Annotated in this window: 55 protein-coding genes (2 of these 55 running past the window's edge); 43 read left to right on the top strand and 12 right to left on the bottom strand. The window is 40.9% G+C overall.

The genetic code is table 11. The features are described 5' to 3' along the window. Both B8983_RS06415 and B8983_RS14180 read left to right on the top strand, forming a co-directional pair. Positions 1-221: the 3' end of an ABC transporter ATP-binding protein gene (locus tag B8983_RS06415; protein ID WP_084283309.1), read on the top strand. Its footprint begins 1,408 nt before the window's first position; 221 of the gene's 1,629 nt are visible here — the last part of the coding sequence; its start codon lies off the left edge, out of view; it ends in the stop codon at positions 219-221. A 33-nt stretch (positions 222-254) separates the two neighbouring features. Beyond that, complete coding sequence (locus B8983_RS14180; protein WP_234986921.1) at positions 255-974, top strand: C40 family peptidase; 720 nt, start codon at positions 255-257, stop codon at positions 972-974. 26 nt (positions 975-1,000) lie between these two features. Here B8983_RS14180 and B8983_RS06405 read toward each other — a convergent pair whose 3' ends face one another. Further along, complete coding sequence (locus B8983_RS06405) at positions 1,001-1,909, bottom strand: patatin-like phospholipase family protein (protein WP_084283343.1); 909 nt, start codon at positions 1,907-1,909, stop codon at positions 1,001-1,003. Between the two features lie 80 nt (positions 1,910-1,989). Here B8983_RS06405 and B8983_RS06400 point away from each other — a divergent pair, with 80 nt between their 5' ends. The 25 genes from B8983_RS06400 (at position 1,990) to B8983_RS06280 (ending at position 29,063) form a co-directional block, all read left to right on the top strand. Continuing rightward, positions 1,990-4,536: a heavy metal translocating P-type ATPase gene (locus B8983_RS06400; protein ID WP_084283308.1), complete on the top strand. Its 2,547-nt coding sequence runs from the start codon at positions 1,990-1,992 to the stop codon at positions 4,534-4,536. Between the two features lie 10 nt (positions 4,537-4,546). Then, positions 4,547-4,720 carry a cbb3-type cytochrome oxidase assembly protein CcoS gene (gene ccoS / locus B8983_RS06395; RefSeq protein WP_084283307.1) on the top strand — a complete coding sequence of 58 codons (174 nt, stop codon included), beginning with the start codon at positions 4,547-4,549 and terminating at the stop codon, positions 4,718-4,720. Between the two features lie 171 nt (positions 4,721-4,891). After that, a complete protein-coding gene (gene ccoN, locus B8983_RS06390; protein ID WP_084283306.1) occupies positions 4,892-6,400 on the top strand; it encodes a cytochrome-c oxidase, cbb3-type subunit I in 1,509 nt (502 codons plus the stop codon). Between the two features lie 10 nt (positions 6,401-6,410). Further along, positions 6,411-7,082: a cytochrome-c oxidase, cbb3-type subunit II gene (gene ccoO, locus B8983_RS06385; protein ID WP_084283305.1), complete on the top strand. Its 672-nt coding sequence runs from the start codon at positions 6,411-6,413 to the stop codon at positions 7,080-7,082. Positions 7,083-7,089: 7 nt separating this feature from the next. Next, positions 7,090-7,257 (top strand): cbb3-type cytochrome oxidase subunit 3, encoded by a 168-nt coding sequence (locus B8983_RS06380; RefSeq protein WP_084283304.1) that lies wholly within the window; start codon positions 7,090-7,092, stop codon positions 7,255-7,257. Further along, positions 7,254-8,156 (top strand): cytochrome-c oxidase, cbb3-type subunit III, encoded by a 903-nt coding sequence (ccoP, locus tag B8983_RS06375; protein ID WP_084283303.1) that lies wholly within the window; start codon positions 7,254-7,256, stop codon positions 8,154-8,156. Before B8983_RS06380 ends, ccoP begins: the two co-directional genes overlap by 4 nt. A gap of 19 nt (positions 8,157-8,175) precedes the next feature. Beyond that, on the top strand, positions 8,176-9,633 hold the full coding sequence (ccoG, locus tag B8983_RS06370; RefSeq protein WP_084283302.1) for a cytochrome c oxidase accessory protein CcoG: 1,458 nt from the start codon (positions 8,176-8,178) through the stop codon (positions 9,631-9,633). A 19-nt stretch (positions 9,634-9,652) separates the two neighbouring features. Continuing rightward, entirely contained in the window at positions 9,653-9,904 is a 252-nt protein-coding gene (locus B8983_RS06365; protein ID WP_143736115.1) for a FixH family protein, read from the top strand. Next, positions 9,901-10,164: a hypothetical protein gene (locus tag B8983_RS06360; RefSeq protein ID WP_084283301.1), complete on the top strand. Its 264-nt coding sequence runs from the start codon at positions 9,901-9,903 to the stop codon at positions 10,162-10,164. The genes B8983_RS06365 and B8983_RS06360 overlap by 4 nt, the downstream gene beginning before the upstream one ends. A 2-nt stretch (positions 10,165-10,166) precedes the next feature. After that, complete coding sequence (locus tag B8983_RS06355) at positions 10,167-10,907, top strand: sulfite exporter TauE/SafE family protein (protein ID WP_084283300.1); 741 nt, start codon at positions 10,167-10,169, stop codon at positions 10,905-10,907. A gap of 184 nt (positions 10,908-11,091) precedes the next feature. Then, positions 11,092-11,826, top strand: coding sequence for an SMC-Scp complex subunit ScpB (gene scpB, locus B8983_RS06350; RefSeq protein WP_084283299.1), 735 nt, complete (start codon positions 11,092-11,094; stop codon positions 11,824-11,826). After that, complete coding sequence (locus B8983_RS06345; protein WP_234986920.1) at positions 11,819-13,801, top strand: pseudouridine synthase; 1,983 nt, start codon at positions 11,819-11,821, stop codon at positions 13,799-13,801. Before scpB ends, B8983_RS06345 begins: the two co-directional genes overlap by 8 nt. 155 nt (positions 13,802-13,956) lie before the next feature. Continuing rightward, entirely contained in the window at positions 13,957-14,448 is a 492-nt protein-coding gene (gene rimP / locus B8983_RS06340) for a ribosome maturation factor RimP (protein ID WP_084283341.1), read from the top strand. Then, positions 14,445-15,929, top strand: coding sequence for a transcription termination factor NusA (gene nusA, locus B8983_RS06335; RefSeq protein WP_084283298.1), 1,485 nt, complete (start codon positions 14,445-14,447; stop codon positions 15,927-15,929). The genes rimP and nusA overlap by 4 nt, the downstream gene beginning before the upstream one ends. 15 nt (positions 15,930-15,944) lie before the next feature. Further along, a complete protein-coding gene (gene infB, locus B8983_RS06330; protein WP_084283297.1) occupies positions 15,945-18,920 on the top strand; it encodes a translation initiation factor IF-2 in 2,976 nt (991 codons plus the stop codon). A gap of 15 nt (positions 18,921-18,935) precedes the next feature. Then, entirely contained in the window at positions 18,936-19,304 is a 369-nt protein-coding gene (rbfA, locus tag B8983_RS06325; RefSeq protein ID WP_084283296.1) for a 30S ribosome-binding factor RbfA, read from the top strand. 3 nt (positions 19,305-19,307) lie between these two features. Then, positions 19,308-20,342, top strand: a complete 1,035-nt coding sequence (gene truB, locus B8983_RS06320) for a tRNA pseudouridine(55) synthase TruB (RefSeq protein ID WP_234986918.1) — start codon at positions 19,308-19,310, stop codon at positions 20,340-20,342. Between the two features lie 23 nt (positions 20,343-20,365). After that, positions 20,366-22,183, top strand: coding sequence for a translational GTPase TypA (gene typA, locus B8983_RS06315; RefSeq protein WP_084283294.1), 1,818 nt, complete (start codon positions 20,366-20,368; stop codon positions 22,181-22,183). A gap of 31 nt (positions 22,184-22,214) precedes the next feature. Beyond that, positions 22,215-23,141, top strand: a complete 927-nt coding sequence (locus B8983_RS06310; RefSeq protein ID WP_084283340.1) for a pseudouridine synthase — start codon at positions 22,215-22,217, stop codon at positions 23,139-23,141. Between the two features lie 409 nt (positions 23,142-23,550). After that, positions 23,551-24,819 carry an amino acid ABC transporter substrate-binding protein gene (locus B8983_RS06305; RefSeq protein WP_084283293.1) on the top strand — a complete coding sequence of 423 codons (1,269 nt, stop codon included), beginning with the start codon at positions 23,551-23,553 and terminating at the stop codon, positions 24,817-24,819. A gap of 62 nt (positions 24,820-24,881) precedes the next feature. After that, entirely contained in the window at positions 24,882-25,760 is an 879-nt protein-coding gene (locus tag B8983_RS06300; protein ID WP_084283292.1) for a branched-chain amino acid ABC transporter permease, read from the top strand. Continuing rightward, positions 25,757-26,695 (top strand): branched-chain amino acid ABC transporter permease, encoded by a 939-nt coding sequence (locus B8983_RS06295; RefSeq protein ID WP_084283291.1) that lies wholly within the window; start codon positions 25,757-25,759, stop codon positions 26,693-26,695. The genes B8983_RS06300 and B8983_RS06295 overlap by 4 nt, the downstream gene beginning before the upstream one ends. Next, on the top strand, positions 26,695-27,447 hold the full coding sequence (locus B8983_RS06290; RefSeq protein WP_084283290.1) for an ABC transporter ATP-binding protein: 753 nt from the start codon (positions 26,695-26,697) through the stop codon (positions 27,445-27,447). The genes B8983_RS06295 and B8983_RS06290 overlap by 1 nt, the downstream gene beginning before the upstream one ends. After that, positions 27,437-28,165 (top strand): ABC transporter ATP-binding protein, encoded by a 729-nt coding sequence (locus tag B8983_RS06285; protein WP_200806876.1) that lies wholly within the window; start codon positions 27,437-27,439, stop codon positions 28,163-28,165. The genes B8983_RS06290 and B8983_RS06285 overlap by 11 nt, the downstream gene beginning before the upstream one ends. A 16-nt stretch (positions 28,166-28,181) precedes the next feature. Then, the gene (locus tag B8983_RS06280) at positions 28,182-29,063 is read left to right on the top strand and encodes a polysaccharide deacetylase family protein (RefSeq protein WP_084283289.1); all 882 of its coding nucleotides are present in this window, start codon (positions 28,182-28,184) and stop codon (positions 29,061-29,063) included. A gap of 83 nt (positions 29,064-29,146) precedes the next feature. Here B8983_RS06280 and B8983_RS06275 read toward each other — a convergent pair whose 3' ends face one another. From B8983_RS06275 to B8983_RS06265, 3 genes are read right to left on the bottom strand one after another with little or no spacing between them, the layout of a single operon-like run. Continuing rightward, complete coding sequence (locus tag B8983_RS06275; protein ID WP_084283288.1) at positions 29,147-30,355, bottom strand: FAD binding domain-containing protein; 1,209 nt, start codon at positions 30,353-30,355, stop codon at positions 29,147-29,149. Positions 30,356-30,359: 4 nt separating this feature from the next. Then, entirely contained in the window at positions 30,360-30,842 is a 483-nt protein-coding gene (locus B8983_RS06270; RefSeq protein ID WP_084283287.1) for a VOC family protein, read from the bottom strand. Position 30,843: 1 nt separating this feature from the next. Next, entirely contained in the window at positions 30,844-31,464 is a 621-nt protein-coding gene (locus B8983_RS06265) for a TetR/AcrR family transcriptional regulator (protein ID WP_159460833.1), read from the bottom strand. Positions 31,465-31,648: 184 nt separating this feature from the next. On the opposite strand from B8983_RS06265, the gene B8983_RS06260 reads away from it, so the two are divergent. Genes B8983_RS06260 through B8983_RS06250 form a run of 3 tightly spaced genes read left to right on the top strand, consistent with a single transcriptional unit; the run spans position 31,649 to position 35,461 of the window. Beyond that, the gene (locus B8983_RS06260; protein ID WP_084283285.1) at positions 31,649-32,527 is read left to right on the top strand and encodes an FAD binding domain-containing protein; all 879 of its coding nucleotides are present in this window, start codon (positions 31,649-31,651) and stop codon (positions 32,525-32,527) included. A gap of 32 nt (positions 32,528-32,559) precedes the next feature. After that, positions 32,560-33,054 (top strand): (2Fe-2S)-binding protein, encoded by a 495-nt coding sequence (locus B8983_RS06255; RefSeq protein WP_084283284.1) that lies wholly within the window; start codon positions 32,560-32,562, stop codon positions 33,052-33,054. 16 nt (positions 33,055-33,070) lie between these two features. Then, positions 33,071-35,461 carry a xanthine dehydrogenase family protein molybdopterin-binding subunit gene (locus B8983_RS06250; RefSeq protein WP_234986916.1) on the top strand — a complete coding sequence of 797 codons (2,391 nt, stop codon included), beginning with the start codon at positions 33,071-33,073 and terminating at the stop codon, positions 35,459-35,461. A gap of 39 nt (positions 35,462-35,500) precedes the next feature. Here B8983_RS06250 and B8983_RS06245 read toward each other — a convergent pair whose 3' ends face one another. The 8 genes from B8983_RS06245 to B8983_RS06210 form a co-directional block, all read right to left on the bottom strand. After that, complete coding sequence (locus B8983_RS06245) at positions 35,501-35,959, bottom strand: MaoC family dehydratase (RefSeq protein WP_084283283.1); 459 nt, start codon at positions 35,957-35,959, stop codon at positions 35,501-35,503. Continuing rightward, a complete protein-coding gene (locus tag B8983_RS06240) occupies positions 35,959-36,765 on the bottom strand; it encodes an enoyl-CoA hydratase/isomerase family protein (RefSeq protein WP_084283282.1) in 807 nt (268 codons plus the stop codon). Before B8983_RS06240 ends, B8983_RS06245 begins: the two co-directional genes overlap by 1 nt. Then, on the bottom strand, positions 36,758-38,263 hold the full coding sequence (locus B8983_RS06235) for a 3-hydroxyacyl-CoA dehydrogenase (protein WP_084283281.1): 1,506 nt from the start codon (positions 38,261-38,263) through the stop codon (positions 36,758-36,760). The genes B8983_RS06240 and B8983_RS06235 overlap by 8 nt, the downstream gene beginning before the upstream one ends. Further along, positions 38,260-39,057 (bottom strand): enoyl-CoA hydratase-related protein, encoded by a 798-nt coding sequence (locus B8983_RS06230; RefSeq protein WP_084283280.1) that lies wholly within the window; start codon positions 39,055-39,057, stop codon positions 38,260-38,262. The genes B8983_RS06235 and B8983_RS06230 overlap by 4 nt, the downstream gene beginning before the upstream one ends. 40 nt (positions 39,058-39,097) lie before the next feature. Continuing rightward, positions 39,098-40,384 carry a benzoyl-CoA 2,3-epoxidase subunit BoxA gene (boxA, locus tag B8983_RS06225; RefSeq protein WP_084283279.1) on the bottom strand — a complete coding sequence of 429 codons (1,287 nt, stop codon included), beginning with the start codon at positions 40,382-40,384 and terminating at the stop codon, positions 39,098-39,100. 86 nt (positions 40,385-40,470) lie between these two features. Further along, positions 40,471-41,898 carry a benzoyl-CoA 2,3-epoxidase subunit BoxB gene (gene boxB, locus B8983_RS06220; protein ID WP_084283278.1) on the bottom strand — a complete coding sequence of 476 codons (1,428 nt, stop codon included), beginning with the start codon at positions 41,896-41,898 and terminating at the stop codon, positions 40,471-40,473. A 35-nt stretch (positions 41,899-41,933) separates the two neighbouring features. After that, positions 41,934-43,592 carry a 2,3-epoxybenzoyl-CoA dihydrolase gene (gene boxC / locus B8983_RS06215; protein ID WP_084283277.1) on the bottom strand — a complete coding sequence of 553 codons (1,659 nt, stop codon included), beginning with the start codon at positions 43,590-43,592 and terminating at the stop codon, positions 41,934-41,936. A gap of 98 nt (positions 43,593-43,690) precedes the next feature. Continuing rightward, positions 43,691-44,578: a helix-turn-helix transcriptional regulator gene (locus B8983_RS06210; protein ID WP_084283276.1), complete on the bottom strand. Its 888-nt coding sequence runs from the start codon at positions 44,576-44,578 to the stop codon at positions 43,691-43,693. A gap of 145 nt (positions 44,579-44,723) precedes the next feature. On the opposite strand from B8983_RS06210, the gene B8983_RS06205 reads away from it, so the two are divergent. The 13 genes from B8983_RS06205 to B8983_RS06145 form a co-directional block, all read left to right on the top strand. After that, the gene (locus B8983_RS06205; protein WP_084283275.1) at positions 44,724-45,200 is read left to right on the top strand and encodes a 4-hydroxylaminobenzoate lyase; all 477 of its coding nucleotides are present in this window, start codon (positions 44,724-44,726) and stop codon (positions 45,198-45,200) included. Next, positions 45,197-46,744, top strand: a complete 1,548-nt coding sequence (locus tag B8983_RS06200; RefSeq protein ID WP_084283274.1) for a 3,4-dehydroadipyl-CoA semialdehyde dehydrogenase — start codon at positions 45,197-45,199, stop codon at positions 46,742-46,744. Before B8983_RS06205 ends, B8983_RS06200 begins: the two co-directional genes overlap by 4 nt. 17 nt (positions 46,745-46,761) lie before the next feature. Next, entirely contained in the window at positions 46,762-48,369 is a 1,608-nt protein-coding gene (locus B8983_RS06195; protein ID WP_084283273.1) for a benzoate-CoA ligase family protein, read from the top strand. Between the two features lie 21 nt (positions 48,370-48,390). After that, positions 48,391-49,182 (top strand): alpha/beta fold hydrolase, encoded by a 792-nt coding sequence (locus tag B8983_RS06190; RefSeq protein WP_084283272.1) that lies wholly within the window; start codon positions 48,391-48,393, stop codon positions 49,180-49,182. A 68-nt stretch (positions 49,183-49,250) separates the two neighbouring features. Beyond that, positions 49,251-50,384, top strand: coding sequence for an ABC transporter substrate-binding protein (locus B8983_RS06185; RefSeq protein ID WP_234986927.1), 1,134 nt, complete (start codon positions 49,251-49,253; stop codon positions 50,382-50,384). 13 nt (positions 50,385-50,397) lie between these two features. Then, positions 50,398-51,282 (top strand): branched-chain amino acid ABC transporter permease, encoded by an 885-nt coding sequence (locus tag B8983_RS06180; RefSeq protein WP_084283270.1) that lies wholly within the window; start codon positions 50,398-50,400, stop codon positions 51,280-51,282. Next, positions 51,279-52,295 carry a branched-chain amino acid ABC transporter permease gene (locus tag B8983_RS06175; RefSeq protein ID WP_084283269.1) on the top strand — a complete coding sequence of 339 codons (1,017 nt, stop codon included), beginning with the start codon at positions 51,279-51,281 and terminating at the stop codon, positions 52,293-52,295. The genes B8983_RS06180 and B8983_RS06175 overlap by 4 nt, the downstream gene beginning before the upstream one ends. Then, on the top strand, positions 52,292-53,056 hold the full coding sequence (locus tag B8983_RS06170) for an ABC transporter ATP-binding protein (RefSeq protein WP_234986915.1): 765 nt from the start codon (positions 52,292-52,294) through the stop codon (positions 53,054-53,056). The genes B8983_RS06175 and B8983_RS06170 overlap by 4 nt, the downstream gene beginning before the upstream one ends. Beyond that, entirely contained in the window at positions 53,053-53,760 is a 708-nt protein-coding gene (locus tag B8983_RS06165) for an ABC transporter ATP-binding protein (RefSeq protein ID WP_084283268.1), read from the top strand. The genes B8983_RS06170 and B8983_RS06165 overlap by 4 nt, the downstream gene beginning before the upstream one ends. Before the next feature lie 27 nt (positions 53,761-53,787). Continuing rightward, positions 53,788-55,074 (top strand): aromatic ring-hydroxylating dioxygenase subunit alpha, encoded by a 1,287-nt coding sequence (locus tag B8983_RS06160; RefSeq protein ID WP_234986914.1) that lies wholly within the window; start codon positions 53,788-53,790, stop codon positions 55,072-55,074. Positions 55,075-55,077: 3 nt separating this feature from the next. Next, positions 55,078-55,551, top strand: coding sequence for an aromatic-ring-hydroxylating dioxygenase subunit beta (locus tag B8983_RS06155; protein ID WP_084283267.1), 474 nt, complete (start codon positions 55,078-55,080; stop codon positions 55,549-55,551). Between the two features lie 285 nt (positions 55,552-55,836). After that, positions 55,837-56,529, top strand: a complete 693-nt coding sequence (locus B8983_RS06150; protein WP_084283266.1) for a DsbA family oxidoreductase — start codon at positions 55,837-55,839, stop codon at positions 56,527-56,529. An 8-nt stretch (positions 56,530-56,537) separates the two neighbouring features. Further along, positions 56,538-57,671, top strand: partial view of an ATP-dependent DNA helicase gene (locus tag B8983_RS06145; RefSeq protein WP_159460832.1) — the 5' portion only. It continues 177 nt past the right edge of the window; only the first 1,134 of its 1,311 coding nucleotides appear in the window; the start codon lies at positions 56,538-56,540; the stop codon falls past the right edge of the window.

Raw genomic sequence — 57,671 nt, 5'->3', positions numbered from 1 at the left:
TTACCATTCAGAAACAAGTTTTAGCTTTGTTAACAGATCTTCAACATAAATTTAATTTAGCCTACGTTCTCATTACGCATGATATTTCTGTTGTCCAAGCGATGTCTCATCGATTAATGGTGCTTCAAAATGGTGCAGTCGTGGAACAAGGTGATACACAAACGCTAATTTCTAATCCTGCACATCCGTATACTAAAAACTTAATTAATGCTGCTTTTTGATTAACCCCAATAAAATGAAGGATGAATGAACGCTTGAATTTTCTTCGAAAGGTGTCTAGAATATTAAAAGACATCATTATTCGCATCATTTATAAAGAAACCATGAATTTTCAAAGACTTACGAAAAAATCACTACAAGTTGTATTGATTGCTACTACTGCAGTAGCCACTGTAAGCTATGGTCAAAATAGTGATGAAAATAATCAAGCAAGCGCTCAAAATTCATCTGGAAACCTTGTTTCACCGAATCAAAACAACATTTCGGCAAACACTTCTTCAAATTCTTTATTGAATTCAACCGTAAAATCGAATTTCTACGGCAAAGTAACGATGCAGCTCTCTGAGAGCTCTTCAACCCTCATTAATAATGCGATGAAGTTAATCGGTGTTCGTTATCGTTGGGGCGATCAAGTTCAAACTGGTTTTGATGCAAGTGCTTTCGTAAAGTATGTTTTGAAGGATAATTTAGGATTCTTGTTCCCCGTTAAAACCACGGATGATATGAGCAAAGTTGGATTGCAAGTATCGAGAGAAAGTCTAAAACCTGGTGATCTCGTATTTTTCAATACCCTTAAACGTGAAAATTCACATGTGGGTATTTACGTTGGTGAAAACAAATTTATTCACTCTCCAGCGAGAGGTTCTGGCGTTCGTGTGGATGACATGAACTCAGTTTACTGGGATATGCGCTTTGACGGTGCGCGTCGCGTAGATCAAGCAAAAAATTCAAAAGAAACATTACTTTCACAGTAGACACTTTCTTCAGTAATACCTGAGGACTACTTAGATACCTTCGGTCGCATGTAATAATCGTCAATTTTCTTTTTCAGTAATTCTAATTGCTCTTGCATCGCTTCTTCTCCAGCTAGAATTGCGGAATTCCGAGACTTAAAGTCAGTTCCCTTCATTGATGGTAGTTTAGGAACCACAATGACATCCGCTAAAGGCATTTCATAGAGACTAATATTGCGACCCATGATGGTGGTCGTTTGTAATAAAACACCAAAAGTTCCAGCAACACTTTGGTCAGAAGGATCCGATGAGATATTGACTGCAATGACGATATCGGCCCCCATCTGTTTAGTAAAACGAATGGGGATAGGGGAGGATAGTCCACCATCTACGTAGTCTCTATTGGAGATACGTGTAGGAGAGAAAATCCCTGGAACAGAACTTGAGGCCCGCACTGCCTGACCTGTATCTCCTCTTCGAAACAAAATTGCATCGCCAGTTTGTAAATCTGTAGCAACGATTCCAAGAGGAATTTCCATTTGATCAATCAATTTATTGTTGACTAATTTGTTTACATGATTTTGAAGTGCATCACCTTTAATAACGCCACCAAATTTATTCGAAAAAGGATTTGCCCAATCAGTAATACTTGCTTCATCCAAATTAATTGCAATTCGATTCAGTTCACTTGCAGTGATTCCAGTAGCGTAAACAGATGCAATGACACTTCCTGCACTTGTTCCAACGACTAATCCTGGTTTAATTTGATTAGCTTCTAGTACCTTTAAAACACCGATATGAGCAAATCCTCTAGCAGCCCCCCCGCCTAAGGCAATCCCAATAACTGGTGGCTTGCGCACGGCTAGATTCGTAGCGCTTGGAGCTTTTGGTGTTTGGCATGCCGATAGACTCAGCAACAAGATGCCAATAGAGGAAACATAGATGATTTGCTGAATACTCATCTGTAAGGTTTTTGGTAACTTGATTGATATCATTGAGACTTAATTAATTCGTTAACTGGGTATTATCGCAATTTATGGCGATTAAACAAAATTCTTCTTTCTTTGATTCTACTAAAACGGATTTAACCTGTTATCACTGTGGATCAATGTGCGATGGTAAAGATCTTTTACCAGGTGAAATAGCTGGTGAATTAAAAACATTTTGTTGTGTTGGTTGCCTATCGATTGCGCAAATGATTCATGGGCAAGGCTTAGAGGTTTTTTATACAAGACGCGATGCAAAAGATTTTTCATCGAATCGTCCGAATCTGGAGGGGCAAGCGAATGAGGATCAATTTTTAGTATATGACCATCCTGCCATGTTGGAAAAATATGCTCCAACATTAAAGGATGGAACAGGTCATCGAAAGGTCACCTTGCGGATAGAAAACATTCAATGTGCTGCTTGTGTTTGGTTAAATGAGCAACATTGGCGCAGGTTGCCTGGTATTCGAGACGTACAAGTGAACTATATCACTCAAAGGGCTGTGATTGTTTTCGATAGTAATTTATCTAACTTATCCGATTTACTCATCGCTTCACAACAAATTGGTTATCGTGCATGGCCTTTTGAACTTTCAAAAAGCGCAGAATTAGCTAAAAAAGAAGAGCGTCAAATTCTCTTTCGATTAGGTGTAGCGATGCTTGGGATGATGCAAGTAATGATGTATGCATGGCCAACTTATGTTGACCCTATAGAGATTGACGAAGCATACTTACGTTTGATGGGCTGGGCGGGGTGGTTATTGACACTACCGGTTATCTTTTTTTCTGCGGCACCGATGTTTCAGAATGCCTATAAGAGCATTCAGTACTTTTCCAAAACAAGAACTTTACATATGGATGTGCCTATTTCGGTAGCTATCGGTATCTCTTGGTTATTTGGAACTGCCCATTTAATCATTAATGTGGGAGCAACTTACTTTGACTCCATTACGATGTTTGTGGCACTTTTATTACTCGCTAGGTTCATAGAGCTGAAAGCCCGTCACCAGACGCAAAATGCGGTTGAAGGTTTAGCAATGCAATTGCCGACAACTTGTAATTTGGTGAAAGAAGTTGATCTTACGCGTTTAGGGTCTAAACGTGTTCAGATTGTCCCGTTACAAATTATCGAAATCGGTAATATTCTTCAAGTCTTTCCGGGTGAAGTCATCCCAGCAGATGGGATTGTTTTGGAACAAGCCGTTACCGTAAGTGAAGCCATATTAACGGGGGAGAGTCAGCCGATTTCTAAATTGCCAAATGAGCAGGTATATGCCGGAAGTTACAACTTAGAATCGACCCTCTATTTACAAGTCACAGCCCTAGGCTCTCAAACAAAAATAGCTGCGATTGCCCACTTACTGGAAACGGCGTTGTCACAGAAACCTCAATACGCATCTACCTCTGAAAAATTAGCAAGCTATTTTGTGATGGGTTTATTGTTTGTAGCTGTTGTGACGGGTGTTGTTTGGTATTTACTGGGGAATGAACATCCCTGGGAAAGAGCCTTGGCCGTTTTAGTCGTCACTTGTCCATGCGCACTCTCATTAGCTATCCCATTAGCACTCGCAGCGTCGCAGGGACTCTTTGCAAAAAATGGATTAGTTGTTATTTCTCCTGATGGTCTCGACAAACTCAATCATTTTGATATCGTCTTTTTAGATAAAACGGGTACTGTAACGCTAGGGGAAATGCAAGTAGTAAAGGTTTCTAATTACCAGCAGCAACTATCTTTAGCAGAAATTCGTGGTATCGCAAAAGCGCTAGAATTCGAACAAAACCATCCGATTGCGAACGCAATTTGTAGTGATACCAGTTGTAGTCTGACCGAATATGAATCGATGGAACGGTTTGATTTAAATCAGCCTAAGCAATATTTAACTGGTTGTGGCGTCATCTGTGGAGATTGGCGGATTGGTTCACCAACCTGGATTGAGGCAGAGCTGAGTCAACCACAGTTACTGAGGGATGAGTTATTGAATTTATCTCCCGGAACAACTCCAATTTGCTTAATGTATCGAACTAACTTAGTAGCTATTTTTGAATTAAGGGATGTCTTGAGACCAGGTGTTCGGGAGTTTGTTGATAGCCTATTGCAATTGGGTAAAGTACCTTATTTGATTTCTGGAGATGATCTCGTTAGCGTCCGGTATTTTGCTGAACAATTGGGGATTCATCAGTACTTTGCAAATTGCACTCCCGAAGAAAAGCTCAGGCAAGTTGAAGTTTTTCAACAACAAGGGAAAAAAATATTAGCCATTGGCGATGGTGTGAATGATGCCCCCTTTTTAGGCTTAGCTAGTATTTCAATTGCTATGGGGCAGGCTGCGCCACTTAGTCAGGTTGGGGCAGACCTTATTTTGTTCAGTGCCAACTTCGATGTTTTAAAGAACGCTCTAATACATGCCAAAAATACTCAAGTAATAATTCAGCAAAATTTGATTTGGGGGTTACTATACAACTTGTTAGCATTACCTTTGGCGATGATGGGATACGTTGGGCCATTAGGTGCTGCTGTAGGGATGTCCATTTCATCGATTTTGGTTAGTTTCAATGCGTCACGTCTTGGCAAGTGGAAGCTTCGTTCAACTCACTAGGTAGGTATTGATGGAGAGTCTGTTTTTATTAATACCCATGTCACTCTTATTAGTTGGATTTATTGTCTTGGTCTTGTATTGGTCTATAAGAAATGGACAATTTGACGATTTAGAGGGACCTGCATATGAAATTTTGATGGATGACGATACGCATCACGAAAGTTCGCCATCGATCAAAAAATGATTTTGAACTAAAAGCCTTCAAATTGGTTAGCCGGTTCATGAAGGTTTGGGCTAGTTGATTCTAGAGAAATTTTTTTGAATAATTGATGAGATTTAGACCCATTGAATAACGTTGTAACGAGAAATTAGCATAGTGCCCCGAGTAGTTAAATAGTTTTAGGAGAATTGCAATATGGGAAATACTATTTCCAAACTTTCAAAAGAGAATTTTTTTAATTACAGCGTAGTTAGTAAATTCGCCCTAGTGACTGTTTTATGGGGAATTGTTGGTATGAGTGTCGGTGTCATACTTGCTGCCGAATTAGCATTTCCAGATTTGTTTGCAGGCATTCCGTGGTTAAGTTACGGTCGTTTAAGGCCACTTCATACCAATGCAGTAATCTTCGCCTTTGGCGGCAGTGCGTTATTTGCTGCGTCTTATTACGTTGTACAAAGAACCTGTCAAACTAGATTATTTTCAGACGCGCTCGCAGAGTTTACTTTTTGGGGTTGGCAAATCGTTATTATTGCTGCCGCCATTACTTTACCCCTCGGACTAACGACCTCAAAAGAGTATGCCGAGCTTGAGTGGCCGATTGATATTTTAATTACAGTGGTTTGGGTGGCATATGCAATTGTGTTTTTTGGCACGATTATGAAACGTAAAACAAAACACATTTATGTCGCCAATTGGTTCTTTGGCGCCTACATCTTGACCATTGCGATGCTGCATATAGTCAATAATTTAGAAATTCCAGCTGGTATGTGGAAATCTTATAGTGTCTATTCTGGTGTTCAGGATGCAATGATTCAGTGGTGGTATGGACATAATGCGGTGGGATTTTTCTTGACCACCAGTTTCTTGGGCATGATGTATTACTTTATTCCTAAGCAAGCTGAGCGACCAATTTATTCTTACAGACTTTCCATTGTCCACTTTTGGGCACTGAACTTCCTGTATATGTGGGCTGGACCTCATCATCTTCAATACACCTCATTGCCTGATTGGACGCAATCATTAGGGATGGTTTTTTCTATCATTTTGTTGGCACCTTCATGGGGTGGCATGATCAACGGCATCATGACTTTATCGGGAGCTTGGCATAAATTAAGAACAGATCCTATTCTTAAATTTATGGTGGTAGCTTTATCGTTTTATGGTATGTCGACCTTTGAAGGCTCCATGATGTCGATTAAGACAGTCAATAGCTTGTCGCATTATACGGACTGGGTGATTGGCCATGTTCACTCGGGCTCTTTGGGGTGGGTGGCGATGATTTCGATTGGCTCTTTGTATTACATGATTCCAAGACTAGTTGGTGAAAAAGAGATGTACAGCAAACGTTTAATAGAGATCCATTTTTGGATTGCAACCATTGGCGTAGTGATTTATATTGCCGCGATGTGGATTGCTGGTGTGATGCAAGGTTTGATGTGGCGCTCATTTGAAGCGGATGGAACCTTGACTTACAGTTTCGTTGAGTCTGTTAAAGCGAACTTCCCGTTTTATGTCATTCGTTTGTTTGGTGGGTTTTGTTACTTGGTCGGAATGCTGATCATGGCTTATAACGTATTTAAAACTGTCTATAACAAAAAAATTATTAGCCCAGAAATTCCTTCGATTCAACATACCTCCTCAGACATAGCTCCAGTTGTTAATGGATCCAATGACTCTGCGGTTTTAAATTCAAACAAGGCCTAAAGGAAGAATCATGTCTGATAGTAAATTTTTCTCCCACGCTACCTTAGAAAAAAATATTGGTTGGCTAATTATTTGTACCTTGATTGTTGTTTCTTTTGCAGGTCTTGTGCAAATTGTGCCGTTGTTTTTTCAACACTCAACTACTGAGCCTTACCCTGGCGTAAAGCCATATTCGGCAATTCAATTAGCAGGTCGAGATATTTATCAAAGAGAGGGTTGTTTAGGGTGTCACTCTCAACAAATTAGAACACTACGTTCTGAAACGGAGCGCTACGGTCCCTACTCTGTAGCAGGTGAGTCTGTCTATGATCATCCATTTTTATGGGGTTCGAAAAGAACCGGTCCTGATCTTGCCAGAATTGGTGAGAGATACTCTGATGATTGGCATAGAATTCATCTTCGTAATCCTCGTAATGTGGTGCCAGAGTCGAATATGCCAGCCTATTCATGGTTAGAAAAAACACCTGCTGATGCCAAAACAATTTCAGCTCATATGCGTGCCCTAAGAATGGTGGGCGTGCCATATACCGATGAGCAGATTACCAATGCACCTAAAGAATTGGCAGGAAAAACGGAAGAGGATGCATTAATCGCTTACCTTCAAGGTCTAGGAACTGCTCGTCGTGCAATCAATGTGACTGAGCAAGTTTCAAATGCGCCATTACCCGAACCCATGAAGTGAACTTACCATGAATTCAATCACTGTTTTTCTCTCAGCGGCATCAACGATACTCGGTTTGATTTTTTTCTTAGGCATTGTCTATTGGGCTTTTAGTGCCCATAGTCGTGAAGCAAATGAGGCCAGTGCGAAATTACCTTTTGAACTACCAGATGAATTTAAAAAGGATTTATCATGAGCGATTTTTTTAATATTGGTTGGAGTTACTTTATTGCGGTAATTTCAATTGCAGGGGTGATTTTTTGTTTATGGTTATTGTTATCACAACGAAAAAATAAAGTGGCTTTAAATCCTGATGGCTCGGTCTCCGATACGGGGCATGAGTGGGATGGTTTGCGTGAGTTAAATAACCCCTTACCGAGTTGGTGGATGTGGATGTTTTTGCTATCTATTATTTTTGGTGTTGGGTACTGGATTTTGTATCCAGGTATTGGTTCATATGCAGGCTCTTTGGGATACACTTCTGCCAAAGAACATAATGAAAGTGTTTTAAAAGCAAATACTGAGTTAAAGCCTTTTTATGAGAAATATATGGCCTTAGATGTGCCGAACTTAGCTAAAGATCCCCAAGCAAAACAAATCGGTCAGCGTTTGTATCTCAATTATTGTGCTCAATGTCACGGCTCAGATGCTGGCGGTGGCAAAGGGTTCCCCACTTTGAGCGATAAGGATTGGTTGTACGGTGGCGAGCCTGATCATATTAAAACAACCCTTATTAATGGGCGTCAAGGGAATATGCCTGCGTTTAAAACAATCTTGTCTTCAACTGATATTAATCATGTTGCTAATTACGTAAGATCTTTATCAGGTCTGCCATCCAACCCGATTAAGAGGTCACTCGGTGAAGTGGTCTTTAAAAATAACTGTATTGGATGCCATGGCGCGGAAGGTAAAGGGAATATCCTAGTTGGCGCACCTAATCTTACTGACAAAATTTGGCTATATGGAGGTTCTGAGGCCACTATTACAGAAACACTCTTAAATGGACGAAATGGCAAGATGCCAGCACATCAGGAAATTTTAACGCCGGAAAAAATTCATTTATTGACAGCTTTTGTATGGGGCTTGTCTCAGTAAATAGATGAATGAAGAGAGAATGAGTAATACAGAAAAGACCACGGTCTCACCCATCCACTTTGTTGACCAAGATCTCTACGAGATCCGCAATAAAATTCATCCTCGCTCAGTCAGTGGGGTATTTGCCTATGCGCGTATCTTGATGGTGGTCTTGACGCAGTTATTATTTTATGGCTTGCCGTGGTTGTCTTGGAATGGTCGACAAGCTGTTCTATTCGATTTGGTGACACGTAAGTTTTACATCTTTAACTTAGTCTTATGGCCCCAAGATATTATTTATCTCACCTTACTTTTAATTCTGTCGGCGTTAGCACTATTTTTATTTACGGCAATTGCGGGGCGACTTTTCTGTGGTTATGCCTGCCCTCAAACCGTTTATACAGAAATTTTTCTGTGGGTTGAGCGCAGAGTAGAGGGGGATCGTCTAGCTCGTATGAAGCTGGATGATGAGAAATGGCCTTGGAGCTTTAAAAAACTACGCCTCAAAATTTGTAAACATTTTATTTGGTTGTCTATTGCTGTATGGACAGGTTTTACTTTTGTTGGATATTTCACTCCTATCGTTGAATTATGGCGTCACTTCATACAGTTTGATCTGGGTGTTTGGCCCACGTTTTGGTTATGCTTTTATAGTTTTGCCACTTGGGGAAATGCAGGGTTTTTAAGAGAGCAAGTCTGTAAATACATGTGTCCTTATGCTCGCTTTCAAAGCGTAATGGTTGATAAAGATACCTTTGTAGTAACTTATGATAGTCATAGGGGAGAGCCTCGTGGTGGAAGATCTAAAAGTGTTGACCATAAAGCAAGTGGCCTAGGCGATTGTGTTGATTGTAGTATTTGTGTCCAAGTGTGCCCAACGGGTATTGATATCCGAAATGGCATGCAATATATGTGCATTGGTTGTGGAGCTTGTGTCGATGCCTGTAATCAGGTGATGGACAAGGTTGAATATCCGAAGGGGCTCATTCGATATACCACCCAGCGAGCAATAGAAGAAAAATTGGATAGCTCTGCTGTTAGAAAGTACCTATTTCGACCCAGGATTCTGATTTACTCAGGCATTATGGCAATATTGATTACAGCTTTTGTTACCTCCTTAGTGATTCGAAACCCCTTACGTTTTGATGTGATGCGAGATCGAGGTGCTTTAGCAAGGGAGGTGAATGGCGATCAAGTCGAAAACATCTATCGTATTCAAGTGATGAATAGCTCAGAAAGTCCGATGAAACTTGAACTAGCAATTAATGGACTGGAACATCCTGAAATTTATGACTCCCAAAATCAAAGAATTGAACAAATTGAAGTTCCTGCAAGTGCCAACATGATGCTACCTGTAAAGGTTAGAATTTCTGAAGATTCCCTCCACAAAGGTCCTAACCCAGTTGTATTTGTAATGCAAGGGCACGAAATAAGTGCCAAAGGTGTGATGATACCGAGGAAAAAAGAAGAAAAATCAACTTTTATTATGTTGGATTAACCTGAAGCGACTTTGACAAATGACGAACGAACGATTATCTCAACCTCCCTGGTATAAGCATCGTTGGCCTTGGATATTAATGAGTGGGCCTTTTTTAGCAATGCTTGCTTGCATCGTTACCATTTATTTGGCTTTTCAAAAGCAGGATGTTTTGTTGGTCAATGGGGTCAAAAAAACGGGCTTAAAAATTATCGAAGTGCCTTTAGTTAAGGATGCTGAGCTTAAGGATAGTGTGCCGACCGAAAAAAAGATCACTGAGGCTAAACCATGAAAACTCGAATATTAATGTGGATTTTATGGCCCTCTTTTATTGTGGCAGGTTTAGCTGAGGGATTCATTTTTACTCTGATTAACCCTGCAGATTTAATGTTCTTTAATCAACCCGTAGAAATACCTAAAGAAGGTATTTATACCTTAGGTTTTTTTGTTTTATGGCTCTTTTGCGCCTTATCTAGTGCTATGACCTTGTTTATCATTCCCGATAGTTGGAAGAGCCAAGCGCCTGAGCAAAAGTCTAACTCTTTGATTTAATTTTGACGACCGCTTTACTTTTAGGTGTTTTTTTAAGCGCATTAGCTAGTGGTTGGCATTGTGCTCTTATGTGTGGTGGGATTGTGTCGAAAAGTAATGTTTCGATCATTCGTTTTAGCACTCCCCAAACAGTATTTATTGAACAACTGCTGATGCATTTTGGACGAATTATCTCCTATGCAATGTTGGGAGCCCTTGCTGGGAAATTAGGTGCACTCCTTTGGTGGCAAGATATCGTGCCAATTCAACGTGGCTTATTTTTTGTTGCATCTTCAATATTATTGATCAATGGGATAAAAACTCTCTGGCCGTACCCGCCGAAATTCTTGAAAATGACTTGGTTGATTCAAGTCGAAAAAAAGTTGGCGCTTGGCTGGTCCACGCTGTTTAAAGTCATGAGCCCTCCATTTCAGTCGGTTTATTTACAAAAACTTCTCTTTGGATTAGCCTGGGGACTAGTACCCTGTGGTTTGGTTTATTCGGTCCTAGGATTGTCCTTTTTGTCGGGTAGTAGTTGGTATGGAGCCCTATTCATGCTGGCCATGGGTTTGGGTACCTTACCAAATTTACTAATGATTTCAGGGGGCTTAGGTAAATTAAATGCTTGGATGGCTCAGATGGGTTGTTCTAAGCAATTAAAAATACTGACCGCTTGTTTATTTTTTAGTAGTGCATTATTTGGCTTCTATCAAACATTTACCTTGTCATCTCAAATGATGAAAAATGGATTTTGCTTTAATTAGTGTTAATTCGATATATAATGGCGTTATTCTTAGAACGAAACATCTTTTCGCCATAAAAAAGATTGTTTCCATGATGACACTTAAAGCAGAATTAAAAGTTAAATTCGAGTACTCGTACTCACACAGATTCCTTGCTAATTACCATTGAAAGTATATTAAGAGCAATTATTATTGCTAAATAACCATGATTGAAAACCATTACAAGTTAGTCCTTGAGACGGCTCTATTGTGTTCAACTGAACCGCTTTCCTTGAATGAGTTAGGCCGTTTATATGGGGATGAAGTTACCCCTGAAAATATCATTGTCTGGATTAACCAATTGCAAAATGATTGGGCTGAAAAAGGTCTTGAATTGGTTCAGGCTGGAACTGGGTGGCGGTTTCAAAGTAGGCTCTCAATGCGAGAGTATTTAGATCGTTTGAACTTTGAAAAACCACCTAAATACTCTAGAGCAGTGATGGAAACTTTGGCGATTATTGCTTACCGGCAGCCGGTGACTCGTGGCGAGATAGAGGAAATTCGTGGGGTCGCTGTTAGCTCCCAAATTATTCGCCAATTAGAGGATCGTAATTGGATAGAAGTGATTGGCCATAAAGATACAGTGGGTAGACCTGCGCTTTTTGCCACGACGAAACAATTTTTGGATGATATGGCGATTACCGGATTGAAGTATCTTCCGCCCCTGGATGATGGCACGCCGGTAGCTGATATTGCGCAGCAAGTAATTAATTTTGAAGAGGTAATGCAAGATACACCCCCCGATTTAGTCCATGAAGTTGTTGAAGTGACAGAACTTCAAGAAACTACATTCCAAAATTCATCGGAGGCTGAGCCTCCTATTGATGACCTTAGTCCTTCCGAAGTGGTAACTAGGGAAGAAAATTCAAGCAGCATAACTGAAATAAAAAATAATGAATGAAAATGAAACAAATAATTTGCCTAATAAAGCAGATAAAACAGAAAAATTAACGCAACAAGACACTTTTGAGGCGGGTAGCTCGGTCTCGCCAAATACTACAAATGGATTGGAAGCTACTGATGCCATGGGCGAATCAAAGCCAAGACAAAGACGTTCCAGAAATCCAAAATTTAGACTGAAATCGAATCGTCAACCTGGTCATAAAACCACATCTGATCAAGAGTCGCCAGTAGGTGAGGATGTAAATGTCGTGTCGGGTGAGTCAAGCGCTGCTTTGCAGGGTGCTGAAGGTGCGGATGTTAAAACTAGCGGAGTAGATGGTAATCCCCCTCCTAGAAATCGTAATCAACCTAGAGCGGGTCAATCCCGTGATCGGAACTCTAGGGGTGGAAAAAATACTAAACCTGGTCAAAGATCCAATAATGACTCTAGAGAGTCTAGGCCAAGACAGTCAAACTCTGCAGGTAATCCGTTAAATACTCAGAGCCAGGAACTGTTTGCAAAAGTTGTGTCTGGTGAGTTTGATGCTTTATTAGATACGCCAGAGTTGGTTTTGCAAGATCAAAAGCCTTCTTCTGGTGAGGGTGAGTTTTCTCAACATGCGATTGTTGATAGAAGTTTACAAGCGCTCGAACAGGCTGAACAAAACGAAAATAGTAGAAGCGGTCAGGAACATAACGATGAGTTATCTCAGGATGAGTTAGAGTACTCCGGCAATAACAATCAGTACCAGTTTTCAAATTTAGATGATTTGCCAATGTCGTTGCGCGATGAAGTTTGGTCAGATTTAGACGGTTTGGACGATGATGCAGATGATGAAGATACGGTTAAATTGCATAAGGTCCTGGCTGATGCTGGCATGGGTTCAAGGCGTGAAATGGAAGACCTCATCATTCAAGGGCGAGTCTCTGTAAACAGTATGCCTGCTCATATTGGTCAGAGGATTGGTCCGACTGATCAAGTAAGAATTAATGGTAAAGCGGTACATCGCAAGTTGGTCACGAAGCCACCTAGAGTATTGATGTATCACAAACCAGCCGGAGAAATTGTCAGCCAAGCAGATCCTGAAGGCCGTCCTTCTGTGTTTGAGCGTTTACCAAAGCCCAAAGGTGGCAGATGGATTGCTGTCGGGCGTCTAGATTTCAATACGGAAGGTCTGCTGTTATTTACTACTTCAGGTGAGTTAGCGAACCGCTTAATGCATCCTCGCTATGGCATTGAGAGAGATTATGCAGTTCGTATTCTAGGGGAGTTGGAGCATGAACAATTAAGTCATTTAAAGAATGGCATTAATTTAGATGATGGCATGGCGAAGTTTTTAAGAATTAGTGATGGTGGTGGTGAGGGTGCAAATCGTTGGTATCACGTAGCGCTTACCGAGGGTCGTAACCGCGAAGTTCGTCGTATGTTTGAGGCTGTTGGCCACATTGTCTCGCGCTTAATTAGAACGCGATACGGGATTTTTGTGTTGCCGCCGCGTTTGCGTAGAGGGAAGTTTGAGGAGGTACCAACTGATCAGGTTGCTCAGCTAATGAGAGCTGCTGGTCTAAAAGTTCCTCAAAATATTCAAGGAAATAGCTCATCCAGCCCTTCAAGGTCACAGCGGGGCAGCTCAAATCAAGATCAACCAGATCCGATGCAAACTTCTGTCTCCTATTGGGGTTCTAGAGAAGCCTTAAAAATGGCTGATAACCATCATGGAATATCACAATACAAGACAAATTCTACGGGTGGCTCTGGCAATGGTCAGTCTAAAAACCAGTCTGGTGCGAAATCTGGGCGTAATGGCAGATCAAGTACTTCGATGAAAGTATCTCATGAGCACGGATTTGCTCCATCGCCGGGTGAGTTGCGCAATGCCAGCTTAAGAAGATCTCCCAAAGGTCCAAAAAAACCTGCTGGTGGTGGCTATAGTGGTAAGCCTAAATCAGGGTTTTCAGGTGGTAGAGGAAGAAAACCTAGCGGAAACACGTAATTTAGGATATAATCTTCTTTTATTGAACTTTGCGTGAAAAGTTCAGCAAAAATGGGCAATTTGCCCATTTTTTTTTACTAAATGAATAAATGTTTGAAAAATTTATGAGTTGATGTAAAAGTTTAATTGTAAAACCTGTGAGTGAAGCAGAAATTTTGGATCAAAATCTAGTTATAACTGAAGTTGTCGAAAGTCTTGGATATTGTCTCGTTGATATTGAGCGAGAGGGTAGAGGTTTGCTTCGTGTAACCATTGAAAATCAAGATTTTAATCAATTAATTAATGTTGGCGACTGTGAAAAAGTGAGTCATCAACTTACCTACACTTTGGCTGTAGAAAATGTAGCTTTTGAGCGTCTTGAAGTTTCATCACCGGGACTTGATCGTATCGTAAAAACACCGCAAGACTTTGAGCGTTTTGCAGGTTTAGAGATTACCTTAAAGCTTCGTGTAGCAATGGGTAATCGTAAGAATTTTTCTGGAGTGTTGCAAGGCCTAATGAAAGGTGATGCACAGTCTAGAGATGCTGTTTGGGGGTTGTTGATTGAGCCAAAACCTGGCGAGTCAGCAATGCTTGAGTTCACACTAGCTGAGGTTGAAAAAGCAAGGCTGGTTCCTGTTCTAGATTTCAAAGGAAAAAAATCATGAATCGTGACGTTCTCATATTAGCTGATGCTTTAGCACACGAGAAAAACGTAGACCGCAAGGTGGTATTTGAAGCGTTGGAAATGGCGCTTGCTTCTGCTACAAAAAAATTATTTGCTAATGATAGTAAAGATGTGGATATTCGTGTTGCCATCGATACCCAAACCGGTGAATACGAAACGTTTCGCCGTTGGTTGGTTGTTCCTGATGAAGCAGGCCTCCAAGAGCCAGATAAAGAGATATTACTATTTGAAGCTAAAGATGATATTGCTGATATTGAAGTTGGCGAACATTTAGAGTACCAAATTGAATCTCTTGCCTTTGGTCGGATTGGAGCCCAAGCTGCTAAACAGGTGATTTTGCAAAGAATTCGTGATGCAGAGCGTGAACAAATATTAAATGACTTCTTGGAGCGTGGTGAGAAGATCATGAATGGTACTGTTAAGCGTAATGATAAGAATGGTCTGATTATTGAATCAGGTCGGGTAGAAGCGATTTTACGTCGTGATCAAATGATTCCAAAAGAGAATTTAAGAAGTGGCGATCGCGTAAGAGCTTATATTTTGAAGGTTGATCGTGAAGCACGTGGCCCGCAAATTGAGTTATCACGGACATGTCCTGAGTTCCTCTTAAAACTATTTGAAAATGAAGTTCCTGAGATTGAGCAAGGTCTCTTAGAGTTGAAAGGGGCTGCACGTGATCCTGGTATCAGAGCTAAAATTGCGGTAGTTACTCATGACAAACGGATTGACCCAATTGGGACTTGCGTTGGTGTGCGTGGAACGCGTGTTACAGCCGTCAGAAATGAGGTTGCTGGTGAGGCAGTCGATATCGTTTTATGGTCTGAAGATCCTGCACAATTTGTGATTGGCGCACTTGCTCCGGCTCTCGTTACCACGATTGTTGTGGATGATGAGAAACATAGTATGGACGTGGTAGTTGATGAAGAAAACTTGGCGATTGCGATTGGTCGCAGTGGTCAAAATGTTCGTTTAGCTAGTGAGCTCACTGGCTGGCAGATCAATATCATGACGCCTGAAGAGTCTGCTAAGAAGACGGAAGATGAAGTCCAAAAAATTCGTCAAGTATTCATGGATAAATTAGATGTGGATAGCGAAGTAGCAGATATCTTAATTGAAGAGGGTTTCAATACTTTAGAAGAAGTGGCTTATGTGCCATTATCTGAAATGTTGGAGATTGAGGCTTTTGACGAAGACACTGTTAATGAGTTGCGTGATCGAGCAAGAGCATCTTTACTGACCATGGAAATTGCTGTCGAAGAAGGTAAAGAGCCTGTATCGCAAGAGTTGAGTTCTGTTGAGTCAATAACCCCAGCGGTGATTGATCAACTAGTTGCGAACCAAGTGAATACAAGAGAAGATTTGGCCGAGTTGGCCGTAGATGAACTAATTGAGATGACCCAAATGGATGAGGAAAGCGCTAAGCAACTCATTATGAAGGCTCGTGCTCATTGGTTTAATTAAAAATGAAGGGATCGCATGGCGACCACAACTGTAAAGACATTGGCTGAAGAGCTAAAACGTTCGACCGACAATTTACTGGAACAATTGCGTGCTGCTGGTATTTCCAAAAACGCCGAATCAGATGACATATCTGAAAACGATAAAAGGGTTTTATTAGAGCATTTGCAAAAATCTCACGGAACTGTTGCAACCGATGTAGTGAGAAAAAAAATCACGCTCACTAAACGTGAGACTAGCGAGATTCGTCAATCAGACTCAGCTGGAAGAACTAGAACAGTTCAGGTTGAAGTTCGTAAAAAAAGAGTAATCGTTAAACACGAGGATGAAGTCGTTGCTCCAGTTGTAGCACCTGAAGTCGTTACTCCTGAGGTCTTGCCCGAAGTCGCTCAACCTTCAATTTCGGTAGATGAAGAGCAGGCTTTATTAAAAAGAGAAGCCGAAGCGAATCGCGAAGCTGAGCTTTTGAAGGTCCAAGAAGCAGAAATGCACGCTGCAAACGAGGCTAGAAAATTAAAGCAAAAACTCGCTCAAGAGCTTGCTGAAAAAGAAGCTTCTGAAGTGAATGCTTTGCAAGTTAAAAATACGGCTAAGCCAACTGAGATTAAAGTAGAAAAAACTTCACCAGTAATATCTGATACGGACAGGAATGTTAAAGATACGGCTGCGGTTGCTAATGTTGCTGAAGCTGCTAAACCTGAACTTGTTATCGAACCAGAAAAAGTAGCCAGTACAGAAGAAAAAGTCGCTGTTATTCCACCAGTCCTTCAAGAAAATAAGGCGCCGGTTGTAAAAGAGCCAGTGAAACCTGTTGTCAAGGATACCTCTGAAGCAGACTTGGAGTCGATTCGTAAACGTCGTGCAATTGCTGAAGCTGAAGCTTTAGCAATTCGTCAAATGATGAGTTCACCCGGAATTAAAAAAGCACCGCCACCACCGCCACCCGTTGTGGCGCCAGTTGCGGATGATAAAAAGGGTACGATTCATAAGCCTGTTAAGACAGAAACTGCTGATGATAAGAAAAAATTAGCCGTCAAACCAACTGGCAAACTAATTAAAGCTGCAGAAACATCATCTACATGGCAAGAAGAGGGCGTCAAGAAAAAGTCTAGCCTTAAAACTAGAGGCGATTCTTCTGGTGGAATTGGTGGCGGATGGAGAGCTGGTGGTGGTCGTAAAAAATCGAACTCTCATCAGTCTGATGTTCAGACAAATTTTGTGGCTCCTACCGAACCAGTTGTTCGTGATGTTCACGTGCCGGAAACGATTACAGTTGCTGACCTATCTCATAAAATGTCTGTTAAAGCTGGCGAAGTAATTAAGCTGTTAATGGGTATGGGTCAAATGGTTAGTATTAATCAGGTGTTAGACCAAGATACGGCGATGATTATCGTTGAAGAAATGGGACACATCGCACATGCTGCTAAATTAGACGATCCTGAAATTGACCTAGGGCAACAAGCACATGATTCCGTAGAAATTACAAGACCTCCTGTTGTAACGGTAATGGGTCACGTAGATCATGGTAAAACCTCGTTGTTAGATAAAATTCGTCTCTCTAAAGTGGCATCCGGAGAAGCTGGTGGTATTACCCAGCACATCGGTGCTTATCACGTTGAGACACCAAAAGGCATGATTACCTTTTTAGATACTCCAGGTCATGAAGCGTTTACTGCAATGCGTGCCCGTGGTGCTAAAGCTACTGACATTGTCATTTTAGTAGTAGCGGCAGATGATGGCGTAATGCCACAGACTAAGGAGGCGATTGCTCATGCAAAAGCTGCTGGTGTACCTATTGTTGTTGCAATTAACAAAATTGATAAACCAGAGTCAAATCCTGATCGTGTCAAACAAGAGTTAGTGGCTGAACAAGTGGTGCCTGAAGAGTACGGTGGTGATTCACCATTTATTGCAGTATCTGCTAAAACAGGTATCGGTATTGATGAATTGCTTGAAAACGTTTTACTCCAAGCAGAAGTGCTCGAATTAAAAGCTTCAGTAGATGCTCCCGCAAAAGGACTTGTCATCGAAGCTAGATTAGATAAAGGTAAGGGCCCTGTTGCGACCATCTTAGTTCAATCGGGTACTTTAAAACGTGGCGATATGTTGCTCGTCGGCCAGTCATTTGGACGCGTGCGTGCCATGTTGGATGAAAATGGTAAACCTTGTTCTGAGGCTGGACCATCTATTCCTGTGGAAATCCAAGGTTTGTCCGAAGTTCCTGCTGCAGGTGAAGATGTTCTAGTAGTAGCTGACGAAAGAAAAGCGCGTGAGATTGCCCTCTTTAGACAAGGCAAGTTCCGTGATGTAAAACTAGCTAAACAACAAGCTGTCAAACTTGAAAATATGTTTGAAAATGTTGGTGAAGGTAGTGTTGAAACGAAATACTTGCCAATTATTATCAAAGCTGATGTGCAAGGTTCACAAGAAGCTTTATCTCAGTCATTAATGAAACTATCTACTCCAGAAGTTCGTGTACAAATTGTTCATGCTGCGGTTGGTGGAATTTCTGAGACGGATATCAATTTAGCGGTCGCATCGAAAGCAGTAGTCATTGGTTTTAATTCACGAGCAGATGCATTGGCAAGAAAATTAGCTGAAGCAAACGGTGTGGATATTCGTTATTACAACATTATTTATGATGCTGTTGATGAAGTAAAAGCTGCTATGAGTGGCATGTTAACACCTGATAAGAAAGAAGAAATCACTGGTTTGGTTGAAATTCGTCAGGTATTTACTGTCTCGAAAATTGGTTCTATTGCTGGTTGCTTAGTCGTTGATGGTGTTGTGAAGAGAACTTCTAAAGCACGTCTATTGCGTAATAATGTAGTGGTATGGACTGGTGAACTTGACTCCTTGAAGCGTTTCAAAGACGATGCGAAAGAAGTTCGTGCAGGACTTGAGTGTGGTTTATCACTCAAAAACTACAATGACATTAAAGAAGGTGATCAGTTGGAAGTCTTTGAAGTTACCGAAGTTGCGAGAACTTTATAAGTCTTCTGATTCTTTATGAAAACATCAAAACATCGTAATCAGCGTGTGGCCGATCAAATTCAACGTGATCTCGCGGAGCTTATTCCTCGCGAGATCCGTGATCCTTCGATGGGTTTAGTAACTCTTCAGTCTGTTGAGTTAACCCCTGATTTGGCGCATGCAAAAGTTTACTTTTCAGTATTGGGTGCTGAGCCGGAAGTCGCTTTAAGAATTTTCCGTGAAAAAGCTGGATATTTGCACTCTTTATTGTTTAAGCGACTACACATTCACACAGTTCCTACCCTTCATTTTTTGCATGATCAATCGATTGAAAATGGTTTAGCCATGTCTCAATTAATTGACCAAGCGATGTTAACCACTGCCCCCGAAAAACCTAAGGACTAAAACGTGCGCGACACTATGCCGCGCTGGACCGATGGGGTAGTGTTATTTGATAAACCTCTTGGAATCAGCTCACAAAAAGCAGTAACGATCGTTAAACACGCCTGCCTAGCTAATAAAGCTGGACATACGGGAACGCTTGATCCTTTGGCAACTGGTTTACTCGCCGTGTGTTTAGGCGAGGCCACAAAATACTCTCAAGATTTATTTAATGCTGATAAAACTTATATTACAAAGATCCATTTTGGGGTAAAAACTGAAACAGGCGATGCTGAAGGAAAAATCATCGACCAGCGTACCTACGATGGTGATACAAGTCCTGAGGCCTTTTTGGCAAGTTTAGAAAAGATTAGTCCAAGTTTTATGGGGGCAATACAACAAGTGCCACCCATGTATTCTGCTATTAAGAAAGACGGTCGCCCTCTATATGCTTATGCACGCGAAGGGGAAATGTTTGATTTGGCTGCACGTGAGGTACATATTCGTTATTTAAAATGGCGAAGTGTTGATTTTCCATATGCCGAATTAGAAGTCAGTTGTAGCAAAGGTACCTACATCCGCAGTTTGGTGAGCGATATGGGGGAGTTACTTGGCTGTGGAGCGCATTTGACCGCATTGCGCAGAACTCAAATAGGTCATCTCAAAATTGAAGATGCCCAAATTGAGGAAGAAATTAAAGTTGCACCAAACTTAATGGCCGTTGACTCATTAATTACGCATTTACCCGCTATCATCTTGAATCAGGAAGTAGCGTTGCGTTTTAAGATGGGGCAAAGGGTTGCAGCAAAAGACATTGAGTTGCCAAATTCTTCAGAAATTTCAACTGGGGAAGAGACAGCAACAAACATATTCAAAATCTATCATTTAGAGAATGGTCCAGAAATGTTCATGGGAATAGTAGAACTCAAGAATGGGGTATTACATCCAAAACGTTTAATGGCCACTGATAGGTTGGAATACCTACTTGGATTAGGTGATTCTGGTCAATTTTTAGGAACTGACATATCCATTCGGCATCATTTAACAAAACCGATTCATTAGTTTAATTTTTAGAGAGTAACAAGATGACTACAAGAGCGATTCGAAATATTGCAATTATTGCCCACGTTGACCATGGTAAGACCACTTTGGTTGACCAATTATTACGTCAATCAGGCACATTTAGAGAAAATCAGGCGGTTTCCGAACGCGTGATGGATTCCAACGACCTTGAAAAAGAGCGTGGTATTACTATTTTGTCCAAGAACTGTGCTGTAGAGTTTGATGGTACACACATTAATATTGTTGACACCCCAGGTCACGCTGACTTCGGTGGTGAGGTTGAGCGTGTTTTATCGATGGTTGATGGCGTGTTATTACTTGTTGATGCGGTTGAGGGGCCAATGCCACAAACTCGCTTCGTTACTAAAAAAGCATTAGCGTTGGGTTTAAAGCCGATCGTCGTTGTGAATAAGGTGGATCGTCCAGGTGCTCGGATTGAGTACGTTGAAAATGCTACTTTTGAACTTTTCGATAAGTTAGGCGCAACTGAAGAACAGTTAGACTTCCCGATTGTTTATGCCTCCGGTTTGAATGGTTTTGCTGGTTTAACTCCTGATGTGAGAGAAGGAACCATGCGCCCCTTGTTTGAAACGGTATTGAAGTATGTTCCTGTTCGAGATGACGACGTCACAGGCCCATTGCAATTTCAAATTTCATCAATTGACTACAACAGTTATGTAGGAAAAATTGGTGTTGGTCGTATCTCTCGCGGCACCATCAAACCGGGTATGGATGTGATTTGTATGAATGGCCCTGATGGCGTTCCTTTCAAAGGCAGAGTCAATCAATGTTTGAAGTTTAAAGGTTTAGAGCGTGAACAAGTTGCTGAGGCGATTGCTGGTGATATCGTACTAATTAACGGTATTGAAGATATTTCTATTGGTACAACGATTTGCGCGGTGGACCATCCAGATCCGTTGCCAATGTTAAAAGTTGACGAGCCAACGTTGACCATGAACTTCATGGTAAACACAAGTCCGCTTGCTGGTCGTGAGGGTAAGTTTGTAACGAGTCGCCAATTACGTGATCGTTTAGATCGTGAGCTAAAAGCCAATATGGCGTTGCGTGTTAAACAGACAGATGATGATACGATTTTTGAAGTATCAGGTCGTGGTGAGTTGCATTTGACTATTCTCATTGAAAATATGCGTCGCGAAGGATACGAATTAGCTGTATCACGTCCAAGAGTGGTTTTCCATGAAGAAGATGGCGTCAAAAAAGAACCCTATGAAAATTTAACGGTTGACGTTGAAGATACTACTCAAGGTTCCGTCATGGAAGAGTTGGGTAAGCGTAAGGGTGAATTATTAGATATGGTCAGTGATGGTAAAGGCAGAACTCGTCTTGAATATCGCATTCCAGCACGCGGCTTAATCGGTTTCCAAGGGGATTTCCTAACGATGACTCGCGGAACTGGTCTGATGAGTCACACATTTGATTGCTATGATGATGTCAGAGATGGTATTTTGGGTGAGCGTCATAATGGGGTTCTCATCAGTCAAGACAATGGTGAAGCAGTTGCCTACGCTTTATGGAAGTTACAAGATCGCGGCAGAATGTTCGTAGTTCCGGGTGATCCATTGTATGAAGGAATGATTATTGGTATCCATAGCCGCGATAATGATTTAGTTGTGAACCCAATCAAAGGGAAGCAGTTAACTAACGTTCGTGCATCTGGTACCGACGAAGCAGTCCGCCTTGTGCCAGCTATCCAAATGTCATTAGAGTATGCAGTAGAGTTTATTGCTGATGATGAATTGGTTGAAGTAACGCCTAAGAGTATTCGTTTGCGCAAGCGCTACCTCAAAGAGCATGAGCGTAAAAAAGCTTCACGCGAGTAATTGAGTCTAACGATGTATTAACACGGGGATGATGAGTTTGTCTAATATTCAGATTCCCATTCGTGATGGCGTTGGTGCTAGTAAGGTCTTTCTACCAGAGGGACCTTACGTAACCATCCTTGATTTTTTAGAAATTAGATTTCCACGTGGCTCACGCCAGGGTTGGGAAACTCGGATGAGAGAGGGGAGAGTCCTTAATCAATTTGGTAAGCCAGTCTGGCCAAATGCTCCCTACACCCCTAAACAAATTCTATATTACTATCGTGAATTAAAGGCTGAGGCGAAGATTCCGTTCGTCGAAAGTGTGATCTACGAAGATGAGTGGATTGTGGTGGCAGACAAGCCTCACTTCATACCTGTGACACCGATAGGCCCTTATTTACAAGAAACTCTCTTGGTACGACTCAGAAATCGGCTCCAGGTGGACCATTTAAGCGCTGTACACCGTCTTGATTTAGAAACTGCAGGCTTAGTCTTATTTACTAAACAAGCGCACACTAGAGATACTTACGCGGCCTTGTTCAGAAATCGTCAAGTCAAAAAAGAGTACTTAGCTATCGCAAGATCCTCGAATGAGTATGATTGGCCGATCACGCATTTTAGTCGAATTGAAGCGGCTGAGCGCTTCATGCAAATGCAGGAAGTTAGTGGTACCCCCAACTCGGTCACAAACATTTCTTTGGTCGAAACGATTCAAACATGGGCACTCTATAGTTTAGAACCTATTACGGGTAAAAAACATCAATTACGAGTGCATATGAATGCCTTAGGGCTACCAATTCAGGGTGATCAAATCTATCCACAATTAGCGGATTATGTGGTTCCTAGTCAAAGAGACTATCAATCTCCCTTGCAACTGTGTGCTAAAAAATTGAGCTTCAAAGATCCTATTACTGGCAAAGATCATTCTTTTGAGTCAAAGATGTCGCTAAATTGGCCACCGAATAGCGCTGACTAGTTTTATCCATCTGTTGAGGGAAAACCATAACTTTCTGATAGTTATTAAAGGTGTTATAACTAACAGGGAAGGGTGTGTCCCCCTGCTTCAGAATGCTTGTTAGCAAATTTATCCTAGTGAACGATCGATGAATAAAAACTTATCTTTAAATTTTATTTAATTGATCATAAATATATTAATATTTATTCATTTTTTGAGTAGTAAATAAATGTCCTTTAATTGATGTATTACTTTTAATTAAATAATTTTATTTATTAAAAACAGTTATTTACTGAGGAGTTTGGTGGCTGATGGAATGGCGAATGGACAAATTGTTAAACGTATTTTATTTGCTATAAGGGTTTTCCATAACTGGTATTTTTTTGTAAATAGATTAGCATTTGATCATTAATTATCAAAGGAGATAAATATGTTGCATGGTAATTTTCGTAGAAGTATCTTGATAGCATCACTAGCTATCATGGGTACAGTGGGCCTTGGCTCAATTAGTGCTCAAGAAAAGCCACCAATTCGGATTGGCTTTGGTATGGCAGAAACAGGCCCGATGGCTGCAAACGGTAAAGCTGCTAAATTAGCGATGGAAATTTGGCGTGAAGACACGAATGCTAAAGGTGGTTTACTTGGTCGTAAGGTGGAGTTTGTTACTTATGATGACCAAACAAACCCATCATTAGTTCCTGGTATTTACACCAAGTTGATTGAATCTGACAAAGTGGACTTAGTAGTATCTGGTTACGGTACAAACTTAATCGCTCCGGCGATGCCGACGATTATGCAAAGAAACTTAACATTTGTAAGTTTGTTTGGTACTGCCGTTAATCAAAAATTTAATTACCCACGTTATTTCCAAGTCATGCCTAACGGTGAAGATCCTGCTGTTGGCTTGACATATGGCTTCTTTGAAGCTGCAATGCAAGCACAACCAAAACCTTTGACAGTAGCCTTAGTTGGTGGTGATGCTGAGTACCCTGCATTGGCCTTAGAAGGTGCTAGAATCAACGCGAAAAAAATGGGCTTAAAGATTGTTTACGACAAGACTTATCCACCCAATACAACTGACTATGCACCGGTTATTCGTGCGATTCAAGCAACTAATCCAGATATAGTATTTGTGGCTTCTTATCCGCCAGACACAGTTGGAATGATTCGCGCTGCCAATGAAGTTGGTTTGAAAACTAAAGTTTTCGGTGGCGGTATGATTGGTTTAGGTTTTGCTGCAGTCAAGAAACAATTAGGACCTTTGCTTAACGGTGTGCTTGGATTTGAACTTTATGTTCCAGAGCCAACTATTAAGTTTCCTGGTGTTGAAGGATTCTTGAAAAAATATCAAGGTCGTGCTGAAAAAGAGGGTGTTGATCCTTTAGGTTTTTACTTACCACCTTACGGCTACGCCATGATGGAAGTTTTAGGAACTGCAATTGAAAAAGTAGGTAGTCTCGACCAAGGAAAAATGGCTGAGTACATGCACAAGAATACTTTTAAAACAGTGGTAGGTGATATTACTTTTGCTGATAACGGCGAATGGAAGGTTGGTCGTCCTTTGTATGTGCAATATAAAGGTGTGACAGGTAATGATATTGATCAATTCCGTAAGCCTGGTAAAGCACCGATCATGTTCCCTAAAGACTTGAAATCTGGTGAACTTCGTACTCCTTACGAAGAAGCTCGTAAACAGTAATTCTTTCCTCTAAAGCCCTCTAGCTTTTTAGCTAGAGGGCTTTTTTAAATATTAGTGGATTTATGGACATTTCTTTTGATTTATTAATCAATGCAATTATCTCTGGCCTATTATTAGGCGGTTTTTATTCTGCATTGTCTTTGGGTGTATCTATCTCGTTTGGTATGCTTGATATCGTCAATATCGCTCATCCAGCGATGGTGATTCTTGGTGCTTACTTAACCTGGTGGTTAAATGAAAAATTTGGTTTTGACCCGATCCTTGCTGGATTTATTTTAGGGCCCTTCTTTTTCTTAGTGGGTAATCTAATTTATCGTATTTACTACGACCGTTTTGAAAAAGGTAGTGGTGGTGATTCATTGCGCGGACTCGCATTTTTCTTCGGAATCTTATTCATCATTGAAATGATTTTGATTCTTGCCTTCGGGGTGGATTATCGTAACGTCAATACGAGTTACACAGATAAAACGATTGATCTAGGTCTCGTTACGGTTGCCTATCGTTTGCTGATACCATTTGGCATTTCAGTAGCACTATTACTGATAATTCGTTGGGCTTTCAAGAAAACTTATTTTGGCCGTGCGGTAAGTGCTGTTGCCCAAGATCCTTTGGCTCTCCAATTGATGGGGGTTAATCCAGTAAAAATTAAAGGCTATGCTTTTGGTCTTTCATTATTTACCGCGGTAATTGGTGGTGCCATGTTGATTATTATTCAATCAGTACAACCATCTGCTGGTCGCGAGTACATTGGATTAGTTTTTGCTATCGTGGTTTTAGGTGGCATGGGTAATTTAACAGGTACTTTACTTGGAGCGATGATTTTAGGTGTTGCTGAAAGTATGACAGCTACGTTCGCAGGACCTTCTTGGGCACCTGCAGTTTCATTTGGATTACTTTTATTAACGTTAGTGTTTAGACCACAAGGTATTTTTGGAAAATGAATAACAATCGTAATTTCTACCTCGGTCTGGTTTTGGTGGTGCCATTTTTGGCGTCACTCCCGTTTTGGGTGCAATCAGAATACTTCTTCTTTGCGGCATATTCCGTGTTGCAATTCGTTATCTTAGCGGTTGCTTGGAATATCCTAGGCGGCTATGCAGGCTATGTAAACTTTGGTTCAGCTGCCTTCTTTGCCATTGGTGCTTATTCGACCATTGTTGGCTATAAATTTCATTTCCCTCAAGGGGTAAATATTCTACTAGGTACTTTCATGGCTGGTTTAGTGGGTCTTGGTATGGGATATATTACCTTACGACTCAAGGGCGTATTTTTCTCAATTGCGACTTTAGCGATGTCAGTGGTGTTGTTGACAATTGTGACAAACACACCTTTCTTGGGCGGTGCCCGAGGCGTTTATGTAATTGTTTCTAGAGAGTCACCCATTGGTACAGGTCCATATGTGCATTGGCTATATTTTATGATTTTAGCTATGGCGATCATTTCAGTCATTATTTCGAGAGTCATTGAACACTCATGGCTTGGACAAGGATTGATGGCCATTAGAGATGACGAAATGGCGGCAGAGGGGCTCGGTGTTCCGACCCTTAAATTAAAGCTGATGGCAACTTCTATTAGTGGTGCTTTGATGGGTTTGGCTGGTACAACCTTCCCTTACTTAATTACCTATGTGGAACCAACAGCAACCTTTAATCTCTCTTTTGCGGTGAATAGTATTGCGATGCCAATTGTGGGTGGTTTAGGGACTTGGATTGGTCCATTATTAGGTGCTTTATTATTGGGCTCAATTCAGCAAATAGCTTCCGTAACGCTTTCTTCATCATGGAATCTACTCATTGTCGGTGGTGTTCTGGTTTTATTTGTGACACTCGCGCCAAACGGTTTAGTTGGATTTTTTAAGAAATGGTCTGGTAAATAATGGAAAACACAACACAGACACAAATGCCTTTAGTCAAGGTAAGTGCAGTAACCAAGAAGTTTGGTGGTTTTACTGCCTTAAGTAATGTTGATTTAGTCATCGCACCGGGGGAACGAGTTGGTTTAATTGGCCCGAATGGTTCCGGTAAGAGTACGCTCGTTAATTGCATCTCTGGGATGTTGAAAATTGATGGTGGCACGATTGAGTTTGCTGGTGAAAATATTTCCAGTTTGCCTCCTCATGCTCGCGTACATGCTGGAATTGCTCGTAGTTTTCAGATTCCAAGACCCTTCAAGACGATGTCTGTTTTTGAAAACATCATGGTAGTTCTGAATTTTTCTGGGAATGATCGTAAGCATGCCGATGATACTCGCACCACTGAAGAACGAGCACTTGATATTGTTCAAGGCGTTGGTTTATTCGGTAAGAAGGATCATGTCTCGGCAAGTCTGACTCAAGTAGAGTTAAGGAAATTAGAGTTAGCGCGTGCAATGGCTGCAAATCCTAAGGTTCTGATTGCTGATGAGGCTTTAGCGGGACTTTCTGGGGCTGAAGTTGATGAAATTTTAGACCTTATTATGGGTATGAAAGAAAAAGGTGTTTCAGTCTTGATGATTGAACACATTATGAGTGCAGTGATGCGCTTTTCTGAGCGTTTAGTGGTTCTGGTGGCAGGCAATAAAATTGCCGATGGGTTGCCCCAGGATGTGATTAATAATCCTGAAGTGATAAAGGCATATCTTGGCGAATAAGATCATCTTAAAAGAGATTAACGCCGCCTATGGTGCGGTTCAAGTCTTACATGGCATTTCTATGGAAGTTGGCAATGGTGAAACTGTTGCTCTACTTGGTACAAATGGTAACGGAAAATCAACTTTGATTAAGGTCGTTGCTGGTCTGGTCAAACCTACTGCAGGTCAAGCTCTTGCAGTGATTGATGATGTTACGCATGATTTAGGTAAACTAAGTCCTGAGGAAATCGTTAATCTGGGAATTGCGATGGTGCCAGAAGGGCGTCGACTGTTCCCATTGTTAAGTGTTGAAGAAAATCTATTGCTAGGAGCTTCTCGACCTTTTGCGCGTTCTCATGTGAATGAAACCTTGGAATTTTGTTTTGAAGTCTTTCCGAAGTTAAGGGATCGTCGTACACAAAGAGCGGGCAGTATGAGCGGTGGCGAACAACAAATGGTTGCTCTTGCTCGTGCTCTTATGACAATGCCCAAGATTCTCCTGATTGATGAACCATCTGTGGGCTTAGCTCCTATTATCGTGAAGCAGATGATTGATAAAATAGCGGAGTTAAAAGTTCAAAAGGGTCTTACTGTTTTAATGGCCGAACAAAACTTCACTCAAGCAATGAGAATTGCTGATCGTGGTTATGTGATTGTTCACGGCGAAATTAAGATTGAAGGCAGTGCGAAGGATTTAGCGAATAACGACGTAGTTCGTCAACTTTATATGGGTATGTAATTTCAAGGAATAATTTATGTCTTATGCTTTAGCTAGTGATCGTGTACCATTTTTGCCAATTGTAGATCGTCCTGAATGGAAAATTCCAGGCGGTAAAAATTTACTCGTATGGTTAATTGTGAATGTGGAACATTGGACGATGGCCAATCCAATGCCTAGAACCGTTCTAAGCCCACCAATGGGTCAACCACTTCAACCCGATGTACCGAACTGGTCTTGGCATGAGTATGGCATGCGTGTCGGTTTCTGGCGCATATATGATGCTTTAGTGGCTAGAAACATTGTGCCTACTTTGGCTACCAATGGCATTGTTTGTGAATCTTACCCAAGAGTAGTTGAGTCAGCAATGAAGCACAACTGGGAAATGATGGGACACTCCTATATTCAAGGACCAATGCATAAATTAGAAGATCAATTAGCGACCATTCAAAAAACAATGGACACGATTGAGCGCTTTACTGGTCAACGTCCTGTTGGTTGGGAAAGTCCAGGTCTGACGGAGACTGAAGTAACCATTGACCATCTGTCTGCAGCTGGTATTGAGTATGTGGCAGATTGGCCACTTGATGATCAACCTACTTGGATTGGTGCCAATCCTAAGCCGGTTCTTTCAGTGCCATATACAGTTGAAACCAATGATATCCCGATGATGTTATTGCAAATGAATCGTGGCGAAGAGATGCTGTTGCGTGGTAAAGAGCAATTTGACCGCTTGTTACAAGATAGTAAGACGATTCCACGTGTGATGGCTATCAGTGTGCATCCTTACATCACTGGTGCACCTCATCGTATTGGTTATTTTGAAAAACTCTTGGATTATGTTCAAGCCTCTGAGGGTGCGACCATCTGTACAGGTAAGGATATTAATGACTTATATCGGGCCCAGTTCCCTGCTTAAGTTTTTTAATCTCTAATTAAAAAAAAGTCCAACAGAGTAATTTGTTGGACTTTTTAGTTTGGCAGATGAGCAATTAAATCATCTTAGGCTTCCTGTAGCTGTTTAGAGATATCTACCGCAGTCTCTAACATGACACGCTTGGCGATGCCAGGTAAGTCTTTTTTGAGCTCTTCTTGGCCTTGTTCTGTCATATATTCACCTAGGTAACGTGCGCGTTCGATCACTCGTTGGCCAACTGGTAAACGAATCTTTTCATAGGCACGAAGAGCCTCTGCATTAGCGCCATATTGATCAATGACATCGCAGATGCACATCGCATCTTCCGCTGCTTTAGAAACGCCCATGCCGACGTGTGGTCTGGCGACAAAACTAGCATCTCCCATGAGACCAATACGATGAAATGCTATCTTCTCAGAATAAACGTCGTAAATTGCTTGGAAAAATACTAGGGCTGTTTTTTCTAAAAGTTCTGCCCATTGCGGAGCCAAAGTCTTTCGTGCAGCGTCTCTAATCTTTGCGAGGTTTCTCCAACTCACTTTAATCGGTGAAATACCTTGGGGGTAATAGTTACCATCGGCATCGGTTAATAGATCAATTAATTCGGCATCACTCGTTTTGCGATACCAAACAAAGTTATAACGCCTAAACCCAGGTTGAATATTGTTATTTGAGCCTGCCACAGGATAACCTAATATTTGCTCTCCTGGAGGAAGTCCAAAACCAAAGGTTTCAAATAAGGTTGTTAAGGAGAGTTTACTGAGAAGGTGTTCATCACAAACACCTCGCCAAGCCACATAACCAGCATATTCCGGCACGACATCTGGCGCAAGTAAATTTCTAACAGAGGAACGTAGACCATCTGATGCAATCACCAAATCCCCCGTGTAAGAGGTGCCGTCTTCACAATGCACGGTAGAGCTATTGTCATCTTGATCAAGCGCTTTTACAGACTTCCCATCTAGATACAAATGACTTGGTAAATTTTCTTTTAGAAGATGATAAAGCTTACTCCAGGAAGTTAAAATTTGAGGCAAGGTCATTTCTGCAATATCATTTCCTAACTGGTCTAGAGTGACCCGTCGATCAACTGGGACCCCAATATTGTTATCGGTTTTAATGCCACATAATGTCAATGCCTGCATGAGGCTTGGGTGGGTAACAATGCCGGCACCACGTCCATCTAATGAGCCAACTACTTTTTCTAATACGGTAACTTCATGACCTCGATGATGCAGCAAATTTGCTGCAAATAACCCGCCTAATGAACCACCTACGATGATAATTTTTGCCATAAATTTAATTGATTGAGTTTGTTGCTATTAATTTCGAGTCAAGATCAGTTCTTTCATGTGCTGGATAATTTAGCTCAATCGTGATACCGTTCGGATCTTCTAAAAACACCTGATGCAATTTAATCGTTGGAACTAAGCGTTCTCTAAATTGCACCTGGTGATGTTGTAAATGGCTCAACATCTTTTCTAGTCCTGTTGCATAAAAGGCAACATGATCGATTGCACCGGAACCTTTGAGAGAAGGCATTTCTTTATCACCCAAATAATTAATCAAACCACTTGGATCGTTCATGTCGATTTCTACAATATGAACAACTGCGTTTAAGTAATTATCGAGATCAGAGTCGGCTTTATACATCCAATAACCCGGAAACGGAAAATCAGGTCTAGGTCCAGGAACTAACCCTAAAATGGTCTCAAAAAAATTCTTCGTGGAATTCGCATCTGGACTGCGAATCGCTAGATGATTAATAATGAATTCACTCATGCTATTTCTCCTTCTTCAATAAATGTTGCGCGCTTAATAAATAAGATGTGATGCGATCTTGAATAATTTCTTCATCGCTCATTTGGTGTGTTTCTGATTGAAATGATGCGCCATAAATCCAACGCCTGATACCTAAATAAAAGATACCACCATGGAGCCCTAATAGTAATTCCATTTCTTTTTCGCTGGTAGGTTGTTGGACTGGGACTTTACAATATTTTCGTGTTTCAAAAATGAGTAAGGGAAGGATTTTAGTTTGAAGTAATTTAAAAAATCGATCACTAAAAATTTTGTCGGATAGTCCGGAAAAAACTAAAATTCTGACAAAATCGTGTGTGAGAATTGTTTTTGCATAATCAATATAAAATTCTACAAATTTCGCTTCTGTCGATTTTCCTTCATCTGATAATAACATTTGCCATTCTGGTTTCCATCGATCAACAACCACCTCTTGATAAACTCTTTCGATCAAATCTGCTTTTGTTGGGAAGTAGTGGTATAGCAAGGTATGAGTAATACCTAAGTCCTCAGTAAGCGTTCTTAATTGACCCTCAAACCCATGTTTCGCGAAAAAAGCAATTGCTTGATTAACAATTTGTCTCTCTCGTTTTTCAGGACTCATCCGTCTAGGGGATGGAGTTTCTGACTGAGATGTAGAAAATGAAGTTTCCTCAGTGGGTTGAGTTTGCATAAGAAGGATAAGGGTTTACACGAATAGGTTCTTATTGAACATTTGTTAAATAATAACAGTATTGTAATTTTAAATAAATCTTTATTAAGATACCAGTCAGAATTTTGGAGATAGAATGAAAGCAGCAGCCTTTGATTACCGTAAAGTTCAAACGATCGATCAAGCCCTTAGTTTGTTACAAGATTTTGGTGATAATGCCAAGTTGATTGCAGGTGGTCAGAGTTTATTGCCATCGTTAAATATGCGATTATCTGCACCAGAGTTATTGATTGATTTAAATGGAGTGGATGAATTAAAAGGCATAAAAGTTCGATCAGACGGTCATCAAGAGGTGATTTTTGTGGGGGCGATGACGACCCATACTGAAATTGAAGACTCTCAAATCATTGCTGAGAAATTACCACTATTGAAGAAAGCAGTGCCACACATTGCTCACCGTGCCATTAGAAATTTGGGTACATGGGGTGGTTCAATTGTCTATGGTGATCCGGCTGCAGAATGGCCTGCCTGCGCAATTGCTCTAGATGGTGTGATGGTGATTGCCAGTCCAGACGGACAGCGCAAAATGAAGGCAAAAGATTTTTTTAAAGATTTATACACCACAGATTTACAAGCTAATGAGATTCTGTTGGGTACTGAATTTGTCATTTCTAGTCTGCTAACTTGTGACTATTTTGAAGAATTAGCAAGGCGACATGGCGACTATGCAATTGCTGGGCTCACCGTGCAATTAGAGCATATTGCCGGAATCGTTAAAGAAGCACGGATCGTTTATTTTTCCGTTGCATCAACTCCCATGATTGCTTCTCAAGCTCAAAATTTACTCATTGGAAACTCGTTGGCAAAGATGAAAGAGCTGGATTTGATTGCCCAGTGTCAGTCAGCTGTTCGATCTGAAATTCAGACGATGTCAGACTTAACCAACTCTGCAAAAATGAAAACTCATTTGATTGGTGTTTTGATCGAAAGAGCTTTGAAGTCTTTAGCAAAATAATTATTACTTAATTCAAATCAAGAAAATATTTTATGGCAAATAAAACAACTATTCACATGACCTTGAATGGTCAGTCGATCACTACAGAAGTCGAACCAAGGCAGCATTTGGTTGATTTTTTGCGCGATGATCAATGTTTGACTGGTTCACATTTAGGTTGTGAACAGGGCGCTTGTGGTGCCTGTACTGTGAAATTAAACGGGAAAATTGTTCGTGGATGTTTAGTGTTGGCTGTGCAGGCTGACCAAGGCACGGTAGAGACGATTGAGGGTTTAACTTCTTCGGGTCATTACAAGGATCTCCAGCAAGCATTCTTAAAGTTTAATGCGCTGCAATGTGGATTTTGTACCTCTGGCATGTTACTCGCTGCTGCTGAGTTAATTGAACTAAAACCATTAGCTACTAGGGAAGAAGTCCGTGAGTGGATTTCTGGAAATTATTGTCGTTGCACTGGCTATCAAGCAATTGTTGATGCAATTTGTTACGTTTTAGAAGAACGGCTTGCACTTGCTGTGAATAAGTCTTGATTGAAAAGGAATTATTGTGAATAAACCTAGCGAAATACAAGAAAAATTAACCCCTGTAACGACTGAACAACGTTATATTGGGATGAGTGAACCACGTCATGGGGCAAAAAGACTCACTGAGGGGAATGGTAAATATATTGATGATATTTCATTGCCCAAAATGGCCCACGTAGTGTATTGGCGTTCTCCCGTTGCGCATATGAAAATTATCAAGATCATCAAAGAGCATGCTTTGAAGATGCCTGGGGTAATTGCAGTAGTTGATGGCAATGAGTTGGCAACCGTTTGTAAGCCTTGGGTCGCAACCCTGACCCATTTGGCGGGTATGAAATCGGCTCCTCAATATCCTCTCGCGATTGATCGTGCCTGTTGGCAGGGTGAGCCAGTGGTGGCCGTTGTAGCAAAGACGCGGGCACAAGCAGAAGATGCGCTACCTTTTGTTGAAGTGGAATGGGAAGATTTACCCGCTTTATTAGATATGCAAGCAGCTTTAGATCCCAATGTTCCTATGATTCATCCGGAATTAGGCGATAACATTTGTTTTAAAAGAACTTTAGATACGGGTGATGTCGATGCTCAGTTTGCCAAGGCAGATGTGGTTGCTTCTGCAGAGTTTCGTTTTGGTAGGCACACTGGCGTGACCCTCGAGCCACGTTGTCAAATTGCTGACTTTGGTGCAGATGGCAGGTTGACGGTTTATCACTCTTTCCAAGCACCGCACATGATGCAAGATTTGTATTGTCGACAGTTTGACTTAGTAGAATCGGATGTCCGCGTCATTTGTCATGATGTAGGTGGCTCATTCGGCATTAAAGTCCATGCGTATCCTGATGATTTTGCTACGGTGGGTTTATCTATTATGCTCAAACGTCCGATTAAGTTTGTGGCTGATCGACTCGAGTCTTACTTGAGTGATATTCATGCTAGAGAGCATATTATTCAAGGAAAGATTGCAGTTACTAAAGAGGGTCAGATTTTAGCATTTGAAATCGACGATCTCACTGGTATTGGGCCTTACTCTATGTTCCCACGAACCAGTGCCATCGAAGGTAATCAAGTCGTGAATTTAGTGGGTGGTCCTTACAAGCATCTTCAATACCGAGCAAATTTGAATGTGGTTTTTCAAAATAAAACACCTACCTGCCAGTATCGTGGTGTAGGACATCCGATTGCTTGTGCTGTGACTGAGGGACTGGTTGATCTTGCCGCTATGCAACTCAAGATGGATCCATTGGAAATTAGAAAAATCAATGTGATTCCTGATGATGCTTATCCCTATACAGGGGCTTCTGGTATTAGACTTGAAGTGCTTTCTCACGAGCAGTGTTTGGCTAAATTAGAAGAACTCATGGACTACGCTAGTTTAAGAAAAGAGCAAGAAGAACTTCGCAGTCGCGGTATTTATCGTGGGATTGGGATAGCCACCTTAATTGAGTTAACGAACCCCAGTCCTGCCTTTTATGGTGTTGGTGGTGCTCGCATTGCTTCCCAAGATGGTGCAACGATTCGCTTGGATCCATCAGGCGTGATTGCTGTTGCAGTAAGCGTTGGGGAACAAGGACAAGGTAATGAAGCCATCTTTGCCCAAATTGCAGCAGATGCCGTTGGTCTACCCATTGAACATGTGCGTCTAATCACCAGTGATACTAGTGCGACACCATACGGTGGTGGAACTTGGGCATCCAGAGGAGCGGGTATTGGTGGTGAGGCTGTATTACTTGCAGGTCTGGCATTAAAAGAAAATATCTTAAAAATTGCCGGTGCAATCCTTAAAGTTGATGCTTCAAGTTTGGCATTAAAACAAGGGAAAGTCATTGACCGTTTGACGAATGAAGAGAAACTTCCTTTGAGCGAGGTGGGGCGAGTTGGTTATTTCAGAACCGATACTTTGCCAAAAGATCTTCAAGCCGATTTGACGGTAACTCGACATTATTCACAAAAGGATTACCCCTTTATCTTTACCAATGGTGTCCAAGCTTCTTATGTCGAAGTGGATACGAATACGGGTTTTGTGAAGTTGCTAAAACACTGGGCCGTGGAGGATTGTGGTCGGGTTATTAACCCAATGCTAGTCGATGAGCAAATTCGTGGCGCTATTGTGCAAGGAATTGGTGGGGCTCTATTTGAAGAGTGTTTATACGATGAAATGGGGCAAATGATCAATGGCAACATGGCTGATTATTTAGTGCCAATGGCCTCTGAGATGCCTGATATTGAAGTGGCACACGTGCAAACCCCAACGAAGTCCTCTTTGCTGGGTGCTAAGGGTGCTGGTGAGGCGGGTACAGCTGGCGCTCCTGGAGCGGTCATTAACGCCATTAATGATGCTCTAGCGCCGTTTAATGTGCATAGCTTTGATCAACCATTAACACCAGAAAAGATTTTAAAAGCATTAGGAACGATCTAATCTTCACTAAAAGTAAATCTATTTTTGGAGAGATGAAAACTATTCGTTAGAAGGGATAGTTTTCATCGAAGTGTCAAAAAAACTGGTTGCTTCTAAATCCAAAACTTCGATATTCAATTGAGTAAACACCTGCCAACGCCACTTTAAAATGCCGATATGGGGTTTGCTATTAGAAAAGCGATGATCAATCACCGTTGTTTGCACAAATAATTCATCACCAGGTCTGACCGGGGCCGGCCACCGAAGATATGCTAGCCCAGGTGAACCATTTGACTCTGAGCCCTCTAATATTTCATTTGCAACAAGTCGCATGGCAATGCCGCAAGTCATCCACCCACTCGCGATGAGACCTTGGTAAGGCCCTTCATTTGCTGCTGCAATATTCGTATGAAACCATTGAGGATCATAAGCTTTAGCAAACTGAATAATTTCTTCTTCAGTTATGAGATAAGAACGAGTTCTTAAAACTTGATCTTTATGAAAGTCAGCAAATTTCATTAAATTTTTACTTTTGAAAATTCAGGAGATTGTTTTTCTTGAACAGCTTTTAGTCCTACTTTCACATCACTACCTGCGAAACCTAAAATCTCTAATGTCAATGAATGTTCAAATGCTGGCCAAGCGGCTCTTAACCAATGATTGAGGGAGCGTTTTGTAAATGCTAAGGCGGTCGGACTGCCACTCGCCAAGGTCGTGGCAACTTCACGTGCCTTTGTAAGTAACTCTTCGTCAGGTACCACAAGACTTACAAGTCCAATACGTTCAGCTTCAACACCGTCGATGGTGTTGCACATCAATAAATGGTATTTTGCTTTGGCCATCCCACAAAGTAATGGCCAAATGACAGCAGCATGATCGCCTGCAGCTACACCTAATTTCGTATGACCATCAATGATCTTCGCTTTCGTCCCAGCAATCGAAATATCAGCTAATAAGGCCAGAGCGGCACCCGCCCCAACTGCCGCACCATTAATTGTAGAAACAATTGGTACGTCACAATCAATCATACTTTGGACAAGCTCTCTTGCTTCACGCAAAACGCGTAGTCGGGCATCCTGAGAATTAATCATGCCCTCAACCATAGAGAAAGCACCGCCAGCACAAAACCCTTTACCCTCACTGTGGATAAGAATTGCTCTCACAGAGGGATGTTGATTGAGTTTCGTAAAAACTGTGCCTAAGGCGGCGTGCATGACATCGTCTGTCATTGGCATACCACCAGCTGGACCAATGATTAATTCAGCAACACCATTCGATAAAATTTCTACTCGTAAATTAGGGCAAATCTCTAAAATTTCATTCATTGAGCAATTCCTCACAAGATTTTCTACGAAGCATCGGGCTCACACGATATCGTTCACCACGATAAAAGTCATCCATGCTGTCTAATAAAAATGCCACATCTGCCGCAGACCATTGTTCTAACCAATCAAATGGACCTTGTGGATAATTAACCCCTAGACGCATCGCTTGATTCACTGCATCTTCAGTACAAACCGCCTGGTTTACCGCGTCACAGGCCTCATTAATGAGCATTGCAATTGTTCTAGCCACAATCAGACCAGGTGAGTCAATCACCTTGATTGGTTGAATACCTAAAGTGATTAAGAAATTTTCAACTGATTTCATTAATTCTTTAGTTGCCGTTGTTGAGTGCGTCCATGCTAAATGCATCCCAGCAAACGGTGCAAAAGATTGATCAATGAGAACGGCGTTATGATCCATTTCTGTCGCCATTAAACCATCAGTAATGCGGATTTCGATTTGGTTATAGGCTACTCCTGACCAGTCACTTTCTTCATCGAATTCATATTTGATGTTCAAGGATTCTAGTTGCTCACTAAAAAAAGTAATTAGTGGTTGATCACCGTGTAATACGATTTTTAACTTTGATGGCAGTGGTTTTGCTTCTGGAGTGAGAATCGAAGGTTTTACAGCATCCGCAGAGTAATCGTAAAAACCACGACCGGACTTTCTGCCCAGTAAACCTCCGTCAACTAACTCTTTTTGAATTAATGATGGGGTAAAGCGCTTATCATAAAAATTCGCTTCATAGACACTGGAGGTGACTGAAAAATTTGTGTCATGACCAATTAAGTCCATTAGTTCGCAGGGTCCCATCTTAAAGCCGGCAGACTTTAAACAACTATCGATTTCAAAGGGGCTAGCCACTTGTTCTTGCAACATGCCAAGTGCTTCCGCATAAAAAGGTCGTGCAATACGATTGACAATAAATCCTGGTGTTGATTTAGTATGCACGGGCACTTTTGACCAAGCTTGAGAAAGTGTAAAAATGGCGTTTGCTACCTCAGGATCGGTTTGTAAACCGCTGACTACTTCGACTAGCTTCATGACCGGCACTGGGTTGAAGAAGTGCATCCCCACCAATTGTTGTGGTCGTTTCAAACCATTTGCAATTGCAGTCACTGAAATTGAAGACGTGTTGGTGGCTAAAATACATTGTTCGCTAACAACTGTTTCGAGTTGTTGAAATAACGCTCTTTTAACATCAAGTTTTTCAACAATAGCTTCAATCACTAGAACTACATCTTTGGCATCTGACAACTCTTGAATTGGACGAATATTTTGCAAAGTGGTTTGCATTAATTCAGGGGACATCTTTCCCCGAGAAACTAAGTTTTCTAAACTTTTCGTTAAGGATTCGATGGCTTTTAAGTTGGCGCCTTCCTTGGCATCAAATAGTGCTACTTGATGGCCGGTTTGAGCAGCAACTTGAGCGATGCCTGTGCCCATAATGCCAGCACCAATGACTAAGATTTTTCCCTGCGATAGTTCAATCATGATTGTGGAATCCAATTTGCAGGTCGTTTATTTAAAAAGGCATCAAATCCTTCTTTTGCCTCATCAGTTCCTCTGACACGGCTAATTGTTTGAGCAGTGAGTTCAACAACTTCAGGCGTTACTGGGCCATGCGCCAGTTGACCAAATAATTGCTTAATTTCTTTAATGGCATTGGGGCTGCTAGCTAACAACATGGTTACATTCTGATTAACCACAGCATCTAATTGATCTAGCGTTGTTACTTCATGAACTAAATTGATTTTGAGGGCATCATTCGCAGAGATTTTCATGGTGGTCAGAGCAAGACGTCTAGCTTGCCTTTTACCAACAGTATTAATTACATAAGGACCAATGGCGGATGGAAGTATCCCAAATTTAGCTTCACTGATTGCAAAACTTGCTTGTTCTGCGGCAATTGCAATATCACATACACAGGCTAAACCAAATCCACCGCCGAGAGCGGCTCCTTGAATACGTGCTACTACAGGTTTAACTGATTGATCAATGGTACTTAACATTTTTGCGAATTTTCGCGCATCTTCAAGATTCCATTCTTCAGATGCCGTACTTGCTCTTTTCATCCATTGCAGATCGGCTCCGGCACTAAAGTGTTTGCCAGTCCCTGACAGAACAATCACGCGGATCTCAGGTGAGTTATTAGCGAACTCAAAGGCATCTTGCATTTCTACAATCATGGTTTCGTCAAAGGCATTAAAGACCTCAGGGCGAGACATTTCAATTTCGAGCACGCCAGGTGCTCTATTTTTTAGAATTAAAGTGGTGTAGTTTTTCATGATCTTATTAAGTTAAAACCCCTATAAGGGCGAGGTGAGGCTAGTAAGTTTCTAAATGTAATCGACCTTCAAGTTTTAGTTGATTACCGAATTCATTCCAGTTTAATCCATCCTTTTGAATAATTTCTTCTAAAGCTTTTATAACGCCATCTTCCATTGCTTTTAGACCGCAAACATACACATAGGTATTGGGGTTTTTTAGGAGGGTTACAAGATCTTGAGCTCTTTCTAGCATAGCGTCTTGAACATATTTTTTAGGCTCATTCGGGGTTCTAGAAAAGGCTAAATTGATATCAATAAAGTCTGTTGGTAAATTTTGTAATGGACCAAAGTAGGGGAGTTCTGCTTGCGTTCTGGCGCCGAAGAAAAGCATTAATTGGCCATTTTTAAATTTGCCAGTTTGTCTTAACCTTCTTCGCCATTCTGTCATTGCTCGCATTGGGGCACTGCCGGTTCCCGTACAGATCATGATGATATTTGACTCTGGATGATTTGGCATTAAAAAACTTGAACCAAATGGTCCAATGACCTCAACCTGATCCCCAATTTGTGAGTCACACATAAAGTTTGATGCAACACCTTTTACTGGATTTCCAGCGTGGTCTTCTAAAACACGTTTAATGGTTAGTGAAAGGTTGTTGTATTCAGGGCGTTCACCATTACGAGGACTAGCAATTGAATATTGGCGCGCATGATGTGCTTTACCTTGATCATCAGTACCTGGGGGAATGATGCCAATTGACTGACCTTCTAAAACTGGAAATGGCGTGTCATGAAAATCTAACACAATATGATGGGTGTCGTAATTCGAGCCCACTTCAGTTACTCTAAAGTTTCCGACAATCGTAGCTTTGACACTTTTTACAGCCGACTTGGGGCCGTATAAGTTGACATAAGGATGTGCTGCTGACCATGGTGGAATGGTTGAACCAAAATTAACGGGTTTTGCCATCGGTAAAGGGGTATTACTACTTTGAGCAACTGAACTCTCTTTTTGCTCCATTGATACAGACGAGTTCGATAAACTTGATTCAGCAGGCTTCATTTCTGCTAGGGCATCAGCCGCAAGAGCTTCCGGCAAAATATCCCAAATGAGTTGCTCTTCGATACTATATGCACGTGATTTTGGAATTTTTCGCCAATTATCGATTGAACCAGTTGGGCAAGGTGGAACGCAGGCCATACAAAGATTACAAATCTCCGCATCTACAACATAATTTCGAGAATCATGCGTGATGGCTCCGACTGGGCAGGTAGCCTCACAAGTATTACAACGAATACAAATTTCTGGATCAATCAGGTGTTGGTCGATAATTTCTGTGGACATAGGTAGGGATATTCTAAGCAATATTAATAAAGTGACATTACATTCTAAAAGAGAGCACTTAAAGTGCTCTCTTTTTTTATGATGCGTTAATTAAAACGCACATATTCAAAGTCAACCGGTTGACGATTTACACCCATGACTGGTGGCGCAATCCAGTTTGCAAATTTACCGGGTTCGACACAGCGTCCCATTAAACTTGCCACAAATGCACGGTCTTCAGGTGTTGGCAGCCACTCATTTTTACGAGCTTGCCATTCGTTTTCAGAGATCATTTGACCAGCTGGAGAAACTTTTATACCTGATAATGCACCGATATTACGGTGGAAAGCTTTATGAGGAACACTTAAACGGAAAGGAATTCCAGCTTTTTCAATCACCTTATTCCAACGTTCAATACCACCGATGCTATCTTTAATATAGTCATCACGGAGTACTTCATTTAATGCATTTAACATCGGAACTTCTTTTTCAACTAAGTTGCCGTTGCTTGCGTGCAAAATACGATAAGAATCGTTTTTGAGAGAGTGATCGTCCATACGTTTACCTTCTTCGTAGCGACCTTTTAAACCAGTCGAATAGAAAGTCGCCGCATTGCTAGACTCATCCGCACCAAACAAATCAATCGTGACACTGAAATGGAAGTTGAGATAGCGTTGAATGGTTTGTAAATCAATCACTCCAGCAGCTCTTAATTTGCTAGGGTCATCCGTCTTTAATTCATTCATTACTTGGCAGGTACGATTAATCACACGTGAAATACCACTTTCACCAACAAACATATGATGAGCTTCTTCAGTCAACATGAATTTAGTTGTGCGTGCCAGTGGATCAAAGCTGGACTCAGCTAAAGCGCATAACTGAAATTTTCCATCACGATCGGTAAAGTAGGTAAACATAAAGAAACTAAGCCAATCAGGCGTTTCTTCGTTAAACGCTTCTAAGATTCTAGGATTATCTTCTTGTCCACTGCGACGTTGTAATAATGCTTCACCCTCTTCACGACCATCACGACCAAAGTATTTATGCAACAAGTACACCATGGCCCACAAATGACGGCCTTCTTCTACGTTAATTTGGAATAAATTACGCAAGTCATATTGGCTTGGCGCAGTCAAACCTAGGTGACGTTGTTGTTCCACAGAGGCAGGTTCTGTATCACCTTGCGTAACAATAATTCTTCTTAAGTTGGCACGGTATTCACCAGGGATGTCTTGCCATACTTTCTCACCTTTGTGATCACCAAAATGAATTTTTCTTTCGGCATCACCTGGATTTAAAAAGATACCCCAGCGATAATCAGGCATTTTTACATGGCCAAATTGAGCCCACCCTTGGGGATCTACACTAACGGCTGTTCTCAAATAGACATCAAAGTTTCCAGAGTGATCTGGTCCCATGTCATTCCACCAGTTAATATAGTTCGGTTGCCATTGTTCTAAGGCACGTTGTAACGTACGGTCTTCACTCAAATTCACATTATTAGGAATTTTTTCGTTGTAATTGATGCTGCTCATATTTATCTCCGAAGGTTAGTTACTTCAATTAATAATTAAACACGGTTCCAATCAAATTGCGCTTTCTCTCCTTTGCCATAGACCTTTAACGCACCTTTTTCACCAACAGCGTTCGGTCTTTGGAAAATCCAGTTTTGCCACGCAGTTAACCGACCAAAAATTCTTGTGAACATATTCTCTGGTCCGTTAAAACGCAAGTTTGCTTCCAAGCCTGTGAGTGAGTCAGGGGACATTGATAAACGTTCTTCAATGGCAATGCGAACTTCATCATGCCAATCAATATCATCTGGATTCATGGTGTTGAGACCAATTTCACTAGCTTGATCTGCATCCAGAAGTTGTCCAGCTTTGGAGCGAACTGCATTCATAGCGGGTTCCTCATCATAGAAGCGACGACCTAAGCGACTTTGATTGGTAATCATTGGGTATGTACCAAAATTCACATCATTCACCATGATTCTCGGCGTGGCATCCATATCGTCAGGTAACACTAAGTGATAAATACGATCGCAAGTGAGTGCGAGTTCAAGGAAAGTACCGTTGAAGCAAGATCCTTCATCAATTAATGCAAATAAACTTCTCGAAGAAACGTCAAGACGACTGAATGTTCTGCGGAGTAAACCGATGGTTTCTCTGACGAGCCAATGTTGTTGATGGTTCACTAAGGTGGCATCCATCGCAGTTATATCGTCATGGTTGCCGTGAGTCTTAATGATCCACACGCCAATATCTAGTTCATTCGTACGCATCATTAAAATAGCATCTTCTAATTCACGCGCCATCATGAGTGGGTACCAGTTAGAGCTGGCAGCTTCAATACCTGCAATATCGGTTGGTTGACTACCTGATGGCCCTTTGATCGTGAAAGTTGCAATACGTTTCGCACGATCAATTTCAACGGTGACATACTTGTACTTTAGGGCATCTGCTTCAATTGTTCTATCGAGAGGAATTAATGCAACTCCTGTAGCAACATCAGGTCGAATACTTTTCTTAGCAAGTTCTGCCGCTCTTTTTTGAACGGTTTCTAAGAATACGGCTGGCTTTGCAATTTCATCGACGAGTCTCCAGTCTTTTGCTTTTTGGCCACGAACACCTTCACTAGTCGTACAGAAAATATCGGCTAAATCATGTCTGACATGGCGCTTGTCGGTTACGCGCGTTAAACCACCCGTACCAGGAAGTACGCCTAATAGGGGTACTTCAGGTAAGCTGACAGCGCTTGAACGATCATCAATTAAAACAATTTCATCGCACGCTAAAGCAAGTTCATATCCACCACCAGCACAAGCACCATTGACAGCTGCTAAAAATTTCAACCCGCTATGAGTGGAGGAGTCTTCTAAGCCATTCCTGGTCTCATTGGTGAACTTACAGAAGTTTACTTTCCATGAGTGACTAGAAACACCGAGCATAAAAATATTCGCGCCAGAGCAAAATACTTTATCTTTGCCACTGGTCATGATGACGGTTTTGACTTGTGGGTGTTCGAAACGAATTCGATTGACTACATCATTGAGCTCAATATCTACGCCAAGGTCATAGCTATTAAGTTTTAATTTATATCCTGGACGCAGCCCGCCATTTTCATTGAAATCAGCAGTGATGGTAGCGAATTCGCCATCAACTGATAATTTCCAATGTTGGTATTGGGATGGATTAATTTGGTAATCGACATGTACTGAAGTATTCACGAAAAGTCCCCTTTTTCAAATCTAACAATTAAAAAAATACAATAAGATGAATAATAGTGCATCAATTTTAATTGTCAAGCACTTTTGTGCATATTTTTTTATTCTGAGATTTTTAGTGCATTTCGGACGATATTTTTTAATAAAAGGAAGCTTTCTTCAAGGGACTGATCACTCGTATTGATATTAAATTGTGCTTGAGAGTAGAAAGAGGCACGTCCAATAAGGATTTTTTTAAGATCTTCCATGGCCTCTTTGTTATCAGCCATGGGGCGTAAATCACCTTGTTTACGAACTCGTTCCATATGATCTTCTGGTTTTGCTTGCAACCATACCGTGGTGCAATGGTTCAACAGAAGATTGAAGCTTGCAGGGTCAGAGACAATGCCACCAGGTGTTGCAATGACTGCCTCTGGGTATATTTGAATAGTTTCTTCCAGGGCCCGACGTTCATATCTTCGATAGGCATTGACGCCATACAATCCTTGAATTTCAGCAACACTACATCCTGCGAATTTTTCAATTTCACGACTTAACTCTACAAATTGAAAGCCAAGATCCTCAGCTAGCATAAGGCCCAAGGTCGATTTACCTGCTCCGCGCAAGCCAATTAATGCCACCGTTGAATTGAAGCCTTTCGTTGTGACATCAATCTCGCTAATTTGTTCTTGTATCAATAGGCGAATTTTTTTTAGTGTATTTTCACTTTGAGACAGTAATAATTCCCTGAGGAGGAGCCATTCTGAGGAAGTGGTGGTTGGGTCGCCAATTAATTCAGCCATCGTACATTGCATGGCATCCGCTATTTGAATCAGCACCAGAAAGGATGCGTTACCTTTCCCATACTCTAGATTTGCTAGGTGCCTTTCAGAGACGCCTGATAACAGTGCCAAGGACTTACGTGTCATTCCACGTCTTGAGCGGATAGTAGCTACCCGCTCTCCAAGGGCTTTTAATGCCGTATTTTCTTGTATTAAAGTATTTGCCATGATTTATTTTATCAGTATTTACCCTGAAACATGAATTATAGTGCTTGACTTCGTAGATTTAACAAATTAAAGTTCAGTATGCACAATAATTCATATTAAAGGAATTTGCAAGTTGAGTGAAATATCTAAACATCATCAGTTGGAAATGAATCAGGTTGACTTTCGTTTGCAGTTATCAGAGCTTACCCAATTAATTGGACTGCGTGCTCTAGATCAACACCTTGAGCAATGGCTTAATGAAGAGTATGGCTATACAACAGCCTGGTATCAGAAGATGAAGAATGTATGTCTTGCTGGTATCGATCAGGGGTGGTTATGTAATCGTGAGGGTGGTGGCATTCGATATGGCCGAGTTTTTAAACCCGCTGATGATTTGGCAGGGTTTTCTGTGGATGTGGTTGATATGGAAAATATTGCTGGTCCACACCATGTTCACCCATTAGGGGAGATTGATTTAATTATGCCGATTGATGATGGAGCACTATTTGATGGTCATGCAGCCGGCTGGATGGTGACAGCGGCAGGAAGTGCGCATGAACCGACTGTTAGTAACGGCCGGGCTCTTGTTCTTTATTTATTACCTGAAGGACAAATTCAATTTAAGGAAAAAAATATATCATGACTAAATTGTTAGCTAACTACGTTACTGATCAGTGGCTCGTTGGGTCCGCTGAAGGTTTCACCTTGAAGGACCCGATTACTGGTGAGTCCTTAGTTAGAGTAGATTCAACAGGCCTCGATTTAAACGCGGTATTTGAATACGCTAGAAATATTGGATGCGCAGAACTCAGAAAACTAAATTATCAGAGCCGTGCACTTCTGTTGAAATCAACCGTCAAGGTTTTAAATGAAAACAAGGATAAATATTACGAAATATCACTAAAGAACAGTGGTACGGTCAAAAATGATTCTGCAGTGGATATTGAAGGGGGCATTTTCACTCTTGGATATTACGCAAAATTAGGAGAGTCTTTAAGTGATAAAAATTATCTTTTAGATAGTGATTTTGTAAGCTTAGCTAAAGATCAATCCTTCGGATCACAACATATTTATGCGCCACTACCAGGCATTGCACTTTTAATTAACGCTTTTAATTTTCCGGCCTGGGGATTTCTCGAGAAAATGGGGCCAGCAATTTTATCTGGGGTACCTATTATTTTGAAACCAGCAAGTTCCACTGCCTGGTTAGCTCATGAGATGGTACAAGACATTATTCAAGCGGGTATTTTTCCTCCTGGAGCAATCACTTTAATTTGTGGCAGTTCTAAGGGGCTTCTAGATGCCCTCAAGCCATTTGATGTGGTCTCATTTACTGGTTCTGCTCAAACTGCTAAATTAATCCGCTCTCATCCTGCAATTACCGAATTTTCCGTACGAGTCAATATTGAAGCGGATAGTCTGAATTCAGCTTGGTTGATGGAAGATGTCCAATCAACAGATCCTGTTTTTGAACTATTTATCAAAGAAGTTTGTCGTGAAATGACAGTCAAATCAGGACAGAAATGTACTGCAATCCGCAGGATTTTTGTTCCAGAAAAGTTATTTAGTCATGTTGCACAGGCAATAACCGCAAGGCTTTCGAAAACTTTGGTTGGTAATCCCAGAAATGATTCTGTACGAATGGGGTCAATCGTTAATTTAGAGCAAAAAAATACTGTTTTAAAAGGAATCAAAGAATTATCTAATCAAGTTGAAATTATTTTTGATGGTAATTCTGTTGATTTTGTTGATGCCTCTAAAGACTCTGCTTGTGTTGCACCAGTACTCTTTGGAATTAGTACTGCAAAGGAAGCTGGAGAAGCAACTAGTGTGCATGAATTAGAGGTATTTGGGCCTGTCGCCACCTTGGTGGCCTATAAAGACACTTCTCAGGCGATTGAATTAATTGCCAAAGGTCAAGGTTCCTTAGTGGTCTCATTATATGGTGAGCAGCATGAAAGTCTAATTAAAGGGGGCTTGGCAATAGCGGCTCTTCACGGACGTGTTCATATTGTTACTTCAGAAACGCTTGCTCAGACTGGTCATGGTAACGTGATGCCCCAAACAATTCATGGGGGCCCAGGTCGATCTGGTGGCGGGGAAGAGTTAGGTGGTATCCGAGCTCTACATTTTTATCATCGCAAAGTTGGGGTGCAAGCACACCCTAATTTATTAAATCGTTTGTAAGAATTTAAGGAGTATTTATGCAACTATCTAGTCATCAAGATTTCTTAGGAAAACAATTTAACTTTGCCGAGTTTATTCGGAATAAGAATCAAAGTCGTTTAAATAAAATAGCTTACATAGACGATATTGGGCAGTTAACGTATGCTGATTTATTTGCGCAAATGGAAAAGTTGGGTAGTGCTCTGATTGCAAATGGTGTTAGACGAGAAGAGCGAGTATTACTTTTAATGCAGGACTGTAACGAATGGCCGATTAGTTTTCTAGGTGCAATGTATGCTGGTATCGTGCCCGTTGCGGTAAACACGCTATTGACTGCTGATGACTATGCCTACATGTTAGAAAATAGCCGTTCGCAAACAGTTTTGATTTCTGATAATTTGATGGGGACACTTAGTAAAGCATTAGAAATTATTAAAAAAGATAAGGTTTGTGAGGTTAAATCCGTCATTGTTCCGAATCTAACTCTAGAAACCATAGATGCCTTTCAAAAATCGCACCCTGAAATTTTAGTTCAAGATTTTTCGAAATTGATTTCTTCTGCGAAGCCTTTGGAGTCAGCTAAGACAGCTCCGGATGATCCTGGTTTTTGGCTTTATTCTTCTGGCTCAACTGGTAAGCCAAAGGGGACTGTTCATACCCATGCTAATCCTTATTGGACTGCTGAGTTATATGCAAAGCCAGTATTAGAAATTAAAGAAGAAGATATTTGTTTTTCTGCCGCCAAATTGTTTTTTGCCTATGGGCTTGGGAATGGCTTAAGTTTTCCACTAAGCGTCGGAGCTACTACGATTCTGATGGCAGGACGTGCAACACCAGATGCGGTTTTTAAAAGGTTTGTTGAATTAAAACCGAGTATTTTCTTTGGTGCACCAACTGGTTATAGCGGCATGTTGGCAAGTCAAGAGTTACCTCCAAAACATCAAGTTGCTTTAAGAATGTGTTCCTCCGCTGGAGAAGCCTTGCCAAGAGAAATTGGTGAGCGTTGGACTAAGCATTTTGGCTGTGAAATTATTGATGGTCTTGGTTCCACTGAAATGTTACATATCTTTTTATCCAATCGCCCAGGTGACGTTAAATATGGCACATCTGGTAAACCAGTAGCAGGGTATGAGTTAGAAATTCGTGGCGAAGACGGCGAAGCACTGGGGGATGGTGAAATTGGTGATCTTTATATTAAAGGACCTAGCTCAGCGACAATGTATTGGAATAATAGAGATAAATCACGTGAAACTTTTCAAGGGGCATGGACTAAAAGTGGTGATAAATATATCCGAGATACAGAGGGTTATTACACCTATTCAGGCCGTAATGATGACATGCTTAAAATCAGCGGAATCTATGTTTCTCCCTTTGAAGTTGAGGGTACCTTAGTGCAACATCCTGCCGTTTTAGAAAGTGCCGTGATTGGTGTTTTGGACGAATCAGGTCTTGTGAAAACGAAAGCCTTTGTAGTGCTTAAACAAGACTTGGAAGTATCGAAGGAGGAACTTCAAGCTTTTGTGAAGGACAAATTAGCACCTTACAAATATCCACGAATGATTGATTTTGTCACTGAGTTACCTAAAACTGCCACTGGAAAAATTCAGCGATTTAAGTTAAGAGAACAAGAAAAAAGCTCTAATTGATATTCTTACATTAAATAAACTATGCCAACCACTCCTATTTTTTGGAAGAACAAAACTGTTGATATTGAATATCAATGGGTGAATGAAGAACGAATAGATTCACCAATCATTGTTTTTTTACACGAAGGTTTAGGCTCTATTTCTTTATGGAGGGATTTCCCATTGAACTTGTGTAAAGAATTAGGGGTTCGGGGGCTTGTTTACTCAAGACCAGCATATGGTTGGTCTACGCCTCGAGGGGTAAAAGAAATTTGGCAAAATGACTTTATGCATCAACAAGCGATGGATGTATTACCTAAAGTTTTAGAAGCTCTTCAGGTCAAAGAGCCAGTGTGGATTCTAGGTCATAGTGATGGGGGATCGATTGCTTTGTTGGCCGCTTCACATCATCCCCATTTAGTAAATGGGATTATTCTGATGGCTCCCCACATTTTCGTTGAAAATCTAACAATCTCAAGTATTGAAGTAGCTAAACAACAATATTTACATGGTGACTTAAAAGGAAAATTGGCCAAATACCATCAGGATGTAGATTCTGCATTTTGGGGGTGGAATGATATTTGGTTAAATGCGGACTTTAAACATTGGAATATTGTTCAAGAAATTTCATCGATTCAATGTCCATTATTGGCTATTCAAGGATTTGAGGATCCATACGGCACCATGGCTCAAATTGATGGAATCAAAGAAGTTGTTTCCCAAGCTAGTTTGGTAAAAATTCCCAATTGTGGTCATTCTCCGCATAGAGAACAACCTATAATTGTCCAAAAAGCAGTAAAAGATTTTTTACAGTTACATGAAGCTTTAATTTAAGTTGTATTTTTATAATCATCTGGAGATTAGAAATGAAATTAATAAAAGTTAGTTTATTGGCAGCCAATATGGTTTTGGCTCTGAGTTTGGGGACCGCCCAAGCACAAAATGCACCAAAACTTAAAGTAGGTATGATGCTGCCTTATAGTGGTACTTTTGCTTCATTAGGTAATGCAATTGATAACGGCTTCCAACTCTTTGTTAAAGAGCAAGGTGGCAAAATTGGTGGACGTGAAATTACTTATGTCCGCGTTGATGATGAGTCAGAGCCATCAAAAGCAACAGACAATATTAATAAATTAATCAAGCGAGACAACGTAGATGTTGTGATTGGCACTGTTCATTCTGGTGTTGCAATGGCAATGGCAAAAGTTGCTAAAGAGTCTGGTACCTTGCTAATCATTCCAAATGCTGGCGCAGATATTATTACTGGACCAATGTGTGCCAAAAATATTTATAGAAGCTCCTTTTCAAATAGTCAGCCTGGCTATGCGATGGGTGAAGTAGCCGGTAAAAAAGGCTTGAAAAGTGCGATGACCATTACTTGGAAATATGCTGCTGGTGATGAGTCTGTCAAAGGATTCAAAGAGTCTTTTGAAAAGGCTGGTGGTAAAGTCACGAAGGAATTAAGCTTGCCATTTCCAAACGTAGAGTTTCAGGCTTTACTCACTGAAATTGCTGCGGCAAAACCAGATGTAGTGTATTCGTTCTTTGCTGGAGCAGGAGCTGTTAAGTTTGTAAAAGATTATGCCGCTGCTGGCCTTAATAAAACGATTCCACTCTACGGAGCAGGCTTTTTAACCGATGGAACTTTAGATGCGCAAGGGGATTCTGCAAAAGGAATGTTAACTTCTTTGCATTACGCAGATGGATTAAATACCAAACGTGATAATGCATTCCGTTTAGCGTATGCAAAAGAGTTTAAATTACAGCCCGATGTTTATGCAGTCCAAGGTTACGATGCCGCTCAGATGTTGGCAATCGGTTTAAATGCAACGGGCGGAGATGTTTCGAAGAAAGATGATTTTGCTAAAGCAGTTACTTCAGCAACTATCGATAGTCCACGTGGGCCATTTAAGTTATCTAAAGCGCACAATCCAATTCAAGATTTTTATTTACGTGAAGTTCAAGGTAAAGAAAATAAACCTATTGGAATTGCATCAAAAGCTTTGGCCGATCCTGGCCGCGGCTGCAACATGTAATTGAGAAGCAAATATGGACTTCTTTACCTTCTTAATTCAAACCTTAAACGCTGTTCAGTATGGGTTACTGTTGTTTTTAGTTGCGGCAGGCTTAACCCTTATTTTTGGCATTATGGGTGTTATTAATTTAGCTCATGGTAGTTTTTACATGATAGGGGCATATCTTGCTTATGGATTGTCTCCTATCGTGGCATCTATGTTTGGTGGTGGTTTTATTGCAACCATGTTGTTTGGTTTAGTGGTATCCGTTTTACTAGGGTATTTTTTAGAGTGGGCTTTTTATAGCTACCTTTATCAACGAGATCACCTCCAGCAAGTATTAATGACCTATGGTTTGATTTTAGTTTTTGAAGAAGTCCGTAGTATTTTAGTGGGGGATGATGTGCATGGCGTTGCCATGCCAAATTGGCTGTCAGGTAGTATCCAATTAAATGATGTAATGACCTATCCAAGTTATCGTTTGTTTATTTCTGGCATGTGCTTATTACTCGCTGTTGGCATGTATTTTGTTTTGACTCGTACAAAGCTTGGCATGATGATTCGGGCGGGTAGCGTTAACAGAGAAATGACTCAATCTTTAGGTATCAATATTCAATTTTTATATCGAGTAGTTTTTGCTTCGGGAGTTGCAATCGCGGCATTTGCAGGTATGGTTGCTGCCCCAGTGTCCTCAGTCTATCCAGGGATGGGGCAGGGGATTTTAATTATTTGTTTTGTAGTTGTCGTGATTGGTGGCATTGGTTCAATTAAGGGGGCGTTTGTAGCTGCTCTATTAATTGGTTTTGTAGATACTTTTGGGAAGGTTTTTCTTCCTCAAATTGCCGGTGTTTTAGTTTATATCTTAATGGCAGTCATACTTTTGTGGAAGCCTAGTGGGCTCTTTAAGGCTGGGTCATGAAAAAATTTCCAATTATTTTCTTAGTTTGTTTGTTCCTTTCTTTGTCAGCAATTCCTTTATTTGGAAGTGATTACGGGATTGATTGGATGACGAAAACAATTATTTTCGGTATTTTTGCTCTGAGTCTTGAGCTATTAGTCGGAAGAACAGGTTTGGTTTGTTTTGGTCAGGCTGCATTTTTTGGCATTGGCGCTTATGCTACGGTCATTTTGTCAACGGAAGTTGACCAGCCATTAGTCGCTGTTTTACTGCCAATGAGTGTCATCCTAGCAGCTGTTTATGCTCTTTTTGTCGGTGCATTGTCCTTGCGGACAAAGGGCGTTTATTTCATTATGGTAACTTTGGCATTTGCCCAAATGGCCTATTATGTGATTCACGATACACCTGTAGGAGGTGGGACAGATGGGATTTATTTGTACGTCAAGCCAAATCTACCAGGCAATATTTCCTTAAATAGTTCATTAAGTTTTTATGTATTTACTGTTTTAATCTTATTTGGAGTATTAGGACTTTTAGGTTTAATTACAAGATCTCGTTTTGGTAGAGCTCTTCTTGGCATTAAGCTGAATGAACAAAGAATGAAAGCTACTGGATACAACACTTATTTTTATAAACTCGCTGCTTTTGTGATTTCAGGATCGATTGCTGGCCTAGCTGGTTTCTTATTCGCGGTGAAAGACGGTTATGTAAATCCAGAACTCTTGAGCTGGCACCAATCAGGAACAGTTCTGATTATGATTATCCTCGGCGGATTAGGTCATTTAAGAGGTGCTCTTATCGGCGCTTTTGCCTATAACTTATTAGAAGAGTTTTTTAGATCAGAGGCCATCTTTGGGGTTTATACAAAGCACTGGCATTTGGGGCTTGGCTTTGCCATTATTTTGTCCGTTGCGTTATTACCGAAGGGGCTGATTGGTTTGCCTAGTCTTTGGCAAAATAAACTTGTTGGCAAATCTTCCGAGGCAGCAGATACAAATGATCAAGTAAGTTCTTCTGGGGGAGGGCATTCATGATGACAAATTACAATCAAAATATTGTCCTAAGAGGAACTAACTTAACTAGACGCTGGGGTGGTTTAGTTGCGGTTAATGCAGTGAATATTGAACTCGTTAAAGGCCAAATTCATGCAGTCATTGGTACAAATGGTGCTGGAAAATCTACCTTGATTAACTTACTTTCAGGCGAGATTGAACTATCAGACGGGCAGGTTGAATTACTTGGACAGGATGTTACTCATCGCCCTCAACATCAACGAGCCCGTCTAGGATTAGGTAAGAGTTATCAGCGAAATACAATTTTTAATGAATTAAGTGTTTTAGAAAATTGTCGACTATCAGCCCAAGCGAATTTTCAGCATCCATGGAAATTTTGGCAAGATGGAAAGTCTTGTCAGTCAAGTAATGAAAAAGCCATGTTCGTGATTCAAAAAACAGGTTTAGAACATATTATGCATCGCCCATCTGGTGTTATTTCACATGGTCAAAAGCGTCAATTAGAAGTTGCTATGTGCTTAGCCACCAATCCTCAAGTTTTGTTGCTTGATGAGCCTTTAGCGGGTATGGGTGCTGATGAAACAGATCGAATGCTTAATTTCCTGATGGAGATTAGAAAAGATCATGCAATCTTATTAGTTGAACATGATATGGATGCTGTTTTTAAAGTGGCTGATGTCATCACAGTGATGGTGAATGGTTCTGTCATTGCCCATGGCACCGCTGCCGAAGTCAAAGAAAACAAGGATGTAAAAGTTGCTTATTTAGGGGAGGATGCGTGAATCACTTATTAGATGCTCGTGATATTCATGCTTGGTATGGATCTAGTCATGTTTTACATGGCATTGATTTACATATTCAAAGTAAAGAGACAATTGGTCTTTTAGGCAAAAATGGCATGGGAAAAAGTACTCTCATTCGAACATTACTTGGTCATGTGACTCAGCGTGAAGGGCACATTGCTATTCGCGGGGTTGATGCCATGCAGATGCAACCTTATCAAGTCGCAAGACTTGGCGTTGCTTATGTTCCAGAGGGTCGTGGAATTTTCGGTAATTTAACAGTTAAAGAAAATTTATTAATGGCTGCTCGACCTGGTCGTCATGGTGAGGTTGATTGGACCTTTGATCGTGTCTTAAGTACCTTTCCTCGTCTTGCTGAAAGATTAACTAATTTGGGTGATCAATTGTCGGGTGGAGAGCAGCAAATGCTGTCCATTAGTCGTGCATTAATGACTCACCCTGAGTTATTAATTCTGGATGAAGCTACGGAAGGTTTAGCACCATTAATTGTTGCTGAAATTTGGCGAGTGATTAAAGAAATACGCAGCAGTGGTATTGCTACGTTAATTGTTGATCGTGATTGGCGCAAAGTATTACAACACTCTGACCGAGCTTTAGTCTTACAAAAAGGACAAGTTGTTTTGCAAGGTGATGCTAAAGAAGTCTTTAATCATCCTGATTTATCAAAATATTTAGGAATTTAAAATTGATGAAACAATTTCAATTAAATAATGATGACTAATCAAGCCCACAATTCCAATATTTCTACCTCAAAAATTGACGACTTTCGTTGGCCATTTCAAGATACGAGTCAAATACCCTTTGAAGTATATACAAATCCAGAGATCTATAAAGAAGAGTTAGATAATTTTTTTTACAAAGGCCATTGGTGTTACGTTGGCTTAGAAGCTGAGATTCCAAATCCAGGTGACTTCAAAAGAACCGTCATTGGAGAACGCTCGGTAATTATGGTGCGTGGACAAGATGCCGAAATCAATGTTGTAGAGAATGTTTGTGCCCATAGAGGGATGCAATTTTGCCGTGAAAGACACGGCAATAAAACGGAGTTTGTTTGCCCCTATCATCAGTGGAACTATAGTTTAAAAGGTGACTTACAAGGTGTACCTTTTCGACGAGGTGTTAAGAAAGACGGTCAAGTTCAAGGTGGTATGCCCAAGGAATTTAATCCTAAAGAACATCACTTAACACAGTTAAAGGTGGCTAAGCGAGGTGGAGTAGTATTCGCCAGCTTTGATCTTGAAGTTGAATCTCTCGAAGACTTTCTAGGTGAAGAAATCATTACCTATTTTGATCGTCTTTTTGATGGTAGAGAACTAACCATTCTGGGATATAACCGTCAAAAAATTCCAGGTAACTGGAAACTGATGCAAGAGAATATTAAAGACCCGTACCATCCTGGGTTATTGCATACCTGGTTCGTTACTTATGGACTTTGGCGTGCCGATAATGAGGCCAAATTACTGATGGATAAGCATTACCGACATGCGGCCATGGTTTCGCGTAGAGGTAATGCTGGAGTTAAATCGACAGAGGTTACTGCTGGAGTTACGACGTTTAAAGACACCATGGAAATTCAAGATAAACGCTTAATTGATATCGTCGAAGAGTCTTGGTGGAATGGACCAACAGCCGTGATGCTTACCCTCTTTCCTTCGGTAATTATTCAGCAGCAAGTCAATAGTGTTTCAACGCGTCATATTCAACCCAATGGTAACGGCTCATTTGATTTTGTTTGGACCCATTTTGGTTTTAAAGACGACAGCGAAGAAATGACTCAAAGACGCCTGATACAGGCCAATCTATTTGGTCCTGCGGGCTTTGTTTCAGCTGATGACGGAGAAGTCATTGAACTTTCCCAAAAAGGCTTTGAACAACATCCAAGTCACCGTGCACTTGTCCAATTAGGTGGTCATACAAGTGAAAATACGAACCATATGGTGACTGAAACTCTAATTCGTGGAATGTACCAATATTGGCGCAAAGTGATGGGGAAATAGTCAATGGATTCAACAAACTTACTATCAACTATTATTCAATTAAATGCGCAGTATGCCAGTGCAATTGACCATTCGAATTGGGAAGCGTGGATGGATCTTTTTGTTGAGGAATGCACTTATAAGATTCAACCAAGAGAAAATTTTGATCGTCAAATGCCTCTATGCACCCTGGCGTTACTCTCAAAAGGCATGCTGAAAGATCGTGTATACGGGATTACCAATACCCTGTACCATGACCCCTATTATCAAAGGCACATTATTAGTCTACCAATGATTACAGAGTCAAATGAACAAAGAGTTCTTTGTGAAACCAACTATGCTGTGTTTCGAACCAAGTTTAACCAAACTTCTGAGGTAATGAATGTTGGTCGATATGTTGACGAATTAGAATTTGTAAATAATCAGTTAAAGATCAAATCAAGAAACTGTGTATTTGATTCTGAAATGATTTCTAACTCGATTATTTACCCTATTTAACAAAATTCTCAGAAAGAAATCTCCCTTCTTCTGAACTGACCCATGAAAGTCGGACAGTTTAATTAGGATAGCAGATGGGATTGATTACGATAATTTACCCGACTCAATGCGGTCAGAAACATTCTTGCGCTCGGGCATGAGCGTCTCGTAGGAGGAATCCGCGTCCTTTAGTGCCGGGAGGATGTCAAAGTTGAATGCGTTTCTTTGGCAGTAATTTTTTGTTGTTGTAGTATGGGGTTTTATTTAAAACTTTTCTTAGACTTTAATTCGTTAGATAATATACTTATGAGAGTAAAAATTCACGTAGATTTCGTTTCAGATGTGGCTTGTCCTTGGTGTGCTGTGGGATTGGGGCATCTTGAGCAAGCAGCCCTCAATATGGCTGATCAGGCAGAAGTTGAGATATTTTTTAGACCATTTGAATTAAATCCAAATGTGCCAAGAGGTGGGATGAATACGATTGATCATCTGACAGAAAAGTATGGCTCTTCTGCGCATGATATCAAGATTAATCAAATAAAAATTCGAGAGCACGCTAGGTTAGCGGGCTTTGATTTTAATGATGAAATTCGACCAATGATTTACAACACCTTTACTTGTCATCGCTTGCTTCATTGGGCTTTGGAAGAGCATGGATATGTTGCACAGTATCGTTTGAAGAGAGAGTTGTTAGAAACCTGTTTCTGTCGCAATGAAGACTTAGAGGACCCCTATAAATTATGTGCTGCGGTGGAGAGAGCAGATTTAGATCCATTACAAGCTTTAGAAATTATTAACTCTGGACAATATGGTCAAGAAGTTCGTGAAATGGAAGAGCATTATCGTCATTTAAATATCAACTCCGTACCATCGATTATCATGAATGAAAAGTACTTGTTACAAGGTGCGCAACCCATCGAAGTGTTTGAAAATGCATTTCAGGAAATTGTCGATGAGTATTTGGCTCAGGCTGATCAACCTATTATTGCCAAAGATTGAATGTTGCTTTGATAGAAATAACTTCTGAATATGAAGCGGTTCTAGCCGCGATTGAACGTAAAGATCCTTTTATTTTTATTAGTGGTAGAGCTGGAACCGGTAAGTCCACTTTAGTTAATTATTTAAGAACCAACTCTACCCAAGAGTTGGCCGTTGTTGCTCCAACGGGTGTTGCGGCTCTGCAAGTTCGCGGCATGACGATTCATTCTTTCTTTAAATTTCCACCGCGTTTGATTTTCCCTGAAGAAGATATTAAGAAGTTAAAAGATCGTCGTCTCTACAATAAATTAGGCATATTGGTTATTGATGAAGTCTCAATGGTAAGAGCTGATATGGTGGATGCGATTGATATGTTTTTAAGAGTCAATGGCCCGCGTGAGGGAAGACCTTTTGGTGGCGTTCAGGTTATTTTTGTAGGCGACTTATTTCAGTTACCACCCGTAGTTCGAGCAGAGGAACTTGAGGTGCTACGAAGTCGGGATTATGAAGAACCCTATTTTTTTCATGCCATGGCACTTCGTGGTCGTGAGTTAACTTTTATTGAGCTCAAAAAAATATTTCGGCAAAAAGATGAGTCTTTTACGAGTTTGTTAAATCAAGTACGAACCAATCAAGGAGTTGAGCAAGCGCTACGGATCATTAACGATAGTTGCTACCAGCCAAGCTCCGTCAACAATGAGAATGCCATTGTCTTAACCACGACCAATCAACGCGCTGATAATATTAATCAACAAGCTATGAGTGCTTTAGATACTACGACTAAAGTGTATCGCGGTCGGATGGAGGGGAAGTTTGTAGTTGATGAGAGAAATTTGCCATCACCCCTAGACTTAACTTTGAAGATTAACGCGAGAGTGATGTTCACGGCCAATGATAAAAATATCCCTAGGAAATGGATGAATGGTTCACTGGGAAGAGTAGTCCAGTTTTCTAGCGATAGCGTAACCGTAGAAATTGATCCCCCAATTGGTAAATCGTCGAAGTTTTCAAATTTTGTAGAAGTGCCAGTTTTTACTTGGGAATCTTATCAGTATGAATACGACGATAAGTTGGATCAAATTAAACCTGTCGTGAATGGTAGCTTTCAGCAATTCCCATTGATGTTAGCGTGGGCTGTGACGATTCATAAAAGCCAAGGGAAA

The sequence above is a fragment of the Polynucleobacter kasalickyi genome, from assembly GCF_900176405.1.
Classification (GTDB): Bacteria; Pseudomonadota; Gammaproteobacteria; order Burkholderiales; family Burkholderiaceae; genus Polynucleobacter; species Polynucleobacter kasalickyi.
This window is presented reverse-complemented; position numbering and strand designations above follow the sequence as displayed.

Bases quoted from the DNA above. Each gene is read 5' to 3' on its own strand.
- B8983_RS06400 (WP_084283308.1), top strand. From the start codon at position 1,990: ATGGCGATTAAACAAAATTCTTCTTTCTTTGATTCTACTAAAACGGAT.
- ccoS (WP_084283307.1), top strand. From the start codon at position 4,547: ATGGAGAGTCTGTTTTTATTAATACCCATGTCACTCTTATTAGTTGGA.
- ccoN (WP_084283306.1), top strand. From the start codon at position 4,892: ATGGGAAATACTATTTCCAAACTTTCAAAAGAGAATTTTTTTAATTAC.
- ccoO (WP_084283305.1), top strand. From the start codon at position 6,411: ATGTCTGATAGTAAATTTTTCTCCCACGCTACCTTAGAAAAAAATATT.
- B8983_RS06380 (WP_084283304.1), top strand. From the start codon at position 7,090: ATGAATTCAATCACTGTTTTTCTCTCAGCGGCATCAACGATACTCGGT.
- ccoP (WP_084283303.1), top strand. From the start codon at position 7,254: ATGAGCGATTTTTTTAATATTGGTTGGAGTTACTTTATTGCGGTAATT.
- ccoG (WP_084283302.1), top strand. From the start codon at position 8,176: ATGAGTAATACAGAAAAGACCACGGTCTCACCCATCCACTTTGTTGAC.
- B8983_RS06365 (WP_143736115.1), top strand. From the start codon at position 9,653: ATGACGAACGAACGATTATCTCAACCTCCCTGGTATAAGCATCGTTGG.
- B8983_RS06360 (WP_084283301.1), top strand. From the start codon at position 9,901: ATGAAAACTCGAATATTAATGTGGATTTTATGGCCCTCTTTTATTGTG.
- scpB (WP_084283299.1), top strand. From the start codon at position 11,092: ATGATTGAAAACCATTACAAGTTAGTCCTTGAGACGGCTCTATTGTGT.
- B8983_RS06345 (WP_234986920.1), top strand. From the start codon at position 11,819: ATGAATGAAAATGAAACAAATAATTTGCCTAATAAAGCAGATAAAACA.
- nusA (WP_084283298.1), top strand. From the start codon at position 14,445: ATGAATCGTGACGTTCTCATATTAGCTGATGCTTTAGCACACGAGAAA.
- infB (WP_084283297.1), top strand. From the start codon at position 15,945: ATGGCGACCACAACTGTAAAGACATTGGCTGAAGAGCTAAAACGTTCG.
- rbfA (WP_084283296.1), top strand. From the start codon at position 18,936: ATGAAAACATCAAAACATCGTAATCAGCGTGTGGCCGATCAAATTCAA.
- typA (WP_084283294.1), top strand. From the start codon at position 20,366: ATGACTACAAGAGCGATTCGAAATATTGCAATTATTGCCCACGTTGAC.
- B8983_RS06310 (WP_084283340.1), top strand. From the start codon at position 22,215: ATGAGTTTGTCTAATATTCAGATTCCCATTCGTGATGGCGTTGGTGCT.
- B8983_RS06305 (WP_084283293.1), top strand. From the start codon at position 23,551: ATGTTGCATGGTAATTTTCGTAGAAGTATCTTGATAGCATCACTAGCT.
- B8983_RS06300 (WP_084283292.1), top strand. From the start codon at position 24,882: ATGGACATTTCTTTTGATTTATTAATCAATGCAATTATCTCTGGCCTA.
- B8983_RS06295 (WP_084283291.1), top strand. From the start codon at position 25,757: ATGAATAACAATCGTAATTTCTACCTCGGTCTGGTTTTGGTGGTGCCA.
- B8983_RS06290 (WP_084283290.1), top strand. From the start codon at position 26,695: ATGGAAAACACAACACAGACACAAATGCCTTTAGTCAAGGTAAGTGCA.
- B8983_RS06280 (WP_084283289.1), top strand. From the start codon at position 28,182: ATGTCTTATGCTTTAGCTAGTGATCGTGTACCATTTTTGCCAATTGTA.
- B8983_RS06275 (WP_084283288.1), bottom strand. From the start codon at position 30,355: ATGGCAAAAATTATCATCGTAGGTGGTTCATTAGGCGGGTTATTTGCA.
- B8983_RS06270 (WP_084283287.1), bottom strand. From the start codon at position 30,842: ATGAGTGAATTCATTATTAATCATCTAGCGATTCGCAGTCCAGATGCG.
- B8983_RS06265 (WP_159460833.1), bottom strand. From the start codon at position 31,464: ATGAGTCCTGAAAAACGAGAGAGACAAATTGTTAATCAAGCAATTGCT.
- B8983_RS06260 (WP_084283285.1), top strand. From the start codon at position 31,649: ATGAAAGCAGCAGCCTTTGATTACCGTAAAGTTCAAACGATCGATCAA.
- B8983_RS06255 (WP_084283284.1), top strand. From the start codon at position 32,560: ATGGCAAATAAAACAACTATTCACATGACCTTGAATGGTCAGTCGATC.
- B8983_RS06245 (WP_084283283.1), bottom strand. From the start codon at position 35,959: ATGAAATTTGCTGACTTTCATAAAGATCAAGTTTTAAGAACTCGTTCT.
- B8983_RS06240 (WP_084283282.1), bottom strand. From the start codon at position 36,765: ATGAATGAAATTTTAGAGATTTGCCCTAATTTACGAGTAGAAATTTTA.
- B8983_RS06235 (WP_084283281.1), bottom strand. From the start codon at position 38,263: ATGATTGAACTATCGCAGGGAAAAATCTTAGTCATTGGTGCTGGCATT.
- B8983_RS06230 (WP_084283280.1), bottom strand. From the start codon at position 39,057: ATGAAAAACTACACCACTTTAATTCTAAAAAATAGAGCACCTGGCGTG.
- boxA (WP_084283279.1), bottom strand. From the start codon at position 40,384: ATGTCCACAGAAATTATCGACCAACACCTGATTGATCCAGAAATTTGT.
- boxB (WP_084283278.1), bottom strand. From the start codon at position 41,898: ATGAGCAGCATCAATTACAACGAAAAAATTCCTAATAATGTGAATTTG.
- B8983_RS06210 (WP_084283276.1), bottom strand. From the start codon at position 44,578: ATGGCAAATACTTTAATACAAGAAAATACGGCATTAAAAGCCCTTGGA.
- B8983_RS06205 (WP_084283275.1), top strand. From the start codon at position 44,724: ATGAATCAGGTTGACTTTCGTTTGCAGTTATCAGAGCTTACCCAATTA.
- B8983_RS06200 (WP_084283274.1), top strand. From the start codon at position 45,197: ATGACTAAATTGTTAGCTAACTACGTTACTGATCAGTGGCTCGTTGGG.
- B8983_RS06195 (WP_084283273.1), top strand. From the start codon at position 46,762: ATGCAACTATCTAGTCATCAAGATTTCTTAGGAAAACAATTTAACTTT.
- B8983_RS06190 (WP_084283272.1), top strand. From the start codon at position 48,391: ATGCCAACCACTCCTATTTTTTGGAAGAACAAAACTGTTGATATTGAA.
- B8983_RS06185 (WP_234986927.1), top strand. From the start codon at position 49,251: ATGGTTTTGGCTCTGAGTTTGGGGACCGCCCAAGCACAAAATGCACCA.
- B8983_RS06180 (WP_084283270.1), top strand. From the start codon at position 50,398: ATGGACTTCTTTACCTTCTTAATTCAAACCTTAAACGCTGTTCAGTAT.
- B8983_RS06175 (WP_084283269.1), top strand. From the start codon at position 51,279: ATGAAAAAATTTCCAATTATTTTCTTAGTTTGTTTGTTCCTTTCTTTG.
- B8983_RS06170 (WP_234986915.1), top strand. From the start codon at position 52,292: ATGATGACAAATTACAATCAAAATATTGTCCTAAGAGGAACTAACTTA.
- B8983_RS06160 (WP_234986914.1), top strand. From the start codon at position 53,788: ATGATGACTAATCAAGCCCACAATTCCAATATTTCTACCTCAAAAATT.
- B8983_RS06155 (WP_084283267.1), top strand. From the start codon at position 55,078: ATGGATTCAACAAACTTACTATCAACTATTATTCAATTAAATGCGCAG.
- B8983_RS06150 (WP_084283266.1), top strand. From the start codon at position 55,837: ATGAGAGTAAAAATTCACGTAGATTTCGTTTCAGATGTGGCTTGTCCT.